36 protein-coding genes, 1 pseudogene and 1 other annotated feature (1 of these 38 running past the window's edge) are annotated in these 52553 nt (G+C 45.3%); of the genes and pseudogenes, 26 read left to right on the forward strand and 11 right to left on the reverse strand.

Annotated elements, in window-relative coordinates; translation table 11 throughout:
- Together C7R91_RS15920 and C7R91_RS15925 are read left to right on the forward strand one after the other, a co-directional pair.
- Positions 1–856: the 3' portion of a class I SAM-dependent methyltransferase gene (locus C7R91_RS15920; protein WP_047069272.1), read on the forward strand. Its footprint begins 26 nt before the window's first position; the window shows 856 of its 882 coding nt (coding positions 27–882); its start codon lies off the left edge, out of view; the stop codon is at positions 854–856.
- 794 nt (positions 857–1650) lie between these two features.
- Positions 1651–2760 carry an S-layer homology domain-containing protein gene (locus tag C7R91_RS15925; RefSeq protein ID WP_160309978.1) on the forward strand — a complete coding sequence of 370 codons (1110 nt, stop codon included), beginning with the start codon at positions 1651–1653 and terminating at the stop codon, positions 2758–2760.
- Positions 2761–2881: 121 nt separating this feature from the next.
- Here C7R91_RS15925 and C7R91_RS29700 read toward each other — a convergent pair.
- Positions 2882–3327, reverse strand: a pseudogene (locus tag C7R91_RS29700) (IS3 family transposase); the annotation flags it as partial.
- A 175-nt stretch (positions 3328–3502) separates the two neighbouring features.
- The gene (locus C7R91_RS15935) at positions 3503–4912 is read right to left on the reverse strand and encodes a sigma-54 interaction domain-containing protein (RefSeq protein WP_047069275.1); all 1410 of its coding nucleotides are present in this window, start codon (positions 4910–4912) and stop codon (positions 3503–3505) included.
- A gap of 231 nt (positions 4913–5143) precedes the next feature.
- Between C7R91_RS15935 and pdhA the strand changes: the two genes are divergently transcribed.
- From pdhA to C7R91_RS15960, 5 genes are all read left to right on the forward strand, one after another.
- Positions 5144–6211 (forward strand): pyruvate dehydrogenase (acetyl-transferring) E1 component subunit alpha, encoded by a 1068-nt coding sequence (pdhA, locus tag C7R91_RS15940; protein WP_047069509.1) that lies wholly within the window; start codon positions 5144–5146, stop codon positions 6209–6211.
- Entirely contained in the window at positions 6208–7191 is a 984-nt protein-coding gene (locus C7R91_RS15945) for an alpha-ketoacid dehydrogenase subunit beta (protein WP_047069276.1), read from the forward strand. The genes pdhA and C7R91_RS15945 overlap by 4 nt, the downstream gene beginning before the upstream one ends.
- A gap of 17 nt (positions 7192–7208) precedes the next feature.
- A complete protein-coding gene (locus C7R91_RS15950) occupies positions 7209–8510 on the forward strand; it encodes a dihydrolipoamide acetyltransferase family protein (RefSeq protein WP_047069277.1) in 1302 nt (433 codons plus the stop codon).
- Positions 8511–9956, forward strand: a complete 1446-nt coding sequence (gene lpdA / locus C7R91_RS15955; protein ID WP_047069279.1) for a dihydrolipoyl dehydrogenase — start codon at positions 8511–8513, stop codon at positions 9954–9956.
- Positions 9957–10090: 134 nt separating this feature from the next.
- Complete coding sequence (locus tag C7R91_RS15960) at positions 10091–10441, forward strand: VOC family protein (RefSeq protein WP_047069280.1); 351 nt, start codon at positions 10091–10093, stop codon at positions 10439–10441.
- A 141-nt stretch (positions 10442–10582) separates the two neighbouring features.
- Here C7R91_RS15960 and C7R91_RS15965 read toward each other — a convergent pair whose 3' ends face one another.
- On the reverse strand, positions 10583–11173 hold the full coding sequence (locus C7R91_RS15965; RefSeq protein ID WP_047069283.1) for an NAD(P)H oxidoreductase: 591 nt from the start codon (positions 11171–11173) through the stop codon (positions 10583–10585).
- Positions 11174–11391: 218 nt separating this feature from the next.
- Here C7R91_RS15965 and C7R91_RS15970 point away from each other — a divergent pair, with 218 nt between their 5' ends.
- The 4 genes from C7R91_RS15970 to C7R91_RS15980 all read left to right on the forward strand — a co-directional run bounded on the left by C7R91_RS15970 (position 11392) and on the right by C7R91_RS15980 (position 13517).
- On the forward strand, positions 11392–11736 hold the full coding sequence (locus tag C7R91_RS15970; protein WP_047069284.1) for a winged helix-turn-helix transcriptional regulator: 345 nt from the start codon (positions 11392–11394) through the stop codon (positions 11734–11736).
- Positions 11737–11766: 30 nt separating this feature from the next.
- Positions 11767–12750, forward strand: a complete 984-nt coding sequence (locus tag C7R91_RS15975) for a serine hydrolase domain-containing protein (RefSeq protein ID WP_047069285.1) — start codon at positions 11767–11769, stop codon at positions 12748–12750.
- A gap of 53 nt (positions 12751–12803) precedes the next feature.
- Positions 12804–12935, forward strand: a complete 132-nt coding sequence (locus C7R91_RS29705) for a hypothetical protein (RefSeq protein WP_255322387.1) — start codon at positions 12804–12806, stop codon at positions 12933–12935.
- Between the two features lie 87 nt (positions 12936–13022).
- On the forward strand, positions 13023–13517 hold the full coding sequence (locus tag C7R91_RS15980) for a YdhK family protein (RefSeq protein WP_047069287.1): 495 nt from the start codon (positions 13023–13025) through the stop codon (positions 13515–13517).
- Between the two features lie 92 nt (positions 13518–13609).
- Here C7R91_RS15980 and C7R91_RS15985 read toward each other — a convergent pair whose 3' ends face one another.
- From C7R91_RS15985 to C7R91_RS16000, 4 genes are all read right to left on the reverse strand, one after another.
- Positions 13610–14080 carry a GbsR/MarR family transcriptional regulator gene (locus C7R91_RS15985; protein WP_047069510.1) on the reverse strand — a complete coding sequence of 157 codons (471 nt, stop codon included), beginning with the start codon at positions 14078–14080 and terminating at the stop codon, positions 13610–13612.
- Between the two features lie 125 nt (positions 14081–14205).
- Positions 14206–15600, reverse strand: coding sequence for a M14 family zinc carboxypeptidase (locus C7R91_RS15990; protein ID WP_047069288.1), 1395 nt, complete (start codon positions 15598–15600; stop codon positions 14206–14208).
- Entirely contained in the window at positions 15593–16789 is a 1197-nt protein-coding gene (locus tag C7R91_RS15995) for an MFS transporter (RefSeq protein ID WP_047069289.1), read from the reverse strand. The genes C7R91_RS15990 and C7R91_RS15995 overlap by 8 nt, the downstream gene beginning before the upstream one ends.
- Positions 16790–16986: 197 nt before the next feature.
- Positions 16987–17616 carry a hypothetical protein gene (locus C7R91_RS16000; protein ID WP_047069290.1) on the reverse strand — a complete coding sequence of 210 codons (630 nt, stop codon included), beginning with the start codon at positions 17614–17616 and terminating at the stop codon, positions 16987–16989.
- A 466-nt stretch (positions 17617–18082) separates the two neighbouring features.
- Here C7R91_RS16000 and C7R91_RS16005 point away from each other — a divergent pair, with 466 nt between their 5' ends.
- Positions 18083–19561, forward strand: coding sequence for an Lsa family ABC-F type ribosomal protection protein (locus C7R91_RS16005; RefSeq protein WP_047069292.1), 1479 nt, complete (start codon positions 18083–18085; stop codon positions 19559–19561).
- A 180-nt stretch (positions 19562–19741) separates the two neighbouring features.
- Positions 19742–20326: a dihydrofolate reductase family protein gene (locus C7R91_RS16010; protein WP_047069293.1), complete on the forward strand. Its 585-nt coding sequence runs from the start codon at positions 19742–19744 to the stop codon at positions 20324–20326.
- Between the two features lie 104 nt (positions 20327–20430).
- On the opposite strand, the gene C7R91_RS16015 is transcribed toward C7R91_RS16010, so the two are convergent.
- The 3 genes from C7R91_RS16015 to C7R91_RS16025 form a co-directional block, all read right to left on the reverse strand.
- Entirely contained in the window at positions 20431–21396 is a 966-nt protein-coding gene (locus C7R91_RS16015; protein ID WP_047069295.1) for a DHH family phosphoesterase, read from the reverse strand.
- 189 nt (positions 21397–21585) lie between these two features.
- Positions 21586–21957 (reverse strand): ArsR/SmtB family transcription factor, encoded by a 372-nt coding sequence (locus tag C7R91_RS16020; RefSeq protein ID WP_047069296.1) that lies wholly within the window; start codon positions 21955–21957, stop codon positions 21586–21588.
- Complete coding sequence (locus tag C7R91_RS16025) at positions 21958–22392, reverse strand: SRPBCC family protein (protein ID WP_047069511.1); 435 nt, start codon at positions 22390–22392, stop codon at positions 21958–21960. It lies immediately after the preceding gene.
- Between the two features lie 239 nt (positions 22393–22631).
- On the opposite strand from C7R91_RS16025, the gene C7R91_RS16030 reads away from it, so the two are divergent.
- From C7R91_RS16030 to tyrS, 8 genes are all read left to right on the forward strand, one after another.
- Entirely contained in the window at positions 22632–24107 is a 1476-nt protein-coding gene (locus tag C7R91_RS16030; protein WP_047069297.1) for a protein adenylyltransferase SelO, read from the forward strand.
- Positions 24108–24214: 107 nt separating this feature from the next.
- Positions 24215–25033, forward strand: coding sequence for a hypothetical protein (locus tag C7R91_RS16035; RefSeq protein ID WP_047069299.1), 819 nt, complete (start codon positions 24215–24217; stop codon positions 25031–25033).
- Positions 25034–25142: 109 nt separating this feature from the next.
- The gene (locus C7R91_RS16040) at positions 25143–26105 is read left to right on the forward strand and encodes an AAA family ATPase (protein ID WP_047069300.1); all 963 of its coding nucleotides are present in this window, start codon (positions 25143–25145) and stop codon (positions 26103–26105) included.
- Between the two features lie 14 nt (positions 26106–26119).
- Complete coding sequence (locus tag C7R91_RS16045; RefSeq protein WP_047069301.1) at positions 26120–26758, forward strand: RNA ligase family protein; 639 nt, start codon at positions 26120–26122, stop codon at positions 26756–26758.
- 124 nt (positions 26759–26882) lie between these two features.
- Complete coding sequence (locus C7R91_RS16050) at positions 26883–27956, forward strand: suppressor of fused domain protein (RefSeq protein WP_047069303.1); 1074 nt, start codon at positions 26883–26885, stop codon at positions 27954–27956.
- Between the two features lie 39 nt (positions 27957–27995).
- Entirely contained in the window at positions 27996–29660 is a 1665-nt protein-coding gene (locus C7R91_RS16055) for a DUF6138 family protein (RefSeq protein WP_047069304.1), read from the forward strand.
- 231 nt (positions 29661–29891) lie between these two features.
- The gene (locus tag C7R91_RS16060; protein WP_236697837.1) at positions 29892–31469 is read left to right on the forward strand and encodes an ATP-binding cassette domain-containing protein; all 1578 of its coding nucleotides are present in this window, start codon (positions 29892–29894) and stop codon (positions 31467–31469) included.
- Between the two features lie 75 nt (positions 31470–31544).
- Positions 31545–31774 (forward strand) — a binding site (T-box leader).
- Between the two features lie 57 nt (positions 31775–31831).
- Positions 31832–33100 carry a tyrosine--tRNA ligase gene (gene tyrS / locus C7R91_RS16065; protein ID WP_429793709.1) on the forward strand — a complete coding sequence of 423 codons (1269 nt, stop codon included), beginning with the start codon at positions 31832–31834 and terminating at the stop codon, positions 33098–33100.
- A gap of 73 nt (positions 33101–33173) precedes the next feature.
- Here the strand turns inward: tyrS and C7R91_RS16070 are convergent, their stop codons facing one another.
- Positions 33174–35288 (reverse strand): hypothetical protein, encoded by a 2115-nt coding sequence (locus C7R91_RS16070; protein WP_047069305.1) that lies wholly within the window; start codon positions 35286–35288, stop codon positions 33174–33176.
- A gap of 147 nt (positions 35289–35435) precedes the next feature.
- On the opposite strand from C7R91_RS16070, the gene C7R91_RS16075 reads away from it, so the two are divergent.
- The 5 genes from C7R91_RS16075 to C7R91_RS16095 all read left to right on the forward strand — a co-directional run.
- Positions 35436–35852, forward strand: coding sequence for a MarR family winged helix-turn-helix transcriptional regulator (locus C7R91_RS16075; RefSeq protein WP_047069306.1), 417 nt, complete (start codon positions 35436–35438; stop codon positions 35850–35852).
- 3 nt (positions 35853–35855) lie between these two features.
- Positions 35856–37046 (forward strand): MFS transporter, encoded by a 1191-nt coding sequence (locus C7R91_RS16080; RefSeq protein WP_047069307.1) that lies wholly within the window; start codon positions 35856–35858, stop codon positions 37044–37046.
- Positions 37047–37794: 748 nt separating this feature from the next.
- A complete protein-coding gene (gene tycA, locus C7R91_RS16085) occupies positions 37795–41073 on the forward strand; it encodes a tyrocidine non-ribosomal peptide synthetase TycA (protein WP_047069309.1) in 3279 nt (1092 codons plus the stop codon).
- Between the two features lie 104 nt (positions 41074–41177).
- A complete protein-coding gene (gene tycB, locus C7R91_RS16090) occupies positions 41178–51962 on the forward strand; it encodes a tyrocidine non-ribosomal peptide synthetase TycB (protein ID WP_047069310.1) in 10785 nt (3594 codons plus the stop codon).
- Positions 51963–52049: 87 nt separating this feature from the next.
- A partial coding sequence (locus C7R91_RS16095) for a condensation domain-containing protein (RefSeq protein ID WP_146142143.1) occupies positions 52050–52553 on the forward strand: 504 nt, incomplete at its 3' end.

A 52553-nucleotide genomic window follows, 5' to 3' on the forward strand; every position in this document is an offset into this window, starting at 1 on the left:
TTCCATCATGACTGCCTATATTCGCGGCTATCACGCCACATATGATAGCCCAAAAATTTTTGATGATACTCTAGCCTATCAATTGATACCAGAGGAAAGACGTAAGCTCATTGAACAAGGCTTGTCGAGTGCTCTCAAGCAACAATCTAGCTCCGAGCAACCTACTGCTTTGAGATTCTTTTTACAATCAATGGGTTTACCCCAGGTGGTCAGCCGTTCAAAGTATACGGAAGAAACCGTTGAGAAGGTTGTTAAACAGGGACTGGAGCAGTATGTGATACTCGGGGCAGGAATGGATACGTTTGCTTTTCGACACCCGGAACTTTTGAAAAAAATTCGTGTATATGAGGTTGACCACCCGGCTACACAAACCTTTAAACGTAATCGACTGGCTGAGTTAGGTTGGGAAACTCCGCCAAATTTGCAATTTGTTCCGGTCGATTTCTCAAAAGAAAGTCTGGCAGAGGCATTCAATGAAGTCTCGTACGATCCGAAAGCCACAAGTATCTTTAGCTGGTTAGGTGTCACAATGTACTTGTCACGAGATGAAGTGTTCGCAACACTTCGTTCGATCACTGATATTGCCCCAACAGGAAGTTTAATTATATTTGATTACTTTGAAGCACAAGTAGCTGCTCGAAGTGCACAAAAAATTCGGGATGAATTGAAAAAGATAGGGGAACCGATAAAAACCGGCTTCGACCCGTCGACCTTGGCTTCTGATCTTGCAAAGATAGGGATCCGCCTCATTGAGAGCTTACGTCCAGTTGACATCCAAAATCGGTATTTCAATGGGCGAACGGACGGCTATCACGCATCGGAACAGGTGCATTTTGCGCTGGCCATGGTCGAATAGCGACAGAATAAGCCCTTCTACAAGCAGAGTTGAATGGTGACTGAAACAACAGCGGCAGTCTAGGACTGTATTTTCTGCTCCTAGATCTACCGCTGTTTTCTTTAATCGGATTAGTCTAAAACTAATTATACGGAGGCTACTGTTTAAAGAAAATAAAGTATTAGACCGTGAAAATAATGTTTTAGACTGAGAAAATATAGTATTAGACTGACTTTGAGGCCATTTCTTGAACGGGCAGAAATGTGAAATAAAGTACTGAATTAAGATGAGTTCCGGCTCCAGCTTGCAAACCGCCTCCAACAACAGGCTGTATTCCGTATGAACAGTAGGTGTACAAAGTCCGGATCCGGCTGCTCTCCCATAATGGCGACTTCTACATAACAGGAATGTTAGTTACATCGTGACGAGTTCGGGAGACAGCTGTCTACTGGAAGGATTTTAGGGGGAGATTGTTCCCCTGAATGCAAAGAGCACCAACTTATGGAGGAGGGTGCTCTTACTAACCGTAGTCGTTTAACGGGGAAGAGAGGAATACAGCTTATCCAAGTAAGCGACGGCCGCTTGCTCGGCATCTTCTTTTCGTTTGATTCCGCTGATACGGTCCCGTAAATCCCGATGCACGATGCCTCCTTTTTAGAAAGAAACAAATACACCACCATAAGCGTCTAAGAAAAAGATTTAACCATTTTTATAAAAATGATAATATGACATGGTTTTTCTAAGTGAATTCAATGAAAAACAATAATTACTTAACTCAACGATTCTTAAGAGAATCAAGGAGGTTTTATAGAAAAGTGAAGATAAAATTAATGACTTTGATTACATTCTTAACATTATCACTCTTTTCATCGTCAGCTACTGCCACAACATTTTCAGACGTACCTAATGATCATTGGGCAAAAGGAACTATTGAAAGAGCAGTAAATCAAGGGATCATAAAAGGATATCCGGGTAACCGCTTTGCACCAGATGAACATGTATCTGTTGCCGCATTTTTTACCATGTTGTCCAGAGCTTATCAAGTTCAGATTACTCCTAACAATAAGAAATTAGAACATTGGGCAGACTCGATTTATGAAGCCATCGAAAAATATCAATATCCTTATTCAAAATTACAGCAAAAGTATATAAATCGTTGGGAATCTAAGTTTCTCTATAGGGATCGGCCGATCACCAGAACCGAAGTAGCAGAAATCATTGCAGGGGCAGATGGGGTGAACTATCGCGGGGATTTTGCAGTTCATTATATTCTCAGCCAAGGCTACGCAAGCGGAAAACTCAACGGGCAAACGAGCATATTATCCTATCATGGCAAGAGTTTCTTAACCAGAGCAGAAGCGGTAGCATTTATTGAGAAATTAAAAACCAAGGGCTTAAAAGAACTTCGGGTTCGTCCTCAACAACCAAGTGATCCAAAGAAATTGCCACCATTACCTAATAATCAGTTCCCTGATCCAAAGGAAGGGGTTCTTCACGAAGTGTTGATGGATTATCCAGGGTATTATGTTGAACCACTCCATCCAAATGTCAATTCCATGTTTAGGGCTATTCAGCGAGAGATTATCCCTGCAGAAAAAAATGGAGATGATGCAAAGCTCGAACTACTCATCCTTTTTGAAGATCTTACGGAGTTTGGTGACGATTTTCATGGTTTTAGGAATGAAGAGGACGTGCACCTTGGTGGTCTTTCTTCAATTGTTATCTCTGATTTCGAAAACGACAACGCGGTTCTGATTGCCATAGATACCTTCCGTCGATTTGATATCGAACCCCCTCCTCGTTTTCTCGAAATCATCAAGGAGGTAATGACATTCAAACAGAAAAAAGTAGTTCCGTATGACGGAGGGCAATTTATTATAGTCTATCAAGGAAGTCAGTTAACGATTTCTTTGCAGAAGAAATGAATTCAAAAATTTCTGTTTCGGATAAATATACGTTAGTTCAATTAAAACAACGGTAGTCTAAGACTTTATTTTTGAAGTCTGAACTGCACCCCGTCAAGTAGACAGTACAAATAATAAAAATTTAGGCGGCCTTGGTCCTGAACTCCATCGGACTGAGGCCGTTTAGTTTTGATTGTAATCGTTCGTAATTGTAAAAGTGGATATAGGCCTCAATATCTCTCTCAAGCTCCTCAAAAGTATGGTACGTGTGCAAATAGTACTTCTCACATTTGAGGGTCCCCCAAAAAGATTCCATTGGGCCGTTATCGATACATCGTCCCACACGGGACATGCTCTGGATTATGTTGTTGTCATCCAAAAGTTTCTTAAATCCCAAGGAAATGTATTGGTAGCCTCGGTCGCTATGAAGCATGGGGCTGCTTCCTGCAAGGCCCGTTTCAACGTCTGGAATACAAGTGGATTGTTATTGGAACGCCCTAATACAAAGGCGACGATTGATTTATCATGAAGGTCGAGAATAGCACTTAAATACGCTTTCTGGCCGTTACCGTACTTGAATTCCGTTACAATTGACGGCGCTTCTGTAGGTATTCTACCTACGCCTTTAGATAATCCCTTTCTTCCTCCGAATATCATTTGAATGTTCGACCTTTTTAGGCATAACAAAAAGTTAGGTGGGCTGGCTTTTGACACTGTCTACTCAAAGGGGATATTACCAATATATCGGGCTTTTCCTTTTGCACTATTTAATGCCGAGGCTTCGCTTTTTTCGAACGAGCGTGGATATGTTCACTTGCAGCTTATCCGCACACTGCTGCATGGTGTCTGTCTCCTTCAAGACACGTTGGATATACGCTCGTTCAAACCGTTCGACCGCTTCTTTTAGCGGCAATAGCTCATCCATTTTAGCGAGTTGGAGCGGCAGAGCTGTCTGTTGGGTATTGCGAATAGACGCTGGCAACTGGTCAAAGGTAATTCGCCCATTTTCACACATATGGAAAGAACGTTCCACCACATTTTTCAGCTCGCGTGTATTCCCTGGCCAATCATAATCCATCAGCGCCTCCAACGCATCTGTTTCGATGCGCATCTCTTGCTGGTACTTCCATTCGAGCTTTTTCAAATAGTAGAAAATGAGAGCCGGAATATCCTCGCGGCGTTCGCGCAAGGGTGGAATGGTGAGAGAAAGTACGTTTAGCCGGTAGAACAAATCCTGCCGAAAACGCTTTTGTTCCACCATCGCTTCCAGGTCACTATTGGTGGCAGCGATGATCCGCATGTTAACTTGACGCGATGTTTTCCCCCCGAGTCTGCGAATCCGTCCATCCTGTAACACATTCAAGAGCTTTACCTGTAAAGGAAAAGGGAGGTCTCCAATCTCATCGAGAAAAATGGTTCCTCGATCCGCCAGCTCAAACAATCCCTCCTTTGACTGACTTGCCCCCGTAAAGGCGCCTTTCTCATAGCCAAACAATTCTGACTCGAGCAAATGCTCGGGAATGGCCCCACAGTTAATCTTGATAAATTCCCCTGTTCGTCCGCTTTGAGCGTGAATGTAGTTCGCCATGACATCTTTACCGACACCAGACTCGCCTAGCAAGAGGATGGGGGAGTCGTTGGTCGCAAAGCGTTTGGCGAGTGAAGCGATTCGATGCATAAGCCCACTGCGATAAATGATCTGCTCGTCAAAGTCACCATCGGTTTGGATATGCTCCAGAGCCCTTTGATACGCCGAGCTGATTTGACGTGTTTCTTCCAGCTCCTTCTGAAGCTGATTCAGCTCTGTGACGTCACGCACATTTCCCACTACAAACAATAATTCCTGGTTTGCATCGAGCAGCGGAGTAGCCGTGTTAATCGCTTGCCGACCGTTTGCATAATCGATCACGACACTATGGGTTTGTTTTGTCAAAATCGTTCGTACAGCAGAAGAGTCAGGAACAAGATGCATTTCTTTTTGCTCCATAAAGCTAAAATTATTCAAGATATCGGCGGGAACTCCGGTGATGTTCAAGTACGCCTCGTTGTAGAGCAGGACGTACCCGTTACGGTCACAGATCGCCAATCCATCGTGAGACGTACTGAAGATGGTCGTCAGCAATTTTGCGAGTTCATGATTGTCACTGGCTTGGAAATACTTGGTTTGGTACATCGAAGTCCTCCTAAGCAGGCTTGTAAACGGAATAATCAGAATTAATCATCCATGCGCAATTGTGCATATGCAAAAATGATCATTTTCGAATCGTTTTGTTGTGAAATCGCTTTCAAATCTTTGGCATGCTACTTGCTCTTCTATAAGTACGAAAGCAGAAGCAAGACGAGCAGAATCACATTATCGAAAGACACCGAGGTGTTTTTCAGCGAAAAAGAGAGGGATGTTTCCATGTCTTCATTATATCAGGTATTGAGTCCAGCAGGTGAGCTGGTTGGTGATCTCAAGGGACAATTAGACGAGGCGACGATGATCAAGATGTATGAAAATATGGTGCTGGTTCGCCATTTTGACCGCAAGTCGATTAACCTGCAACGACAAGGAAGAATGGGTACGTATGCGCCCTTTGAAGGGCAGGAAGCTTCGCAAGTAGGCAGCGCGATGGCATTAACTCCAGGAGATTGGCTTTTCCCAACCTACCGAGACCATGCGGCAGCGATCGTCCATGGTCAATCCATGGCACGGGTGTTCCTTTATTGGATGGGACACATGGAAGGGAGTATCAGCCCGAAGCATTTGCACATCATGCCACCCTGCGTACCGATTGCGACTCAAATAGTTCATGCGGTAGGGACTGCTTGGGCGAGCAAGCTGCAAAACGAAAAGCATGTCAGCATCGCCTACTTTGGTGACGGAGCAAGCTCAGAGGGCGATTTTCATGAAGCATTGAATTTTGCTGGCGTATTTCAAACGCCGACCATCTTTTTCTGTCAAAACAACGGCTTCGCGATCAGCGTCCCGTTTTCACAGCAGTCTGCATCGAAAACAATTGCACAGCGTTCGGCGGCTTATGACATCCCTGGGGTTCGGATCGACGGCAATGATATCTTCGCTGTTTGGCTGACCATGAAAGAAGCCATGCAACGTGCGTTAGAAGGCAAGGGACCGACGTTGATCGAAGCTGTGACATTCCGCTATGGCGCACACACAACCGCAGATGATCCGAAAAAATACCGGGATCAAGAGAATTTGTCCGAGGAATGGCGTCAAGAACGCGATCCACTCCAACGTCTGCGTGTATTTCTGGAGAATCAAGGGTTGTGGAATGAAACGAAGGAAGCAGAGCTGATTGCACGGGTGAATGAACAGATCGACGCAGCTCTTGTCGAAGCGGAGAGCTATCCGAAGTCCAAACCGGAAGACATGTTCAAGCACGTCTACGCTGAACCATCGTGGATGGCAACGGAACAGGAGAGCGAGCTCGTCAAGCCAACGAAGCAGGAGGGAATCCCAGCATGAAACGCAAACTGACGATGATTCAAGCAATCACGGAGGCCATGGATCAAAAATTGGCAGATGATTCACGCGTCATGCTGCTCGGCGAGGATATTGGTGTGAATGGTGGTGTGTTCCGGGCAACGGAAGATTTGATTCACAAGTACGGCCCGGACCGTGTAGTAGACACGCCGCTAGCTGAGGCGGGAATAATCGGAGCAGCAATCGGCCTTGCCATGAACGGGAAAATTCCTGTGGTCGAGATTCAATTCCTTGCCTTTATTTATCCAGGCTTTGAGCAAATTGTCTCTCATGCTGCACGTATGCGCTATCGTACTCGCGGACAGTACCATGTACCGATGGTCATACGCACGCCGTACGGGGCAGGGATTCGCGGGCCTGAGCTGCATTCGGAGAGTGTCGAAACGTTTTTTGCTCATGTCCCCGGCTTGAAGGTTGTGGCACCAAGCACACCTTATGATGCAAAAGGCTTGTTGATTGCCGCAATGGAAGATCCCGATCCGGTCATTTTTTTGGAGCCGACCAAGCTCTATCGCGCATTTAAACAAGAGGTTCCAGAAGAAATGTATCGAGTGCCCATTGGAAAAGCGAAGGTCGTCCAGGAAGGCTCGGATGTATCCATTTTTGCTTGGGGAGCGATGCTGCGTGTCGCGGAGGATGCTGCGAAACAGATCGAGCGCGAAAACGGCTTGAGCTGTGAAGTCATTGATCTGCGCACGCTCTATCCATTGGATCGGGATACGATTATAGCCTCGGTCAAAAAGACTGGACGCGCAGTTGTCGTACACGAGGCGCATAAGACTGCTGGGTTGGGTGCAGAGATCATCTCCATAATCAATGATGAAGCATTGATCTACATGAAGGCTCCCGTGAAACGGATTACCGGATTTGACGTGCCCGTCCCGCAATTCAGCATCGAGGATGACTATTTGCCAACGGCTGAACGCGTGAAGGACGGAATTATGGAAACGGCTACGTTTTAAGAGAAGGAGCGAGTCATATGGTTGAGTTCAAGCTTCCTGATGTGGGAGAAGGCATGCATGAAGGAGAAATCGTAAAAGTACTGGTTCGCACGGGCGAATCCGTTCAACAGGATCAGCCACTGCTGGAGGTGCAGACAGACAAGGTGAATGCCGAGTTGTCTGCCCCAGTGACTGGTATCATCCGTGAAATCTTCATATCGGAAGGGGAAACCGTAGAAGTCGGAACTACCCTTCTCGTGATCGATGCAGGTACGGAAGCAAAGAAGGAAGAGACAAAGCTTCCAGAAAAGGTCGTAAACCCGGATAAGACAGTCAATTTTGCGCCAGCTCGTGCTGATCACCGCCGCTCATTGGCTACGCCGTACGTTCGGCAGCTGGCACGGGAAATGAAGATTGATATTGAGTTGGTCACGGGTACAGGAGCAGCAGGGCGTGTGACGGAAGAAGATTTGCGCCAATTCGCCAATCGACTGCAAAAATCAGTACCAGCGAAGTTTCCAACGTCGGCTACTGGCAATGAGCGTCTGTTGGAGGCAAGTACGGTGGAGGTTGAGACTGAACCGGTTGTTCAGCCGAAAACAGGAACCACTACTCGTGCAGCCACCTCGTCGCAGGGAGATATCGAACGGCTACCTTTAAAAGGCATTCGGAAAAAGATTGCCGAGCATATGGTGAAATCAGTCACAATCATTCCGCATGTTACTTCTGTCGATGAGCTGGAGATGGATCTGCTTCGTGCTTTACGCGAAAAGTTAAAGCCACATGCGGATAAGCGAAATATCAAGCTGACCTTCTTGCCGTTCTTTATCAAGGCGCTAGTCATCGCACTGAAGGAATTCCCGACGTTGAATGCGTCGATTGACGACCGTACGAATGAAATCCTGCTCAAGCGCTTTTACCATATTGGCATTGCAACCGATACGCCTGAGGGCTTGATCGTACCAGTCATCAAGGATGCAGACCATAAATCGATTTTTCAACTCGCAGAAGAAATCGATCAACTGGCAAGATTGGCACGCGAAGGCAAATTGACGATGGAGCACATAACAGGTGGCACCTTCACGATCAGCAATGTAGGTCCAATCGGGGGACAGCAAGCAACTCCAATCATTAATCACCCGGAAGTAGCCATTATCAGTTTGCACAAAATGGAGAAGCGCTGGGTCGTACGTGAGGATGAAGGCGTTATTCGCTGGATGATGAACCTGTCACTTTCGTTCGATCATCGCCTGATCGATGGCGTGACGGCGGTACGTTTTACCAACCGGATCAAGGAGCTGCTGGAAGATCCGAATCTATTGTTTGCGGAGATGGTATAAATGGTAGTCGGCGAAGTAGCAGTCGAAACAGATGTGGTTGTCATCGGTGGTGGGCCAGGAGGTTATGCAGCCGCTATTCGTCTCGGACAGCTGGGGAAATCGGTCGTTCTGATTGAAAAGGAAGTACTGGGTGGAGTCTGCTTGAATCGCGGATGCATTCCGTCGAAAGCTTTGATTCATACAGCAGGCGAATACCACAAGCTCAGTAGTCTGAATAAGCTGGGAATCCAACTGCCGACGGGGAAAGCGACCTTCCATATGCCGAGCTGGCAGACGTGGAAGTCTTCTGTCGTTGCTCAACTGAACAATGGGGTCGATTATCTCTGTGAGGCTAATGGGGTTACAGTCGTGAAGGGGACAGCGACATTTCTCTCGAGTGATCGAATTGGCGTAGAGACGGGTGGCGATTTTGAAACGTACAAATTCAAACAAGCGATTATCGCGACAGGATCACGTCCATTCATTCCATCGTTTTTGAAAATAGACGGAGAATATTTTCTGGATTCTACTGATATACTGGCATTGGATAAAATACCGGAAACACTGGCCATAATCGGTGGCGGCTATATTGGAATGGAGCTAGGGATGGCGTTCGCCAAGCTTGGATCACAGGTGACCGTCATTGAAGCAGCCGAGCGCATTTTGCCGCAAACAGCTGCCCATCTCTCTTTGGAAGTGCTCAAGCAGGCGAAACAGCTCGGGATGACGGTGAAGATCGCGACAAAAGTAGAGAAGGCTGAGGTAACGAACGGAAGAGTCACGCTTGCATGCACTTCAGAAAAGAACGGTTCCGAAAGTATCACCGCACATAAAACGCTCGTCACGATAGGGCGAGTGCCTAATACAGGTGAACTCGGACTTGCTCAGGCGGGAGTAGAAATGGACGAGCGCGGCTATATTCCCGTGACATCGACTGGCAGTACGAACAAGGCGCATATTTACGCCATCGGCGATGTAACACCTGGCCCTGCGTTAGCCCATCGTGCGACGAAGCAAGGGATTGTGGCAGCCGAGGTGATCGCAGGGCTGCCTAGCAGCGTAGACTCCCCTTACGTTCCATATGTGATTTTTACCGAGCCGCAAATAGCGGGTGTGGGGATGACACGCGAAGAGGCAGAGCTTCAAGGATACAAGGTCAAGTCAGCGGCGTTCCCTTATCGGGCGAATGGAAGAGCACTCGCCATGGATGAAGGAGAAGGTTTTGCAGAAGTGATAGTGGATCAGGAAAGCCATTTATTGTTGGGAATGCACGTTGTAGGTGCTGATGCATCGAACCTGATCGGGGAGGGTGTGCTGGCACTTGAGCTTGCTGCGCGTGTAGAAGATGTGGCGTTAACCATGCATCCGCATCCCACTTTAAGCGAGGTATGGCTGGAGGCTGCCGAAGCGGCGTTAGGTCATGCTATTCATATCGTAAACAAATCAAAAGTAGCTGTGAGCAAATAGATCTACTATCGTGAAACCTTAAAGATACGTGACGGATATTCATAACAATGATCAGCCTCGAAGCCTAACAAGATTAGCATTTGCATGAATGTGCTACGCTGGAATTAATCTCGTGCAAAGGATGTGTGGTCATTATGAAATTGAATCACGTCAATCTTACCGTTACGGATGTTCCAGCTGCTTCTGATTTCCTGGAGAAATATTTTGGCCTGAAAAAGTTAGATACGTCGGATGATGCCCGTGGCGATAATTTTGGGGTCCTCTTTGACGATAACGGCCTGGTGTTTACCTTGATGAAGGGTGCCGAAGTCCAATATCCCAAGACATTCCATATCGGCTTCATTCAGGAGAGCGAAGAGAAAGTAAATGAAATCAATCAACGCTTAAAAGAAGATGGTTACCAAGTGGCACCGCCAGTAAGATCGCATGGCTGGACGTTTTATGTGAAAGCTCCTGGTGGATTTACGGTTGAGGTACTTGCGTAACGCGTATGCACATAGTTCGAAAGCCTTCTTTTTCTCATAAGAAAAGAGGGCTTTCTTTTTATTGTTTAAACATCCGGTAAATCAGAAGGGGTGGGCGATAAGTTGCAACGCCCACCACAGGCTACGATAGAAAGACATTTTTTATACTTGCAGGCTCTCTTTCTTCCCATAATGGAATCCCATTTGATACGCACGGTCCAGCAGCAGCTCGATATGCGCAGGATTTTGCGCCAAGGTGTCATAAAGGAATTCAACCCTCGAGTCGTCGATTCCGACGTAACTGGAGATTCCGACATTGAGGTGATGCGCTATCATTTGGTCATAATTTCTTTTTTGAAAATGATCTTCAGGAGCAGCAGCGAGACCGATCCACAATGCATGCTTATGGTGCAGTTTACGTGAGCCATAGGCAAACCCGTTGTTCCAGACGCGATCGATATATCCTTTCAGCATGGCTGGCATGCTGAACCACCAGATCGGAAAAATGAAGGCTAACGCGTCGTGTTTTCTCATGCGCTCCATTTCAATCTCGACCTCTTCGGAATATTTCTTATCTCCGTTGTTCCAATCTGGCTCATCTTCCTCCCATAAAACAGGGTGAAAACCACTGCGATGCAAATCCAAAACTTCAACCTCATGTCCTGCATCTTTTAGGCCCTGTACGAAACGTTCTGCAACGGCAAAGGTCAAGGAATTGGTTCGTGGATGGGTAACAACTGTCAATACTTTCATTTTCATACACCCTCTATTTCTGTAGGAATTTGTACACCAAAATCTTTGATGCGATCGATAGCAAAACTTACAAGTAAGGTGCTGGTATATCCGTATCATGCACCATATAATGAATTGTGAAAAGTACGCACTTTTTTGTGCTTTTAATACCAAAAAGTAACATAGGAACAAAAAGGTTCCTGTCAAAATCGTAAGTAATGAGGGAGGATAGCCAATCGATGAGACCAAAGCTCAAACATACATACCAAATTCCTTCTGAAGCAACACTAGATGTTTTAGGTGGCAAATGGAAAACCTTGATTTTATGTCAGTTATACTACGGGCCAAAAAGAACGAGTGAATTGAAGAAACAAATGCCGGACATTAGCCAAAAAATCCTCACTCAGCAGCTTCGCGAGCTAGAAGAGGATGGAATCGTCATTAGGACCGTGTACAGCCAAGTACCGCCAAAGGTTGAGTATGAATTAAGTGAATTGGGAGAATCGCTCAAACCAATCATGGATCTCATGTGTGAATGGGGTGAACGTTACCTACGCGGGGAAATACCAGGCAAAGAGTCTTAAATACCGATCGGTCGAAGGAGGAACAATCACGTGCATTCCCCCTTGTTTCCAATTGCAGACCCTGCAAAAACGCGGTTAGATAGAGAGCTATTCAAGGAATTTGACAGAAAGATCAGAAATGAAAAGATCGTCAGCTGCCTCATTATTCAAGATGGTTATCTGGCTTACGAATACCATAAAAACAAGAAGCAAGCGCAAAAGCTTCAAAAGATCAATTCCTGCACGAAAAGCTTTATTTCGGTGCTCATTGGAATCGCATTGGATCAAGGACTGATCGCTGGTTTGGATACACCTATCTCTTCCTACTTTCCTTATTTAGAGCAAAAGTCTGTCGATCCCGTTAAACGTTCCATTACCTTGTTTCATTTGCTCACGATGACACCTGGTTTTGATTGGCCAGAGTTCGGCGAGTGGCAATCATTTCCCCGGATGCTCTACAGTTCGGATTGGGTGCGATTTGTGCTGGATCGGCCGCTTCTTGACCAACCTGGAGAGAAGATGAATTACAATTCTGGTTGTTCGCATTTATTGTCTGCCATCCTGCAAAAGGCAACAGGAATGAGCACATATGATTTTGCCAAAAAGCATCTCTTTCAGCCTCTAAACATCAAAGACTCGTATTGGTATTCTGACGGACAGGGTATTCATAACGGGGGAGACGGATTACGCCTTACTTCGCGTGATATGGCAAAGCTAGGAATACTCTATCTGCAAGGCGGTCAATGGCAAGAAGTACAAATTGTTTCAGCAGCATGGGTTCAAGAATCCATTCAGCCAAAATTTCGGACATACGAGAGGATTGGGTCTTACGGCTTGCATTGGTGGAGTGAAAGAATCGATTCAAGGAAGGATTGGACAGAGGACAACTTCTATTATTTTGCCCTTGGCTTTGGAGGGCAGTACATACTGATAGTCCCTTCGCAAAAGATGATTGTTGTGTTCAGCAGTGAGCTGTACGACCATTCTTTGCGGCCTCTTGCTTTATTCAGAAAGTACATACTTGCAGCGGAATAGAGCGAAAACCAGTTCAGGGCACGAGCAGGTCCTTCGAACTGGTTTCTTTTTACATGAAACATTTTATTTGGGTGGTGCGTCTGTATGGACAAGAGTTGACTGGCAGAATGGCTAGCAGGAGGAAGATGTTGCTGTACACAGATGCGCAGGATTTGCCAAGCCCGTCCAAGGATGCATTCAAATAAAGCATCAAGCAGGATACAAGTGGATAAGGAAGGTATTGTGTACCCATAATACCTTTGACAGACAACAAAGAATTCGGGGTGTTTAGAATGAAAAAATGGAAACTGTTATCGCTCATGCTGATTACTGCAATGGGGTTAAGTGCATGTGGCGGTGCTGCTGCACCGGATGTGCTGGAGCAAGTAGAGATTGTGCCGAAACCTACGTTTACAGTAGGGAGTGAAGTCATCTTGAAAGCAAATCACCAACCGGGAATGCAAGGGGCAAAAGCAAAAATTGTGGGGGCTTACGACACAACCGCCTATTCAGTGACCTATACACCTACAACGGGTGAGCCCCCTGTGAAGGGTTATAAATGGATCATTCAAGAAGAAATCAAGAACCATATCCAGCAACCGTATAATCCAGGAACGGAAGTCGTCTTGAAGGCGGATCATGTGAAAGGGATGCTCGACGCATCAGGTAAACTCGATACAGCAAATACAACGACGGTCTATATGATCGATTACACTCCCACGACAGGGGGAGGAGAAATAAAGAACTACAAATGGGTAACGGAAGATGAGATATCACCAGTCAAATGATCGATACCATCCTCTTATGAAAAAAGGCAGCTGTGGCTTTTCAACGCCAAAGCTGCCTTTTCTGCTTTTCCATTGATACGAGCTGTTTGATGTTACATGCGACGAGACTTCCATTCCGTGATCATTTGATTGAGAGATTCCCTGTATAGCTCAATTGCTTCCAGCATCTCATGGAATCGCTGCATAACTAGCTCACTTTCCTTCAAATTTTCAATTTGCATTCCTTTTTCTATGATATTCTTTAATGACAGGATTCGCTCTAAACCCTGTATAAACTCTTCCTCAATTGCATCTGGTGCCATGATGTAATAGCTCACACGGTCGCCTGTCACACTCTTTTTTTCCGCGATTCCAATTTTTAAAAGCATGCGGATGTTGGTAGACACACTTCCTATACTGACTTGCAATGTTGTGGCAATCTGCTCGGATGAAAGGGGTTCCTGAGAGACCATCAACAGTCCAATAATCCGGCCAGCAATTCTGGATAACCCTTGATTTTCGTGATGGAGAGCCATTTCTTCAATCAATTGCATCGTTTCTGCCGTTAATTTGTCCAACTTCATGACTCCTTTTTCCTCGTTTTGCCCGATTTCCATGCTTTTGTCTATTATACTACCAATAGTCATCGCTTTCTTCAGAAAATACCAAAAGAAAATGCGCCTGTTCTGCTGACAGGCGCTCGGATCATTCATGATTTTAGTGGCGTGGTAGTGCTTTCATGGGTTTGACGAAGATACTCCATGATCATCAAGGCAGAACCTAGCTGGACAGCGCACAATTCGCGCAGCGGACGCATGGACCAGTTAAAAAAGGAGAGTAGCTCTTGTAAGCCTTGATTCAGCCATTTTTCTGAATCTGCTCGAATCTCTGAAAGGGTGATGTTGTCGGGCTGGGCATCCAGCATGCGGATCAGCATGCTACAGCAGCATAGAGAACTCCATAAAGTGCGTAATTTCAGGTCAAACATTTCAGCTACTGTTGCGAAGCGTGCTAAAGCTGCATCATTTTCAGCTGATTGTAAATGATGGGATCGAACATCCTCCATACCGATCAGAAAATCCTCTACAGACCGCTGAAATCTGGTTGGTACCGTTATGAATGCCTGTGCGCTTTTGTACTGTTTGGATAAAAAAGCAATCTGTTCACCTTCCAGTTTGGCTATGTCCAGCGTAGCATCCTTGTAACTATGAGTGGTTTCAGATTTATCTCCCATCCTTGGGTCCGTAAACAACGATATTTCCGAAACAAGGCAAAAGGTACGGTAACGTGTCCCAGCATAATCGCGGGATGAGCCCCCCATGAGGATTGCTTTCGCAGGGTCTTCTCCAGGAGGCAGGATACTTTGGTAGTAATCGTACATAGAAGACAGCTCAGGTAGCTGATAAAAACCGGGTTGGATAGGGGGCATGAATGGTGCCTCCGGTTCACCGATCATCAGCGGTAATTGATGATCATGGGTCAGTTTTATGATCTGTTCACACAATGCATCGGGAAGAGGGGTTGATACATAATAAAACGTTCCAGTTTGATCGGAGCTGTGCAAGCTGTTGAGGAAATGCGGCTTGGCTTCATCAATCGCCCGCATAAATGCTACGGTTTCAGGAATGGGCTCGCTGAAGCTCAACGTTTTATAGGCATACGGGAATGTCCATTCAACTTGTTCGAGCATACTGGGACGATAGTAGCAGCGGATGTAACGATCTGGAGAAAATGGGCCGTCGTACCAACCTTCATTCAGTCGGCAACCATCTACGTCGATTTCTTTGATGATATAGAATGTATAATCCATTTGCTCTAATAGGGCAGAATCCTCACATAGTTTTTTGCTGAGATACTCTAACGATAGAGCTCCAATCGGTTCATTTGGATGCGGACAACCCACAAACAGCGCGCGATGCTGGCCATTTCCAATTCGCAGCATGAGGATTGGGTGTCCTTCTGTTGAGTGACCAATGGTACTGAGGGTAACAAGATCTGGATAGGCGGCAGCTAATTCACGGGAAGAGGTGTCCAATTCCTCAATGGTTAGAAAATGTGAAAAATCAGGCATTTCTTGCAGCAGTTTTTGAATGAAATCAGTCAAGCTCCTCACTCCTTTTTTTGATATGGATAAGAAAGGATGAAACCAAAGCGATTGCTGCACCTACTAGCAACAGGGAAAAACCGGCTTGAAAAGAGAACGCCTGTATGAATGCGCCCATCGCGATTGGTGTAAGAATACTTGCCAGTTTTCCTCCGGTTAACAGAATTCCACTAGCAGTGCCCAAAGCATCTGAGGGGATGATACGCATGGTAAGTCCAAGAATGGGTTGAGTGGTAAAGGATAGAAAAAACAAAGAGATCGACTCAAACAACAGAAACTGGTTGACATGTTCTGAAAGGATCATGAGCGTAAGGAAAATCGTTGAGAACAGAAGGGACGGAATGACCAACGTTCGAAACTTTTGATGAAAATAACGGTCAAACAACCAGCCGCCTGCCAAATTACCAAGCATGGAAATGAGAAGAGGAAGCGATGAGTATAAGCCTGATTGGGTAATAGCGAGATGCTTTTCCGTTGTTAAGTAGGTAGGTACCCATGTCAAGCAGCCAACCATCACGATTTGAATTCCGCAGAGCATACTTGTTAGTTTCAGCAAATGCTCATTACGCAAAAGAGATAGGAAAGGGATAGGTTTCGGTTTTGATGCTGAGCTTGAAGGTGGTTCCATTACGAAAGGACGGGGAAGGAATATCCAGAGAATGGGGGCCAAGAGCAGGCCGATTGATGCTGTAAAAAAAGCAGCTTCTTGCCATCCCAGTATCGCAATCAATGGTGCTACGAGAAAAGGGGCAAGTCCAGTCCCAATAGGTTCGGCTGTTGAAACGATGGATAAAGTGGTTGTACGGATGTTTGCAGGTGTTCGTTCGGCAATTGCTTTTAACATAGCAGGCATAAGTGGGGCATCGATAAACCCCAACAAAAAGCGGACAACGAGTAAGGCTACAAAACCTGTGACCGCCCCTGTAAGCGCAGTCAATATTGCCCACAGTACCAAATTGATTACAATAATTTGCTTCGAGCCTCGTTTATCAGCAATGATCCCTCCTGGAATGGTAAAAATCGCGAAGCCTAAAAAATAAACACTGATGATCGCGCCTTGCTCCACTGGATTCAGATGAAATTCCTCTCCAATAAGTGGAAGTGCCATAATGATGCTGTACGTGCCAAGAACTCCAACGAGTATAGTGACAAACAAGAGCACAGCACTAATCGAAGTAGCCTTTTTCATGTGCATCACTTCCTAAATGATGTTATGTGTATTATCTTAATTAAATTCAGTTATTTTAGTCAATACTGAAATTACTGAAATCAATGAGCCGCTGAGAGCTGCAATTCGAATAACGAAAACGACCTGTGGTTGCATGAATGGTTTTCCATCATGCTACCTACAGGTCGTTTATTTATCTCAGTTCGCAATTGTATGAATTAGTACTTTCTCGTGAGGATTCGAGAATTGGTCCCGTCTACAGTGATTTCCCAGCCTCTTGGGATTTCATAAGCAAAGGCTGGCGAGGGATGCTTGATCGCTTCAATGCTGGATTCAGTAGGGATACTGGTGATATTTACGATATGTTTTTCAAAGAGATTTAGATTTACCACGACCCAGCCATATGGTACAGGTTGGCTGGTACCAACCCATTTATTCTCCAGCTCATGAGGCTGGTACCGTTTTTTATTCTCATTTCTGATATCTATATAAGCCTGTCTCTTGCTGTTATAACCTCGACCGATTTCTACCCAACCAGAAGGGATGTTAAAGCTTAAGCTTCTTTCCACTTGCCCATAATTAGCGCCATTAATATATTTTGCTACTTCATATCCAAGCTGTGTTCCACGATGTGGCTCTTTTTCAATCGAAATCCATCCATTCGGAAAAAACGTATCGTATGCCACTACTAACGTATCACCATACCGCCAGTTTCCTTCAAAGATATTTTTTTGTGGACGGACGATAAAGTCTTTTCCTTTTGCTACCACATCTGTTGCTTGAGTCGGGACTAACAGGAATGTGGATGCCAAGACGAGAATACCCAGACTTCTTACCACGTTTTTCATTATTTACTCCTCCATATGAATGCAATAAGTATAAAATTTCAATAAGTATGATAATTCTAAACAGATTTGAAATACCCTTCTCTTTATGGAAAAAAATTCCTGTTCGGAAATTGTTGAGCAAGACAATTGGTCCAATGGGACACGAGTTTTCGATAGAAGCACAGTAAAAAAACGGAAATATTACTTGTTGAAACGTACAAATGAATATGATATGATGCTGGTAACTTAATGACTGGAGCTGAAGAGTATAATGGATAATTTTCTTGCTTAAAAAATAAAACAAACAGCGATATCTTTCGCGTGTTTTATTCTTTATGTGCAAGAAAGTTACTTATATCTCTTCACTCAAACAATATATCCTTATCTGACTTCTTTTTTTTGAGTTGGATTTGCTGTATTTATTTGAGCTACAAGAGAGTAACTTTCTTGTAGCTTTTCTATTTTTTGCATACAGGGGGATGGTTGTATGTCATTAATCAGTGTAAATAACTTGACGTTTGCCTATGAAGGCAGTTTCGATAACATTTTTGAAAACGTGAGCTTCCAAATCGATACAGATTGGAAATTGGGCTTTACGGGAAGAAACGGTAGGGGGAAGACAACTTTTCTCAACCTGTTGCTTGGTAAATATGAATACAGCGGAAAGATTAGTGCTCATGTCAGCTTTGAATACTTTCCATTCCAAGTCGAGAACAAAGAATATCTGACCCTTGATATCGTTCAAGACATTGTCCCGGACTATCAGTTATGGGAATTAATGAGAGAGTTCTCCCTCTTAAAGGTTTCAGAGGATGTGCTATATCGTCCCTTTGAATCTTTGTCCAACGGGGAACAAACAAAAGTGATGTTAGCCGCCTTATTTCTAAAGGAAAACAGCTTTTTGTTAATTGATGAGCCAACGAATCACCTCGATATGCATGCAAGGGAGCTCGTCAGTGATTATCTCCATTCCAAAAGCGGTTATATTCTGGTGTCCCACGACCGAGCATTTCTAGACAACTGTGTCGACCACATCCTGTCCATCAACAAGACGAACATCGAGGTGCAAAAAGGAACCTTCTCCGATTGGTGGGAAAATAAACAGAGACAGGATAACTATGAACTTGCTGAAAACGAGAAGCTCAAAAAAGACATTAAACGCTTGTCGGACGCAGCTAAACGTACAAGCAACTGGTCAGACGCTGTGGAAAAGACGAAAAATGGAACATTGAATTCCGGTTCCAAAGTAGACAAAGGGTATGTCGGCCATAAGGCTGCGAAAATGATGAAGCGCTCCAAGTCGATTGAGCAAAGACAGCAATCCGCTATTGATGAAAAATCGAAGCTGCTGAAAAACATTGAAAACCAGGAAAGCTTAAAGATTGCACAGCTTGCTTATCATAAAAATCAACTGGCGGAACTGGAGAAGGTTTCGATTTATTACGGAGAGAAGCAAGTTTGCGCAGACGTCAGCTTTACGATTGAGCAAGGGGAGCGTATTGCGCTGGCAGGCAAGAACGGTTCAGGAAAATCCAGCATTCTCAAGCTCATTTGCGGAGAGAACATCGATTATACGGGCACCTTCCGAAAGGGGAGTCAACTGAAAATCTCGTATGTTTCTCAAGACACTTCCCATCTAAAGGGAAATCTCACCGACTTCGCGCGAGACAACGGGATCGAAGAGAGTCTGTTTAAATCGATTTTGCGCAAGCTGGATTTTTCCCGCGTGCAATTTGAGAAGGATATCTCCGCTTTTAGTGGCGGGCAGAAGAAAAAAGTACTCATTGCGAAAAGTCTTTGCGAGAAAGCACATCTTCATATTTGGGATGAGCCGTTAAACTTTATTGACGTCATTTCTCGCATGCAAATTGAAGAGCTGCTCCTTGAACACTCGCCAACGATTCTTTTTGTGGAGCATGACAGGGAGTTTTGCATTAACATTGCTACAAAGATCGTTGAATTGTAATGAGACGAAAAGTCTCTAAAAGGAAGAAGGTGGGGAAAACCGTTTCGTTTTCCTCACCTTCCTTTTTGTATAAGGAGAAGGTACTTTTCGAAAGGGAAATTTGAGCAATCGAGAAGAAATACTAAGCAGTGAAATGTGGTAATTTTTAGACAATACTTTTGAAAGAATGGCGGAGATCCAATGGGAAAAATAATTGCAAATGTAAGCAGCACATTGAATGGTATCTACACTGGGCCGACAGGAGAAGAAGACAATATGGTTAGTTGGGCGTTGCCTGGAATCATCGACGCCACAGATGATGGTCTTGCGTTCTTCCAGAGGGTTGACGCAATCTTGATGGGGCGAGTCACCTATGAAGGTTTTGCAAGCTATTGGCCGTTCCAAGTGGGTGATTGGGCTGATGCTATGAATAAGACACAAAAGTTTGTAGCAACCAATAATAGTGAGCTTACGGAAGTTCACTGGGGGGACTACGCCGATACGATTACACTCCTTCATTCTGATGTCATGAAGAAAATAAAGGAGCTAAAAAAACAAATCAAAGGTGATATCATTGTTCCTGCAAGCGCGGGTCTTGTTCAAAATTTGATTCATGCTGATTTGCTTGATGAACTCCGAATGATTATTCATCCGGTCTTAATGGGCAGCGGCAAATTTTACTTTGACAACATCCAAACACGACACGATATGAAGTTGATAGAAACGAAGCTGTACGGAAAAAGCGGATCCATCCAACTGCGTTATGAGATCGGAGAGGCACAATAAAAATAAAAAAGGCTGTTTAACAATCGGGTATTTTCTGGAGGAATAAAAAAAGTCCAATTTCTCAATTTTTATGGATGGAGAAATTGGGCTTTTTGTTTTTTGCTCTAATCCGTTCGTAAAGCAGGGTACACGAAAGTCTTTAACGTAACGCCCGTAAAGGAACAGCCAGAAGCCTTTGGATGACCACCACCACCGTAATGCTGGGCGATCACAGACAGATCCACGTCTTCTCGAATCGTTCGAAAGCTGATTCTGCCTTTCCCAGGATCGAGCATGGCGACGAAATCAATCATTTCTGCATTCTTACATAAGAAATTGCCTGTTGTGGAGTGATATTGTTCAAGGAAAACTACGCCCACTTGATACGTTTTTGGTTCGTCTAAATCGATTTCTACCGGAATCAGCTTCATTTGCTTCAGCTTTTTATGCTCAAATTCATCGATTCGTTTTTCTTCTGTATAGATGAGGATCGATTCTACTTCGTCAAATACGAACTGATCCGTATGATCACCTTCACTACGCAAGCGTCCCAGTACATTCTGAACAAACGTGTCTCGCTCGACCATATAGAATAAAATGTTCAGTTGATTAGCCTGTACAGTACCGGTTGCATCCCAGTCCCACGTATCAAACGCACGAACCAGCTCTACATAGTCAGAGAGAACGCCAGTGGGAGCCAGATACCCCTGGTTTACCAGGTAATCATAATAAAGGCTCGTTGCCGAAGTCTTTTTCCCTGATTCTTCCATGATAACCTTTGCCCATTCGTACTTGGAAGCCAGAGGAAGGGCGGTTGGGTGATGATCGATCAAGACAAACGCATGTCCCTGGTCGACCTTTTTCTGAATATGCGTTGCGACCTCGTCATTGGTACTTACGTCGGTAATTACAACATACATATCGGGAGAAAGCTCTTCCTCGATAAACTTCTGTACTTCTTGGTTGACAGTGTAAGGAGTTACTCCGCGGTAATCGACTTCTTGGTTGGAAAAAGCAATTTGACTCAGGATTGCACAGGATACGCCATCCAAGTCCTTGTCGCTGAAATGAATGATTTTTTGATGATTCATGAAGTATCTCCTTATGAATTGGCTCGTCGCTCAAATTGTACTGCCTTCAATCATCTTTCCCATTCAACAAGACGTGCTTGCACGAAGACAACAATTGGAGATTATTTACAATATGAATTTGATCTTCCTGCATCAAGGAAAACCCTCTTGATCCTGGGTCAATCGATCAAGAGGGAAGGGCATGACAAGCTATTTCCTTGTTTGATCCGGTTCCGATTGCACGATGGTTAATGCCGTATCGCCATCGGTCTCCACAAGGTGCTTCAACATTGACAACTTATTGTTCCAAAACTGCTCATAAAAGGAAAGCCACTGCTTTACTTCTGTCAGGGGACCGGGATGCAACCGATAAATTTTCTCACGGCCTACCTTATGTCCCGTAACCAAATCTGCGTCAGCAAGTATATGAAGATGCTTGACCACAGCAGTTCGGCTTATGGGGAAATGAGAGGTAATTGCTGAGATCGGCAATTCTTTTTCAGCTAGCAAGCGAAGGACTTCTCGACGAGTAGGGTCAGCGATCGCTTGAAATACATCAACCTTTTCTGCTGAAGCAGACATTTAGCCTTCCACAACCTTTTTCAGACGCTCATGAACAATTCCAACCCAACCTTGATTCATCTTCTCGCGAATCATTGAGCTCTTCGCGTTTGCTTTTCCGATGATCTCATCTGCCGCTTTCCATCCACCATGAATGAGGGTAAACTCCGTTTTATCTCCCAGGTCTTTTAAAAGAAAAGAGACGATCCAACCGTCTGTATCCCAAGCAAAAGAAAGGCGATGTGGCGCTTCTACTTCCAACACTTTACACGGTGACGGCCCAAAAGGAGATTGGATATGAAACTCATGACCTACCACTGGCTGAAAATCATTCGGCATAAACCAAGCAGAAATGGCTTCCGCAGTGGATACTTTCTCCCATACCTTTTGAATAGGGGCGTCGAAAACGATGGTTTGTTTAATATCTTCTACGGCTTGTTGATTGTTCTGTTCCACGATAAATCGCTCCGTTTCATAGTGAAAATCTAACACCTTTAGGTTCTACTTTAAGATGATATAACACCTTTTGGTTTTATGTAAATGGTATTTTTCCTCCAACTCATGAAATATATTCGGCGAGGAAAATGTGCGAATGTGATCCAATTTTGCATGAAAAGGGTATAATAAATTGGCAAAATGTATTATGCGTACCGTTACGTCCATTCAAATAACGCCAATCGATCAAAGGAGATACAATGACGGACAAAAGAGCAACAATCGAACCGGGATGGAACTTCGATAACAGCTATACAACGCTGCCCAAATCGTTTTTTTCCAGGCTCAATCCACCTCCTGTACGTTCACCGAAGCTAGCCATTCTCAATGAACAATTGGCTAAATCGCTTGGGCTGAATGTCGAAGCACTGCAAAGCGAAGAAGTCATAGCCATGCTTGCGGGAAATAAAACCCCGGAAGGCGCAGAGCCTCTCGCTCAAGCATATGCGGGACATCAATTTGGCCATTTTACCATGCTAGGCGACGGTCGTGCTCTCCTGCTTGGTGAGCAAATTACGCCTACAGGCGAGCGCTTTGATATCCAACTGAAAGGTTCCGGCAGAACACCTTATTCACGCGGGGGTGATGGTAGAGCAGCCCTTGGCCCGATGCTGCGTGAATACATCATAAGCGAGGCCATGCATGGACTTGGCATTCCTACGACTCGAAGCCTTGCCGTAGTGACAACCGGGGAGTCGATCTATCGCGAATCCGAGCTGCCTGGTGCTATTTTGACGCGTGTTGCAGCCAGTCATATCAGAGTAGGCACGTTCCAATTCGCGGCAAGATTTTGTTCCATAGAAGACCTCCGCGCGCTAGCTGATTACACATTGCAAAGACATTTCCCAAAGATCACAGCAGAAGAAAACCGCTATCTCCTTCTGCTGAACGAAGTCATCCAGCGTCAGGCTGCGTTGATTGCCAAGTGGCAACTCGCAGGATTTATTCACGGGGTCATGAACACCGACAACATGACGATCAGCGGCGAAACCATTGATTACGGTCCTTGCGCTTTCATGGACACATATGATCCTGCAACGGTATTTAGCTCTATTGACGTTCAGGGCCGCTATGCTTACGGAAATCAGCCGTACATAGCCGTTTGGAATCTTACTCGTTTTGCGGAAAGCTTATTGCCGTTGCTGCATGACAACGAAGCGCAGGCTGTGAAAATGGCCGAAGATGCCCTTGCTGAATTTGGCAAGCTGTATCACGGCAATTGGCTAACAGGAATGCGGGCAAAGCTCGGATTGTTAAACGAAGAGGAACAGGATGAAGCGCTGATCGAAGGTCTGCTCAACATGATGAAGGACCACCAAGCTGACTATACGAATACATTCCGTGCTTTCACGCTTAACCAACCAGAAGAAACCGTGCTGTTTGGCACGAGCGAATTCACGGAATGGCATGAGCAGTGGAGAGCCAGACTGACGAGACAGCCAGAAGACACCGCCATGGTACAACAGTTGATGAAAAAGAGCAATCCGGCAGTCATCCCTCGGAACCATCGTGTAGAAGAAGCATTGGAAGCAGCATGGAAAGAGGGCGACTACACTGTGATGGAACGGCTCCTGGCAGTTCTTTCTGATCCATATGCGTACACTCCTGAACAGGTAGAATACACGACTTTGCCAGCGGAATCAGCATGTCCTTACCAAACGTTTTGCGGTACATGATCGCATGCAATCAGAGTCCAACGATCTTTTACATGTTGGACTCTTTTTTCATACGTCCGATCCGAGCTAATATATGGAAAGCCGAAGAAAAAAGGAGCAATTGCTTAATGGATAAAAAAGCAAAGCAAATCTTGATGAAAACATTTTGGAGCAGCAAAGGCTGGAACAGTGCTCCGTACGATTTTTCGGGAGAAGATTTTGAATACGCAAAAAGCAAAGGTCTCATGTTTCACCCGTTAACGATCAGTCACGAGGAGTGCATAGACAAAATTATTGCTCTGCATGAAAAAGTGACGAAAGAACAAGTCGCCGCAGCATTTTTGCACAGTCTCTCGACGCGAAAGGTGCACCTGCGCAGCGCCTTGTCTAGCTGGGCTTTGACGGAGCCATTGAAGGCACACGCGTTCGAAAGTAACACTGGCAAGTATACGAATCCAGAAAACGGCATCTACTTTGCCATGTACGGAGACTGCCATCTTTGCGACCGCTACCATATTGCAAGCAGAGAGCAGTATACGAATGAAGATTTGAATGTATTGAATTTCGAAAGAATCAAGTGGGGAGGTATACGCCTGAACTATCTACTGTACCTCATGCTTGATCTGGAACTATTAAGCAAGGAGGAAACTTTTTCGGTACAGGAAGAAGATGTAGCCATCCTCCGTCAAGTGCTAGCCATCATCGCCAGCAGTGAACCAACCGATGCCGCTCGTCAACTGGAGAAGCGCCTTAATGGAGCTTTTGCATCTAGCAAGAACGAACGGGATGTCTTTATGGAAATTCTTGCATCCGCTGGGATCTTGGCTCCAAGCAAGGACAGACCAGGGCGTGGCGGGAAGAACGACTTTTTCGCCGTTGTGAATTGGCGGGGGGAAGATAGCTATTCCGAGCAAGCTGTCCAGAATTTCTTTGGTCCGTGGCTGTAAAGAACAGAAAATCTAGGAACAAAGAAGGGTGCCATCTATACGCGAAGTGTGTATAATATTGGAAAAGCATGTCGAAATTATGTTTTTATTGAAAGGAGGTGAGATATAAGTGAAAAAGAAATTAATCGTCTTGTCAGGCATTGCCGGCAGTGGCAAAAGCAAGTGGGCACAAGAAATTGCCAAGAAGGAACGGGCAACCATCGTGTCTACGGATGAAATCCGCCAAAACTTATTCGGTGATGAGCGAAAACAAAAAAAGTCTGCACAAGTATTTTTTGAGGTTTATTCGAAAATCGCAACAGAGCTGGCGAATGGAAAGAATGTCATCTTGGACGCTACTAATATTGACAGAGAGAAAAGAATGAAGGTCCTTGCCAAATTTCCCGATGTCCAAAAGGAATGCTATTACCTCGATGTTCCTTATTCGGTTTGCCTGGAGCGCAATCGATCCCGAAAGAGAACCGTAGACGAATACATCTTGGCGAAGATGCGGAAGAACTTCCATTTTCCCATCAAGAATGAGGGATGGGATCACATTCATCTCTTGCACGAGCCGGTTCCTTATGGCATTGAAAAAGAAGAGTTCGTTCAATTGCTTCAAAACGAACCCTCCTATGAAGAGCTTTTCGGCAGGCTGAATGCCATTCCGATTTTCAAAGAGATGTATCAATTTAATCAGGAAAACCCTTATCATCAGTACCCTTTGTGCAAACATACCTATCATGTTTTCGATTATGTAAACGCCTTTTACACGGAAGAAGACAAATTTCTCATGCAGGTGGTCGCCTTGTTTCACGATACAGGAAAACCATTTTGCAAAACCTACAAGCCGATGAAAGGCCATTACTCCTACTACGGACATGAGCATGTATCTGCGCAAATTGCTTGCCATTTCTTAAAAGAATTAGGATTCGACGATGATTTTATTTTTGAAGTCGTCAACCTGATTCAAATGCACATGAAGATTAACTACGGAACGCAGCAAGATATTTCCGAGATTTATCATTTGTTGGGCGATGAGTACCTGTGGAAGCTGTACTTTTTCAAGGAAGGTGATGCCTATGCGAAATAAGGAGGTGAATAACGATGTTGAAAAAATACCCGAGAACCTTTCATTTACCTTGGTCAAGAAGTAGAACCGACGATGATAAAATTTTGCGAACGGTTGGTCACTTCGAAGGAAAAGAAGTAGTTGTGACAGAAAAGCTGGATGGAGAAAATACCACGCTGTACCGAAACCATATCCATGCAAGGTCACTCGATAGCAAAGATCACGCATCTAGACATTGGGTAAAGATGCTGCACGGGACGATTTCGTTTCATATCCCGGAAGGCTGGAGAATTTGCGGGGAAAATGTATATGCGCTGCACTCCATCTACTACGAGCACCTAACGAGCTATTTCTACGTTTTCTCGATCTGGAATGAAAACAATGAATGCTTATCGTGGGATGAAACGGTAGAATGGGCTGAATTACTTGGCTTAGAAACAGCACCTGTCTTATACAGAGGGATTTGGAGCGAAGAGACCGTAAAAAGCTGCTACACCAAACAATCTGTATTCGGTGGGGAACAAGAGGGGTACGTGGTACGATTAACGGAGCGGTTTTCGTACGAAGATTTTAAACAATCTGCGGCCAAGTTTGTGCGCAAAAATCATGTGCAAACTGACCAGCACTGGTTATCGAAGCCAGTCGTTCCGAATGGGATAGCACAGACCACTTAAAGACTTTGATATTGAAGGGAATGAGAACGATGTAATTTGCTAAGTTGGTATTGACCGTCTAATAGAGTATCCAAAATTCATTTTGGCTATTGTTAAGACAGTCATTACATAGGAGGCAAGAGAAATGAACGAAGAATGGAATGAAGAAATGATGTCAGCTGGCTGGGATGCCATTGATCAGGAGATGAGAAAGATTTATGGAGAACAGGAGCCTAAACATTACGGCACGCTTATCTCGTATGCACTGGGGGGCCCCGATCCATTAGATGGAATTAGCGCCTACAAAGCGGACGAGCCTTATCCGCATTGGCATTTTGTTACCTATGGATTTACCGAGTTGTATGAAAAGGAATCCGAGAATGAAGAGGAAAGCGGTTTTGGTTTTGAATTGACGTTTCGATTGGCGCGAAAGGACGACGAGGAAGAACCGCCGGCTTGGGCGCTGAATCTGCTTCAAAATATGGGGCGTTACGTATTCAACACGGGCAATGTTTTTCAAGCAGGGGATCATTTGGATGCGAACGGACCGATATGCTTGGGCGCCGATACCCAACTGACTGCGCTCGCTTTTGTCACGGACCCACAGCTTGCCGAAATCGATACGCCGAATGGTCGGGTGCAATTTTTGCAGATGGTCGGGATCACAGGTGATGAACTCGATGCAATGATGGCTTGGAATACACGAGGCGTACTCCAATCTGGCTTGCCGTACATGCCTTCCTACATAACCGATCTTGAGCGGGATTCTCTCCTTCGCAACTCTACAGTTTCCGATGCTGTTCAAAAAGGAATGGAACAAGAAGGCTCCAACACTGCCTATTTGTTCGTCAGCCAGCTAGGCTTTGAGCCAGGTAAAAAAGGCTTTTTGAAAAATACGCCTTCGACCCTGAGGCTGGGAGCTAAGCAAGCGGAAGTCATCGGAAAAATTCTCCGCGGACGTATGCGAAAAGGGGAAAGCTTGAGATTGGTAGGACCCGATGTCCATGTTGTATTTGAGCCAGGCGACAAGCCTGAATGCATTCCAGGAGAGGACGTCATTCGCGTTGTTATCGATGATGCGACAACCAGTGCTCTTACCAAGCAGTTGCTTCCAAAGGAAAGCAGCTTTGAGATTCCTTCCCTGAAAGGAATTGCCATAAACATTGTAAAAACCAATATTACCGATAGCGAGGGCAATGTCGTCAAGGTTATAGGTTAAGTCGGCAGCGCTGGTTTTGGCGAGGAGGAGAGTCAGTCAATGCATCAGGCAGCAGAAGCATTTCTAAATGAAGTATGGACTTCCATCCAAGAAATTTATAAAAAAGAGAACCAGCGGATCAACGAGATCAAAGACTGGAGTGTACTGCAGGCGGGGGTCAAAGACTACCTGCGAGTGGCGTGGAGAAAAGGAAAACTCAATTGGGCCAATGGCAAAATCCACGTGGATGTCCATGAACCATTCAGTTGGAGTGACGATTCGTACAAATACGATGCGGGCTCTTACATGGAGGAGCTTACAGAGGAAATGCTCATGCAAGAGTTTTTTCCCGCACTGTGTGATCGAATGGAAGCTCTGTTCCACTCCACGGACTATGCATCTCACTTTTTTAATTACCGCTTAGAGCTTGTTTTCGAATTCGAGTGGAAACAATCGGTGCAATGCCATTCTCGCCATTTCATCAACGAACGAAAACGCGAGAGTCTAAAAAAAGCACTGGATCAATTCATCGAGACAAAAATTAAAGCGGAGCTTCCTGTACGTCCGAAAGAAAGAGACGATTTCTTCTTCGCTCGTTGTCTCGTCAATCCCGATTTGATGGAACAAAAGCAGGAGATAATCGAACCGCTCATCCAGCGTCTTAGCGAAAAGCTGCGCTCCAATAAAGAACGCAGTGATTCGTGGACATACCACTCTGCTTTGGCTTTAAAAGGCTGGGCGAATGAGCGGTTTTTAGTCAAATTTTTCGATCGTACCGGGCATTATGGATTGGATTGGGTTTTGAAACCCGAGCAGGAGCGTCAGGAACCAAAAACAGAGGAGCTGGACTTTTTCCTGTACGTCGCTCTCGCAATAGGTAACAAGGAGCCGGATACTCGCAAGAAGTATCTGGACCTCGCTGTTCAGCTTGGCTCCAAGCGGGCTGCGGACTATGTAAAACGGGGCAGCGGCCGCTTTGATAGCGAGTATAAAAGCAGTCTGATTCAAGCAAGCGCCAATGACGTTTTGCAAGCGATTGACATCCGGATTGTATCTGAGGAGGAAGCGGCGTACGGTGAAGCCGTCGAGTTTATCAACGGCCTTTTGCGTGAAGGCTTTCCCAAAGGGTACAAGCTCAAGCTGAAGAGCAGCGAAAAGAATTACTTGCCAGTAAAAAAGCTGGCGAAGTCAGGTCTCCATCAGTTTTTTGCCAATGCGTCCCGTTATCCTGCCTTATATCCAAAAATCGCAGACTATGCCGAGCTTGCGATGGAGGAGTTCGCGTGGTACGGGGATGTAGAGCCTAGTGAGAAATCCGTCATGCCCGGCACTTATGCGGTATTGGCTCTCGGCTTGTCTAGCAGCGATTATTTTCCACTCTTTCGTCGCTATATGAAGCTGGTCGACACGGAGCATCAGTCAGCTCAGGACGATTTTGCCATAGCTTTTGTGGAGGCGCATGGTGTAACTGTAGAGAATATCCCTGTACTCGTCTCTCTAGTGCTTGGCAGTAGCGACTCAGCGAAGCCTTTGAAAAATATCACCATCGATCGTACTGAACTGGTGGATGCACTTATCGGGGAGCTCGCAACGATGGAAGATTACCAACGGGAAACGGTTATTTATCGCCTTTTCGGCGGGAACAAGAAGCTCGTACAGGCGGTAAAAAAGGAATCTTCCCCCATCAAAGAGAAGCTTGCAGAATTGCTAGCCTTGGTCGAATAGCATCATTGACAATATTTAGAAGGCCATGCTATATTGAAGTCAACTACATGGAACGGAGGGTGAATCATTTGCGCAATTGTTTATTTATTGGAAAAGCCAATCCTATAATAAACAAGAAGCCAAATTCACCCGCAAATTCATAGCTTGAATTCCTGTATGATCTATTTTTCATATAGCGATTTCTAGTACGAGAGCAAGATGCTTCTGTTTATTGGACAGAAGCATCTTTTTTTGTTGTCAAAAAAGGGGGGTGATCCAGATGAACAAAGAGTAAATGACGAGAAACGCAAAAACGAAATGGGGAATCCAAAAATGGTTGAACTGCACAATATCACGATTACCACCAAAAAAGACGACAGGACTCTCATTCAAAATTTGGATCTGACCCTGCAAACTGGTGACAAGATTGCCATCATTGGGGAAGAGGGAAATGGAAAAAGCAGCTTATTAAAATTGATTTGCGCGGAACAAATGATTGCCGGGTATTGCACATTTGCAGGTAACGTGTTGCGAAACGAATGTTCCATCGGTTTTCTTTCACAGGAGCTATCGGACGAAGAAAAACAAATGACCGTTGCCGACTTTTTTGCCGAAAACCAATGGACTAAAGAACTGGTGAGGGCGATGGATGATTTCGGCATTCATGCATTGGATTCAGATAAAAAGCTGGGTGTTCTTTCCGGTGGTGAGCGTTTCAAATACCGCATTTTAAGTCTGTTGGCACAGAAGCATGATGTTCTGTTGCTGGACGAGCCTACCAATGATTTGGATATTCAAACGATGGAGTGGCTAGAAGAGTTTATTCAACAGACGGCTATTCCTGTCCTATATGTATCGCATGACGAAACGTTTATTGCGAATACAGCAAACGGCATCCTTCATATGGAACTGACGAAGCGCAAACAAGTACCCAAATATACGTTTTCAAGAGAGCCATATGAGAATTACCTCGCCAATCGAAAGAACAATTTGAGCAAACAAGAACAGATAGCCAAAAAACAAGCTTCTAATCATAGAAAGCAAATGGAGAAATGGCATGACATTTGGAATAAGGCAGAGCATCAGCATCGGAACGTACGGTCAGATCCGCGACTGCAAAAGAAAATCAAGTCCTTGAAAAATCAAAGAGAGCGAATGGAGAAAGCGTCGGAATCATTTCTAGAGGTCCCGAGTGTGGAGGAAGCGAGTGAATTCCGATTTGATTCAGCGGTACATGTCCCCGGTAGTAAACAAATCCTCGACTATTCATTGGAAGTACTGCAAATAGCGAACAAACAGTTATCGAAACAGATTCATTTATCGATCAAGGGGTCAGAAAAAGTCGCGATTATTGGGGAAAATGGGATCGGAAAAACGACGTTGCTGAAAAAAATCATGGATGAGCTAGTCCACCACTCGTCGCTAAAGATCGGGTACATGCCCCAAAACTACGAAGACCGGCTGGATTCGACCAAAACACCGATTGAATACTTGGACACAACGGGAATGAAAGATGCGATTACAAAAGCGTATACGCATTTAGGCAGTATGAAATTTACAAAGGATGAGATGCATCAACCCATTAAAAACTTATCTGGGGGACAGAAAGCGAAATTGCTCCTGTTAAAAATGATTTTGGATCAGTGCGAAATATTGATACTGGATGAACCGACGCGAAACCTCAGTCCATTGACGACTCCTGTTCTGTGCCGCGCCTTAACGGCTTTTGACGGTGTGATTATCAGTATTTCGCATGATCGACGGTATTTACATGAAGTCGCAACAGCTGTTTATGAACTCACTTCCGACGGTCTTACGAAAATAAAATAAGGGATCGTGGCGGAATCATTGCAACATGGTTGACATTGCTATTTGAATTCAATATACTGACTTTAATTTCATATGAAACATACGTTGAAAGAGCCCAGTAGCAGCTTATTCCCTGTCCTAGAAAGCCGGGGGTTGATGAAACCCGGTACACAATAAGCGAGCGAATTACACTCTGGAGTATCTCGGGTAATGCCGAGCGGAATCGCGAACGATAACTCGCTTCGAGTGGCATGAATGGCCTGCGTTAACGCTTGGGTCCATTGGTGCAAGATGGGTGGTAACACGGTTATTCAATCGTCCCTATGTCTACAATAGACAAGGGGCGATTTTTTGTTTTTTACCATAGGAGATTGAAGGAGTGTATGGCAGTGAATATTATCGACGAACTCGAATGGCGCGAAGCCATCAATCAGCAAACAGATGCAGAAGGGCTGCGAGAATTAACGAATGAAAAAGCAGTCTCGTTATATTGCGGTGTTGATCCTACAGGTGACAGTATGCATATCGGTCACTTGATTCCTTTCATGGTACTGAAACGCTTCCAGCTCGCTGGTCATCGCCCGGTTATTTTGATCGGTGGTGCAACAGGTACGATTGGCGATCCGAGCGGCCGTCAATCCGAGCGTTCTTTGCAAACACTGGAACAAATTCAGGAGAACGTCGACAAACTCACCGCACAGATGAAAAAGCTGTTCATTACAGAAGGCGACAACCAAATTCGTCTGGTGAACAACTACGACTGGACGCACAAAATCAATGTTATTGAATTTTTGCGGGATTACGGAAAAAACTTCAGCATCAATACAATGCTTGCCAAGGATGTTGTGTCGAGCAGACTGGAAAGCGGCATTTCGTTTACGGAGTTTTCCTATCAAATTCTGCAATCGCTGGATTACCTGCATCTGTACAAACATGAAGATGTTCAGCTGCAAATCGGCGGTTCCGACCAATGGGGCAACATCACGAGCGGTCTCGATCTGATTCGCAAAAAAGAAGGACCCGAAGCAAAAGCATTTGGTCTCACGATTCCTCTGATGCTGAAGGCAGATGGTACGAAATTCGGGAAGACAGCAGGAGGAGCCATCTGGCTTGATCCAAACAAAACAACACCATTCGAATTCTACCAGTTCTGGGCGAATACCGATGACCGCGATGTTGTGAAATACTTGAAATACTTTACGTTCCTCTCCAAAGAACAAATTGAAGAGCTGGCTGGAAAAGTACAGACCGAGCCACATAAACGCGAGGCGCAAAAAGCGCTGGCTGAGGAAATGACGAGATTTGTGCACGGCGAGGAATTGCTGGAGCAGGCGAAGCGCATTACAGCAGCTTTGTTTACTGGTGATATTAAATCGCTATCCGCAGATGAGATCGAACAAGGCTTCAAAGAAATGCCGACGTACGAATCTACTCTCGAAACGAAGAACATTGTCGACTGGCTCGTTGAGGTCGGCATTGAGCCATCCAAGCGTCAAGCACGCGAGGATATTACAAAAGGCGCTATTTCCATGAATGGCGAGCGCGTTACTGATTTGGAACTGGAAGTAACGCCAAGTCTCGCTATCGGTGGCCGCTTCATCATTATTCGCAAAGGCAAGAAAAACTACAGCTTGGTAAAATTGTCTCAATAGATGAAGGAATAAGAAGCTTCCCTGGAACTGCTAGGGAAGCTTCTTCTTGTATTTATGGTCACTGATTTTACTTTTATTTCGGAAGTGCCGTACTATCCACTTTGTTCGCAGCAATAACCGCAGCTGCATTTGGCTCCAGATCGAACCAAAAGATAAGGTCGCCATCCGCTTTCTTTTGCGACGGTTTCATCCCGTTCACATAAACTTCCGAAGCTTTTACCGCCATGGAAAGACCTGAAATCTTGTGCTTGCCATCATTGTGCAGAACAATAGTGCCGTTTGGTGCATATTCCATTCTGACTTGAGAGAGGGCGAGCCAATAATCCATGATTTCACGTACGGTCGTCAAATGCAATTTGCCTTGATCGCGCAGCGCGTCCATTCGCTTCAACAAGCGGTCAAAATCCGGATGGATGATCCAGTTACCTTTGGCATCTCGTATGACGAATTTCCCACCTTGCTTTTTGGACGGAAATCTTGCCAAGTAGGTATGGTTGATAAACACCCCCCGATTTTGAATGAGCTGCTGGAGATTTTGCTCCCGATACAAAGATAGTGTATCTTCCGGAATGCTAGCAGCCGACCAAGAATAAAACGGGCCAGTCACTGTCGGATGCGACCAATAGAGAGGAGTGCGCAAGGAGTCGCCTCTCCGGGTTTGGTACAGATCAAGGCCATTATTCGGATTGGCGATATCTTCTGAGCTGTAGTGCCAAAAATACGACGTGCCGTATTTTTTCCATTGATGTGCCAAGTAATTCGCCGTTTGGATGTCGAGTGCGTTAAAGGCAAAGCTAGACTTCAAATATCCATGGTCAATCCATGTCCTGCTTTGGAAGCGATCTTTCATTACTTGTAACGCATCCTCTGTAGTCTTTTGATAATGCCTTAATTCATAAGGATAGAGGGTGTGTAGACCAATATCATTACCGTTCCGATTGAGGTCATCCAGAAACTGCAAAAATTCAGGGCTTTGCGCAATAGCGACATTGACAGGTGATTTCGGTTGAAAATACGGATTCGAGTAAAACACGCTTTTCGTAACCGGAATCCGGTGTTTGACAAAGCCCCCTGTTGCTTGTGCCGACGATGTAATCTTCTCGGAGCCGAAATAAACAGCACGATTCGTTTGCAGCGTCTGCTCGTCAGCATGCTCTGTCCATACATGTGTCGCCAAAAAACCAGAAGGCTGACTCATAAAACGCGGCATGAGCTTCGGTTGATACCCAACTACCAGCGAAAAGGAATTCGTCCGTTCGTCGTTTGCGCGATATTCGGAAGCGTGGCGGACTTTTCCGACTTGATTCGTAGACGTTTGCTGTACGTATCTGTGATCGTTCATGTGATCCAGATTCACAATGAGCTGTTTTTGCATCGTATTCAATTCAAGTGAAGACACGTTGGGGGCATGGTACAAAAAAGCTGCTTGCTTCCCTTGACCAAATTTCGCACCTTGGTGATCCAGCCAGTAAGAAGCTTGGAATTTCTGTGTGTCCACTTTCCGATTCTTGCGATATACCTCTGTTACATTTGGCTTGAATTGCAGGGCGAACGCTTCACGAAAAACCTTTGCCTCTCGCTTGTAGGTGGTTTTTACAGTGATATCGATGGCTGGGCTATTTTTGTGCAATGCATATTGTGTTGTAACCACTGCAATCGGAGTGTGAGCTGTGACGATGACTGTGTTACCAGTGCCCGTCTCCAGTTGTTCCACCTTTACGTCATCCCATTTACGAACCCAATGGCTGCCCCGTTTCATAAAAATGTTCCGGTCGATCACTTTCGTCGTAGGTGGAGAGAAATATACGTCATTTCCTCGGACGGCAGTCACTTTAGCCTGATGGACAAGCGGAGCATTCATTCTGCCGCCAAACGATTCGGAGCGAAGTTCGATGGCTGCCCCCGGTTGAAATGGAGGACTTTGATCCAACGTTATATGATTGGCTCCTTTTGGAAGGGAAGGAGTCATTGCATTGTAGATTGCCCCATATTCGGCTTGGTACTGAATGGAAGAGAGGACTTCATTTTTCGCCAGATCGGTAATGCGGACATTGCCTGCCTCATCCCAGCTAAATACATAATACGGATTTTGAATGGAGGAATCCTTGGCAAGCACAGGTATTGGAAAACAAAGTATCAAGAAAAGCAATAATAAGAAGGGAATGGCGAAAAGCCTTTTTACCAACATAATTTTTCTCCTTTTGTATGGTGATATAGATTAGACGAATGTACATGGAAAAAGCCACAAGGGAAACCCACCATAATTTAAACCTTCTCAAACAGCAAAATAAGATATATAATTAATTAAATTAATTAACTAATAAGGGGAGCTAACATGTACCCGTTCTTTTCAAAGGTCGCATTCACACATCGTATATACAATAATCAATTGCAAGAGGAGTTACTTCCATTCGGTATATCCGTCACACAATGGGCGTTAATTCGTTATCTCAAAAATAACGGTCCTGCTACTTTTAGCGACGTGGCCGATTATTGGCAAGTAGAGAAGCCTGCCATTACACCCATTGCGCAAAAATTAGCTGCGCGTGAAATGATTTCGATTTTATCCGGTGAAGACAAACGGCAAAAAATTATGTACTTGTCAGAGAAAGGTGAAGCGCTACATAAGACAATTATGGAAGCGACTGAACCATTCTTGGAAGAGTTAATGGAGGGCATCTCACAAGAAGAAAGAGACGCAGTAGCCATCGTACTGGAAAAACTCATCATGAACTTAAAGAGAAGAGGGTAAGCAGTGATAAAGGAAAGGCTTTGGACAAAAGAGTTCGTCATTGTTTCTTTCATTAATTTTCTTTTGACACTTATGTATTTCTTACTAATGGTCACGATTGCTTCGTATGCCAAAACAGAATTTCACGCTACAACCAGTTCAGCTGGATTAGTTTCCAGTATCTTTATTATTGGTGCTTTGATTGGCCGACTACTCACCGGTAGAGCCATTAGTTTTATTGGTACGAAAAAAACGCTTTGGATTGGATTGGGATTTTTTGCTGTCACCTCGTTGCTTTACTTTTTTGCCGTCCATATCAGCTTTTTACTGGTAAATCGATTGCTACAAGGAATTGCCGTTGGTATTGCCAGTACAGCAACGGGTACCATTATTGCCCAAATCCTGCCAGCGTCTCGCAAGGGTGAGGGGATTGGCTATTACAGTTTAAGTGCGATTTTAGCCACTGCGATTGGTCCTTTCCTCGGTATGATCTTATTGCGGTTTGAAAATGGTTTTATCTGGATTTTTACGATGAATGTCGTGTTTTCCCTGATTTGTTTGATCTTTTATGCCATGGCAAAAATCAATCTTCCGCTTCCTTCCACAAGTGTGAAAGAGGAAGAAAAAGGTTCTCTGCTTTCGAAATTCATCGAGCCGAAAGCTTTGCCGATTTCATTCATCGCTTTATTAATCGGCTTTAGCTATTCGGGTGTCTTGTCATTTTTATCGTTTTATGCGGAAGAAATTAATCTTTCCTCAGCTTCGAGTTATTTCTTTTTGGTGTATGCCATTGTCATTATCCTCTCGCGACCATTCTCAGGAAAGCTAATGGACGCAAGAGGGGCGAACATCGTGACATACCCAAGCCTGGTGATATTTGCTGTCGGGATGCTTCTATTCAGTCAAGCCTCAACATCCTGGATGCTGCTGCTATCTGCTGCATTGATTGGAGTAGGCTTCGGAAACTTTAACTCCATAGCCCAAACGGTAGCTGTGAAGGTGACAGCTCCGCATCGCTTTGGATTAGCAACCTCTACTTACTACATTATGTATGATCTAGGATTAGGAATCGGGCCCTATCTGCTCGGATTTATCGTACCGCATACTGGATATCGTACGATTTTCGGAGGGATGGTCGCCTTTATTCTTTTCAGCATCCCGCTTTATCACTGGCTACACGGCAAACGAGATCGGGAATTGATACGTGCTAGCTAATTCATCCAAGTAAAAAGGGGGAGTTAGGCCCCTATAGAAGATACCAGGCTGCCTTTTATTAGGTAGCCTGGTATCTTTTTCAGCGGTGTTTATCCCAGAAAGAAAAATGTTCCAAAAGGCTCAAACTTTCGAATGAAACCAGAAAGTGTGAGCCTTTTTTGGAGGGAATGAGGACAAGTTGGTAAAAAAGTAACACATTTAACATAAATTGACTATTTTTTGACTGATTTCCAAAACACTCTCTGTTATAATGAATAACAGTTTCTTAAACAGGTGCATATGAATACGTTATTCTGCTGGATTGTAAGGAGGTGTGCAGGCCAGCATATTTGTTTTTAGGTAATGTATTTTCCTGTTCGAAAGGGTCAGGAATCATGTCCTGAATCCATTCGGCTAGATTACAAGTGCACATGTTTTGACCAAAAAATGGAGAGTGACTTTTGTCCTGAAAACCGCTTCGAGTAAACAGGGAATTATTCCCATTGTGAAAAAATGTAAAATCGCGGAAAATTTGTAGGTGAAAATTGGTTCATGACCATAGTAATATGAAGATGGGTAATAGTTACAAAAAATACACAAAAACCCACATATTTTGTTACAATTGGCCATTATATTAAATGGTGTTGATGAGGGGGTTTCTAACATGATCCATTTGTCACTGAGGCTCCATCTTCAGATTTAGCGACCATTTCATTGTATTGTCACACTTCATGATAGACAAAAGTTTGCCAATTATCGGAGGGGACATATGTTAGCAAATCAGGCCAATCTCATCGACTTGGAGTGGGAAAAAGAACAGGTAGCCTTGTTTAATGGTACGAAAGCGGAATATCCACAGGATAAGTCGATCCATCAGTTATTCGAGGAACAGGCAGAGGCTGTGCCACACCGAGTTGCCATCGTTTATGAAAATGAGCGCTTAACTTACCAGGAGCTCAACAGGAAGGCCAATCAATTAGCAAGAGCACTGATCGAAAAAGGGATTACAACAGACAGCATTGTCGGTGTAATGATGGAGAAATCCATTGAAAATGTTACGGCTATTCTGGCCATCCTCAAGGCTGGAGGAGCGTATGTGCCCATCGATATCGAATATCCGCAAGATCGGATTCAATATATCCTTCAAGACAGTCAAACCAAAATCGTCATCACCCAGAAAAACGTCAGCCAACTTGTTTATGATGTCGGATACCGTGGTCCTGTAGTCGTGCTCGAGGAAGAACAGCTAGATACTCGCTCAGATTCCAATCTTCACTTGCCATGCAAGCCTACTGACATGGCGTATGTCATCTATACTTCAGGAACAACTGGCAAGCCGAAAGGAACCATGCTGGAGCATAAAGGGATCGCGAATTTGCAATCATTCTTTCAAAATACGTTTGGTGTAACACCTGCAGACAGGATTGGACAGTTTGCCAGCATGTCTTTTGACGCATCGGTATGGGAAATGTTCATGGCTTTACTAACCGGTGCCAGCCTCTATATCCTTTCGAAACAGACAATTCATGATTTCATCAGTTTTGAAAACTATTTGAATGAAAATGAGTTGACCATCATCACGTTGCCACCCACATATTTGACTCACCTCACCCCAGATCATATTACTACACTTCGCATCATGATTACGGCAGGTTCAGCTGCCAACTTCCCTTTAGTGAATAAATGGAAAAACAAAGTCAGGTACGTGAATGCATACGGACCTACGGAAACAAGCATTTGCGCGACGATTTGGGAGGCACCTTCCGATGTGCTCGTCAACCAAACGATCCCAATCGGCAAACCGATTCAAAATACATCCGTTTATATTGTCAATGAAGAGCTACAACTTCAGCCAATTGGCAGTGAAGGAGAATTATGCATAGGCGGAGTAGGCTTAGCCAGAGGATACTGGAATCGCCCAGACTTGACCGCCGAAAAATTTGTGGATAATCCATTCGTACCAGGAGAGAAGATGTACAGGACAGGAGACCTTGCCAAATGGCTGCCGACTGGAGAAATCGAGTTTCTCGGCAGAATCGACCATCAGGTGAAAATCAGGGGTCATCGGATTGAGTTGGGAGAAATCGAGTCCGTTTTGCTGAAGCATGAACAAATAAAAGAGGCAGTAGTAATCGCTCGAGAAGACCAACATGCTCAACCCTATTTGTGCGCTTATTTTATTTCGCAACTGGAAGTAACTCCTGCGCAGATCAGAGAATATGCCGCTCAAAAGCTTCCTGCGTACATGCTTCCTTCTTATTTCGTGAAGCTGGATAAAATGCCGCTCACTCCGAATGACAAAATTGATCGCAAAGCATTGCCAGAACCTGATGCTACTGCTGAGACAAATCCAGCATATGAACCTCCCAGAAATCAGACAGAAGCGATTCTCGCAACCGTATGGCAAGAGGTATTAGGAATCGAGAAAATTGGGATTCGCGACAATTTTTACTCACTCGGCGGGGATTCCATTCAAGCGATCCAGGTCGCTGCTCGTTTGCATGCCTATCAACGAAAGCTAGACACGAAAGATTTGCTGAATTACCCGACAATTTCACAGGTTGCTCTCTATGTCAAAAGTACGACGAGGAGAAGCGAGCAGGGAATCATCGAAGGCCCTGTTAACTTGACGCCAATTCAACAATGGTTCTTTGAAAAGAACTTTACGAATATGTTCCATTGGAATCAATCGTATGTGCTGTATCGCGAACAAGGATTTGATCCTGAAGCTATCCGAAAGGCCTTGGATAAAATACTTTCGCATCATGACGCGCTCCGTATGATCTATCAAAACGAGAATGGAAGAATTGTTCAACAGAATCGTGGATTGGGTAGTGAATTATACCAATTCCTTCAATATGATCTGACCACTCATTCGGATGTCCAGCAAGCAATTGAAGAAGAGACGAGGCGTTTGCATGGCAGCATGAATTTACAAGAGGGTCAGTTGGTGAAGGCAGCCCTGTTCCATACGCTTCAAGGCGATCACTTGTTTTTGGCCATCCATCATTTAGTCATGGATGGAATCTCTTGGCGCATTCTGTTTGAGGATCTAGCAACTGCATACAGTCAGGTACTAGCAGGAAAAGAAATCGTTCTCCCAGAAAAAACGGATTCCTTTAAAAATTGGGCAGTGTGGCTGAACGAGTATGCGAATAGTGATGCATTGATGAGAGAAATCCCGTATTGGGAGAATCTTGAATCCGGAGCTAGGAATGCTTCCCTTCCAAAAGACTATGAAACGGTGGGCTGCAAACAGAAGAGTATCCGAAACATACAGGTCGGATTGCTGGCAGAGGAAACCGAACAATTGTTGAAACAGGCAAATTCTGCTTATCAAACAGAAATCAATGATTTATTACTGGCAGCGTTGGGGCTGGCCGTTGCAGAGTGGAGCAGGCTTGACCAAATCGTGATTAATCTGGAAGGGCACGGGCGCGAGGGTGTGATCGAACACGCTAACGTGACAAGAACAATCGGATGGTTTACGTCCCAATATCCAGTTTTACTAGATTTGAGTCAAATGAATCACTTACCTGACCATATCAAATGCACGAAAGAAAACCTGAGGAAGATCCCTAATAAAGGCATTGGCTATGAAATTTTAAAATATATGACTAAACCTGAAAAACGACGTTCCTTGTCCTTTTCCTTACGACCAGAAGTGACGTTTAACTATTTGGGGCAGTTTGACTCAGGCCTTAACAGTGAAATGTTTACCCGTTCTATTTATAGTTCAGGCAACTCACTCGGTGCGGATGGGAAGAACAATCTGAGTCCCGATTCGGAGATTTATACCGCCTTGAATATTACAGGAAGAATTGAAGGTGGGGAGCTTCTCATCACGTTTACTTATAGTGAGGAGCAGTTTAGAGAAGAGTCCATCCATCAATTGAGTAAGAGCTATCAAAAACATCTCCGGGCAATCATTACGCATTGCTCGCAGAAAAAAGAAGTCGAACGGACTCCCAGTGACTTTAGTCTAAAAGGACTTCAAATGGAAGAAATGGACGACATTTTCGAAGTACTTGCCAATACGCTTAACTAAAGAATCACTTGCTAAAATTTCATGGGGTAAATCATGCTCCCAACTTACATTTTTAGACAAAAATGACAAATAAAGACGAATAATGTCGATATCGAGGTGCCGGAATGAGTGTTTTTAGCAAAGAACAAGTACAAGATATGTATTTATTGACGCCGATGCAAGAGGGAATGTTATTTCACGCCTTGCTAGATGAAGAACATAACTCTCATCTTGTGCAGATGTCCATTTCGATTCAAGGCGATCTTGACGTTGGTTTGTTTACCAATAGTTTGCATGTCCTGGTAGAGAGATACGACGTATTCCGTACGCTGTTTCTCTATGAAAAATTAAAGCAGCCTTTGCAGGTTGTCTTAAAGGAACGGCCCATTCCCATCCTTTTTTGCGATTTAACTGCATACGACGAGCAAGAAAAACAACAGCGCTACATCCAATACAAAAGGAATGACCAAGAGAAAACCTTTCATCTGGCGAAAGATTCGTTGATGAGAGTGGCTATTTTTCAAATGTCGGAGAGCGAATACCAAATCATCTGGAGCTTTCATCACATACTCATGGACGGTTGGTGCTTTAGCATTATTTTTGATGACTTGCTTTCCGTGTATTTATCCTTAAAGAACGGCACTCCGATTTCCCTTGACCCGGTGCAGCCATACAGCCAATTTATCCGTTGGCTGGAAAAGCAAGATAAGGAGGCTGCTCTCGCATATTGGAGAGACTATCTGGAACAGTTTGAGCAGCAAACTTCCTTGCCGAGATTTGGGAAGTCTTCTAGCAATGCCTTTCTACCGGCGCAATATCGTTTTGCACTGGACCGTAACTTGACGCAGCAGCTTTCTGCAATCGCAAGTCAAAATCAAGTGACATTGCCGACTGTGATTCAATCCTTATGGGGGATTCTCCTCCAATCCTATAACGGTACGAATGATGTGCTATTCGGCTCTGTTGTATCCGGGCGACCAACTGAAATCGTCGGAATCGACAAAATGGTAGGGTTGTTTATCAATACCATTCCATTACGCATTCAAGCGAAAAACGATCAAACCTTTGTCGACTTAATAAAGGATGTGCACCAAAGAACACTGCAATCCCAGCCATATGAGCATGTGCCTTTGTACGATATTCAAAACAATTCCGTATTGAAGCAAGATTTGATCGATCACCTGATGGTCATCGAAAACTATCCATTAGTCGAGGCCATGCAGAAAAAGGCGTCGACACAGCAAGTAGGCTTTGCCATTTCCGAGGTCGAGATGTTTGAGCCTACCAATTATGACATGACTGTCATGGTAATGCCCAAAGAAGAGATTTCGATGCGGTTTGATTATAATGCCGCTGCTTTCGACGAAGCCTTTATCCAAAAAATGGCTGGACACCTCAAGCAGATCGCGGCTTGCGTGGCAAACAGTCCGAAGGTCACCCTACAACAGGTTACCTTGCTGACAGAAACTGAAAAACAACAGCTAATGGCTAGAAACCTGGATACTTCGGCTGCTTATCCTACGAAAACCATGCACGAGCTCTTTATGGAACAGGTGGAAAGGACACCCGAGCAGGTTGCCGTCGTATTCGGAGAACAGCATCTGACGTATCGGGAGCTAGATGAAAAGTCCAATCAGCTCGCCAGATTTTTGAGAGGAAAAGGGATTGCAGCAGACAGTCTAGTTGGAACGATGATGGATCGTTCCATCGAGATGATTGTTGGAATTCTTGGGGTTTTGAAAGCCGGTGGTGCGTTTGTACCGATTGATCCGGAGCTGCCAGAAGAGCGAATCGCCTACATGCTGGAACATAGCGGGATTCAATTAGTAGTGACCCAACAGCATTTACTCGAGAAAGTCTCTGCTTCTACTGAAAAAATAGATATCAGTGCTCCAGCCATCTGGGATGAGAGCAGTGCGCCTGTCGAAATGATTAATCATCCAGATGACTTGTTTTATATCATCTATACCTCAGGAACGACAGGTAAACCAAAAGGCGTCATGCTTGAGCATAAAAACATGGCAAATCTGATGCACTTTACGTTTGCCAAGACCAACATCGATTTTCATGAAAAAGTATTGCAGTATACCACATGCAGCTTTGATGTTTGCTACCAGGAGATTTTCTCGACACTGCTTTCCGGGGGACAGCTCTATCTCATCACGAATGAGATGAGACGTCACGTAGAAAAACTGTTTGCCTTTATCCAGGAAAAACAGATCAGCATTTTGTCCCTCCCTGTATCCTTCTTGAAATTTATCTTTAACGAAAAAGATTATGCGCAAAGCTTCCCGCGTTGCGTCAAGCACATTATCACAGCCGGAGAACAGCTCGTCGTCACTCATGAGCTACAGAAATATCTGCGGAACCATCACGTATTTTTACACAATCATTACGGGCCGTCTGAGACACATGTGGTGACCACCTACACGATGGACCCGAGCATGGATATACCAGAGCTGCCGCCAATCGGAAAACCGATCAGCAACACAGGCATTTATATCCTGGATGAAAAGTTGCAGATGAAGCCAGAGGGCATTGTTGGGGAGCTGTATATCTCTGGGGCCAATGTAGGAAGAGGATATCTGCACAATCCGGAGCTGACTGCGGAGAAGTTTCTCGAGAACCCGTATCAATCCGGAGAAAGAATGTATCGAACTGGTGACCTCGCTCGTTGGATGCCAGATGGCAATATCGAGTTCTTAGGGCGGATCGACCATCAGGTAAAAATCAGGGGTCATCGCATCGAGCTGGGCGAGATCGAATCGCACTTGCTCAACCACGCCTTGATTAAGGAAGCCGTGGTCATCGATAGAACGGATGAGACTGGCGGAAAGTATTTGTGCGCCTATGTCGTTTTGTCAGAAGAAGTCAGCAACGAGGAGCTGCGTGCGTACTTATCGCGAACGCTGCCGGAGTATATGATCCCTTCGTTCTTTATGAAGCTGGAGCGGATTCCGGTCACACCTAACGGAAAAACAGACAGAAGAGCCTTGCCTATACCAGAGGGGAATGCATTTACGGGTGCGGATTACGTCGCCCCGACAACCGAACTGGAACAGAAAATGGCAGCCATTTGGGAAAGCGTACTCGGAGTGTCCCCGATTGGCATTCAGGACAATTTTTTCACGCTGGGGGGTCATTCGCTAAAAGCGATTCATCTCATTTCCCGGATGCAAAAAGACTGCCAAGCAGATGTTCCACTTCGCGTCTTGTTTGACAGACCAACCATTCAAGAAATCGCTAAGTATGTGGAAGGTGTAGAGGAAGGAACGTATCTCGCTATTCCGCGGGTCGTCATGCAAGAGCATTATCCAGTATCCTCAGCGCAAAAACGCATGCTGATTTTAAACCAGCTCGATCCGGATAGTACGGTGTATAATCTGCCCGTTGTGACGGTACTTGATGGAGATTTGAATGTGCCGCAGCTGGAGCATGCCATTTCCGGTCTGGTGAGTCGTCATGAATCGCTGCGAACCTCCTTTCATACCATCAACGGTGAGCCGGTTCAACGCATCCATCCGGAATGCAAACTACCAATCACCTACATGGCAGCAACAGAAGATCGTTTAAATCAAGTCATCACGGATTTCATGCGTCCGTTTGATTTGCAAAAAGCGCCATTAAGTCGGATTGGACTAATCAAGCTGGGAGAGCGGCGCCATGTCCTGATCATCGATATGCACCATATCATCTCGGATGGCGTGTCATCGCAAATCATCCTGAATGATCTTGCGCAGCTCTATCAAGACAAATCTTTGCCAGAGCAACGCATTCAATATAAAGACTTCGCCTTTTGGGAAAAAGGTTTGGCACAGACAGATGAATACAGAAAGCAAGAAGCGTATTGGACCGAGCGATTCGCTGGTGAAATTCCTGTCTTAAACCTACCTTTGGACTACTCTCGACCGTCTGTTCAAAGCTTTGAGGGCGAACGTTATCTGTTCCGTTCTGAAAAACAACTGTTGGATGGTTTGCAACGAGTGGCGGCCGAAACTGGTACTACGCTCTACATGGTGCTCATGGCAGCCTACCATGTTTTGCTCGCGAAATACTCCGGGCAAGAAGACATGGTGGTAGGAACCGTGACAGCTGGAAGAACACACCCTGACACGGAAAGCATCACGGGTATGTTCGTCAACACGCTGGCAATGAGAAATCAGCCTGTGGCAACCAAAAGCTTCAAGCAATTTTTACGAGAAGTAAAGGACAATACACTCGCTGCTTTTGAGCATGGGGAGTACCCGTTTGAGGAGCTCGTCGAAAAGCTGGCGGTCAGTCGAAATCGAAGCCGCAATCCATTGTTTGACACGTTGTTCATCTTGCAAAATATGGACGCCAATCCCATCAAGATCGAGGGCATGACAGTGACGCCTTACGTGTCAGAGGGCAAAATGGCGAAGTTCGATTTGTCTCTCGAAGCAAGCCAAGACCATGCCGGTCTTATGTTCTGCTTCGAATTTTGCACCAAGCTGTTCAAGCAGGAGACCATCGAACGCATGTCGCGTCACTACATCCAAATCTTGCATGAAGTCATCCGGAACACGGACTTGGCTCTCTACGAAATGGAGATGCTCACCGAGCAGGAAAAGCAGGAATTGCTGATCCATTTCAACGACACATTCAAGCCTGTTCAGTTGGAAAGCACACTTCCCCAGCTATTTGAAGAACAAGTGCTGAAAACCCCTGATCAAATCGCACTGGTTTGCGGGGACAAAAAATTGACATATCAGGAGCTCAATAAGAAGGCTAATCAGCTTGCTCGTACATTACGGAAAAAAGGAGTAAAGGCTGACCAACGAGTTGGGATTATGGCAAATCGTTCCTTGGAGATGGTAATTGGAATCCTTGCCATTCTCAAGGCTGGTGGGGCATATGTGCCTATCGACCCAGATTATCCGAATGATCGCATTGCTTATATGCTGGAAGATTGCGAAGCTCGTCTCGTGCTTACTCATGAGCATCTTGGAACAAAGATTGCTGCTGGAGTGGAATGCCTGTATTTGGAGGATAAGAGTAACTATTCTCGTATCACCACAAACCTTGACCCGATTCATACGGCTACCCATCTAGCTTATATCATTTACACATCGGGTACGACAGGTAAGCCAAAAGGGGTCATGGGGGAGCACAAAGGTATTGTCAACAGTGCGACGTGGAACAAAGAAGAGCTTGCCCTATCTGTCCATGACAGAGGCTTGTTGGCTCTCTCCTTTGCCTTTGATGCTTTTGCCCTTACTTTCTTTGCATTGATTCTATCTGGTTCAACTGTTGTCTTGACGAAGGATGAAGAAGCCAAAGATCCAATCGCGCTCAAAAACCTAATTTCAACCTGGAGTTGCAGCTACACGGTGTGCGTGCCAAGTTTGTTCCAGGCGATTTTGGAATGCAGCACCCCCGAAGAGATCAGTCCACTGAAAATGACCATGCTCGGGGGAGAAAAGCTATCGCCGAAGCTGGTTGAGCTGTGCAAAGAAATGAATCCGCAGATGATTACTATCAATGCGTATGGTCCGACAGAAAGCAGCGTTATCGCCACCTATTTGTGCGATGCGCTCCCAGATGCTCCGATCACCATAGGACGGCCAATTGCAAACACAAGCATATACATCGTGGACCATTCGCACCAGCTGCTACCAATTGGTGTAGTGGGAGAGATATGCATTGGCGGACTTGGGTTGGCACGCGGATATTGGAACAAACCAGAGCTTACCGAGGAGAAGTTTGTTTCCAATCCATTTAAGCCAGGTGAACGCATGTACAAGACAGGCGACCTTGGCAGATGGCTCCCTGACGGTACGATTGAATTCATAGGACGCCTGGATGAACAAGTAAAAGTGAGAGGATACCGGATAGAGATCGGGGAGATAGAATCGGTTCTTCTCAGCTATGAAACGACAAATGAAGCGATTGTCGTCGCTTATCCGGATGGAAGCGGGGACACGTATCTAACTGCCTATTTCACCAGTAAAGAAAACATCTCGGAAGTGGCTCTTCGAACACATCTATCGCAAGAACTGCCAGCGTATATGGTCCCGACCTATTTGATTCAACTGAATGCTTTCCCGCTCACGCCAAATGGCAAGATCGACCGCAAAGCGCTGCCGAAGCCTGAAGGAAAGCCTGCGACAGGTGTGGAGTATGTCGCGCCTGCCAATGAAGTAGAGGCGACACTGGCAAAGATATGGGAAAACGTTCTTGGCATCTCCGACATCGGAGTGATGGATAACTTTTTTGACCTGGGTGGACATTCTTTGAAAGCTATGACGGTAGTAGCGCATGTGCATCGAGAGTTTCAAGTTGATCTATCTTTAAAGCATTTCTTTGGTTCTCCAACTGTTCGTGCCTTGTCCCGATTGATTGAAAACAGCGAAGCTGCATCAGATGCAGCTATTCAACCAGCAGAGCCGCGAGATTACTACCCGGTATCATCAGCCCAGCAGCGAATGTATCTGCTCTATCAACTTGAAGGGGCCGGCATTAGCTACAATACGCCTGGCATGATCATGCTGGAAGGCGAGCTGGTTCGCGAGCAATTGGCGTTTGCGCTGCAAGCATTGGTGGATCGACACGATATCTGGAGAACATCATTTGAGATAATCGAGGGTGAGCTGGTCCAAAAAATTCATAGCCATGTGAAAGTGGAAATGGAGTATCAAACAGCGGAGGAGCATCAGATCGATGAAATTTTCCACTCGTTTGTCCGTCCATTTGATCTTTCTGTTCCGCCACTGATCCGCATGGGCTTGGTGAAAATTTCGGATGAGCGTCATCTTCTCCTTTATGACATGCATCATATCGCCGCAGATGCTGCATCGGTCACGATCATGTTCAATGAGCTAGCTGAATTGTACCAGGGAAGAAATTTGCCAGAGGTGCGCATTCAGTACAAGGATTTTTCTGTCTGGCAGCAGGGCTTGTTTCAGTCAGATGCCTTCAAGCAACAGGAAGAGTATTGGCTTCGTACGTTTGCAGGAGACATTTCAGCCGTGGATTTACAGACGGATTACCCGCGACCAGCCGTAAAAAGCTTTGAAGGTAGTCACATCGCGCTTTCAACTGGCCACCAACTGCGGGATGCCCTGCTAGAACTGGCGACCGAAACCAAAACGACGCTGTTCATGGTCTTGCTGGCAGCGTACAATGTGCTGCTCTCGAAGTATTCCGGGCAGGATGACATCATTGTGGGAACGCCGATTTCCGGCAGGTCAAGATCTGAGCTTGCGCCCGTTGTGGGAATGTTCGTCAACACACTGGCGATCAGAAACAAACCGACATCCGAAAAGACCTTCAAGGAGTTTCTGATGGAAGTCAAGCAGAATGCCCTGGATGCTTATGATCATCAGGATTACCCGTTTGAAAGTCTTGTTGAAAAGCTTGGCATTCAGCGTGACCCGGGACGTAATCCACTGTTTGACACCATGTTCATCCTGCAAAACGATGAACTGGACCCAAAAACGCTTGATCAACTGGTTTATCGCCATTATGAATCCGACAGCGCTCCGGCGATAGCGAAATTCGACCTGTCGTTCCATATGACCGACCGTGAAACAGACTTGTTTTTGCGATTGGAATACAGTACCAAGCTGTTTAAAAAAGATACGGTAGACAGGATGTCCCGTCACTTCTTGCAAATCCTGAAAAGCATTGCGGCCCATCCTGATCGGATGCTGCAAGAGATTGATATGCTGACGGAAGAAGAGAAGCAGCTGTTACTGGTGGAGTTCAATCGTACGGACAGAGAATACGCCAAAGACAAAACCCTTCATCAGCTCTTTGAAGAACTGGCGGCAAAAATGCCCGATCAAACAGCGCTGGTATTCCAAGGGCAGCGAATGTCGTACCAAGAGTTGAATGAAAGAGCGAATCAGCTCGCATCCGTTTTGCGTGAGAAAGGTGTTGAGCCATCGCAAATCGTCGCCATGTTACTGGAACGGTCATTAGAGATGGTCATTGCTATTCTTGCCATTTTGAAAGCGGGCGGCGCCTTTTTGCCCATCGATCCTGAGTACCCGGAAGAAAGAATCCGCTACATGATGGAGGACAGTCAGGCGAAACTCGTGCTTACTCATTTTCACTTGATCCCTAAGGTGACTAGTCATGCACAGATCATCGATTTGGGCGACTCTAGGAACTATTCTTCACAGACTGACGATCTGCTTTGCATCAACAAGCCTTCCGATTTAGCTTATATCATTTACACGTCCGGTACGACCGGCAAGCCGAAGGGAGTCATGATCGAGCATCGTGCGATCATCAACTGCTTGCAGTGGAGAAGAGATGAATATGGTTTCCGACCGGAAGACAAGGCATTGCAAGTGTTCTCTTTTGCTTTCGATGGGTTTGTAGCGAGCTTGTTCGCGCCGCTTCTCGGAGGTGCTGTGTGCGTGTTGCCGAGAGAGGAAGAAGCCAAAGACCCGATCGCGTTGAAAAAGCTGATCGCATCCACTGGGGTCACACATTACTATGGTGTACCGAGTCTGTTCCAAGCAATTCTGGATTGCTCGACTGTGGCAGACTTCCCTGAGCTTCGCTGCGTATCACTGGGAGGCGAGAAGTTACCTGCACAGCTTGTTCAAAAAACGAAAGAAAAGCATCCAAAAATCGGGATCAACAATGAATACGGTCCGACTGAAAATAGCGTGGTCTCCACCATCTCCCGTTCTATTGAACCCGGTCAAGACATCACGATTGGCCGGCCGATTGCCAACGTAAAGGTCTACATCGTTGATGCACAACATCGCTTGCAACCGGTTGGTGTGGTGGGTGAGCTATGCATTGGAGGACCTGGGCTTGCAAGAGGCTACCTGAACAAACCGGAGCTCACAGATGAAAAGTTTGTTGTGAATCCGTTTGAACCAGAAGAGCGCATGTATAAAACAGGTGACTTGGTAAAATGGCGGACGGATGGCACGATCGAATACGTCGGTCGGGCTGACGAACAGGTCAAAGTACGCGGGTATCGAATCGAGATCGGGGAAATCGAGAGCGCCATACTCGCCTATGAGAACATCGATCAAGCGGTGGTGGTTGCCCGAGATGATGGCTCTGCTGCCGGCCAGTATCTTTGCGCCTATGTCGTAGCAGCATCAGAAGTGTCCATAGCCGATTTGAGAAGGCATCTTGCGAAGGAACTGCCTGGCTATATGGTTCCATCCTTCTTTATCCAACTGGATAAGATGCCGCTGACCCCCAACGACAAGATAGACCGAAAAGCACTACCGAAGCCAAGCCAGGATGACAATTCGGGAAGAGAATATGAGGCACCCAGAAACGAGCTGGAACAATTGCTGGCTACCATCTGGACAGACGTTTTGGGTATCAAGCAAGTCGGTATAAAAGACAACTTCTTTGAATTGGGTGGGGATTCCATCAAAGCGATTCAAGTTTCCACGCGCCTGTACGCATCAGGCTGGACGCTTGCGATGAAAGAGCTGTTCCAACATCCGTCGATCGAGGAAGTCGCTATCCATGTAACACCGAACAACAGAGAGAGTGATCAGGGAGTCGTAGAGGGCGAGATTGGCTTGACACCCATCCAGAAGTGGTTCTTCGAGCAAAATTTCACGGATCGTCACCATTGGAATCAGGCTGTCATGCTCTATCGTGAAGAAGGCTTTGATGCAGCCCTTGTACAGCAAGCCTTCCATAAAATCGTCGAGCATCATGATGCGTTACGAATGATATACAAACAGGAAAATGGGATCATGACGCAAATCAATCAAGGGCTTACCGATGACCGATTCCGTTTCTATTCTTTTGATGTGAGGGAACATGCAAATAGCGCAGCGCACATCCTGGAATTGTCCGATCTCATCCAAAGCAGTATCGATTTGGAACAGGGACCGCTGGTTCATTTGGCTCTCTTCTCAACCAAAGAAGGCGACCATTTACTGATTGCCATACACCATCTGGTCGTGGATGGCGTGTCTTGGCGAATCTTGTTTGAAGATTTTTCATCGGCCTATTCACAGGCTCTCCAAAATCAGGAGATCGTTTTACCGAAGAAAACAGATTCCTATAAAGACTGGGCGGCTCAACTGGAGAGCTACGCACAGAGTGACGAGCTGTTACGGGAAGTAGCGTATTGGCACAATCTGGAGAGCACCACTACACCAGTCGCATTGCCAACTGATTTTGTCACAGCCGATCGGAAACAAAAGCACACGCACACTGTAAAGGTCGAATTGACAGCACTAGAGACAGAAAACCTTTTGCGTCACGTGCATCATGCCTATCACACAGAAATAAATGATCTGCTGCTGACAGCTTTGGGGTTAACCGTAAAAGAATGGGCAAATACCAACTGCCCTGTCATCAACCTGGAAGGTCACGGACGCGAGGACATTCAGAATGAAATGAATGTCACAAGAACGGTTGGCTGGTTCACATCCCAGTTCCCTGTCGTACTTGATATGGAAAAATCAGAGGACTTGGCTTACCAAATCAAGCAGATCAAAGAAAACCTGCGCCGCATTCCGAAAAAAGGAATTGGCTACGAGATTTTACGTACGATGACGTCCAGCAAGACGCAGCTATCCTTGTCATTTGCCTTGCAGCCGGAAATCAGCTTTAACTATCTCGGGCAATTTGACTCAGATGTAAAATCGGGCGGATATACCTTCTCACCGCTCGGGACAGGACAGCTGTTCAGTCCAGAATCAGAGAGAGTATTCCTCTTGGACATTTCCGGCTTGATCGAGGATGGAAAGCTCCAGATCAGCTTTGGATACAGCAGTCTCCAGTACAAAGAAGAAACCATAACAAACTTAGCGTACAGTTACCGGAATCACTTACGGCGTATCATCGACCATTGCATGGCAAAAGAAGAAGGGGAGTTGACTCCGAGCGATCTGGGGGATGACGACCTTTCCATGGAAGAACTGGAGAACATACTGGAAATGATTTAATGTTTTTCCTCCAATAAAAGCTGGGCAAGAGAGTTTTTATTGGAGGAACCCTCTTTGAATCTATCAATAACAGAGTTGAGGTGCGTAATGAAAAAGCAGGAAAATATCGCAAAAATTTATCCGTTAACTCCATTGCAAGAGGGCATGTTGTTTCATGCTATCAAAGATTCAGAGAGCAGTGCCTACTGCCTCCAGATGTCCGCAACGATCCAAGGAAATTTTCATCTGCCTACCTTTGAAGAGAGCATGAACAAGCTTGTAGAAAACTACGAGGTATTGCGAACGGTGTTTGTGTATCAAAACCTGCAGCGTCCCAGACAGGTTGTTTTTAAAGAGAAAAAAGCAGTTGTGCATTTCGAAAACATTACTCATTTGCCTGTAAATGATCTGAACGATTACATAAAAGCGTATACGCGTCAGCATCATACGTTTGACCTGACAAAAGATAGCTTGATGAAAGCAGCGATTTTCCAAACAGAGGAGAACAAGTTTCAATTCGTTTGGGCGTTCCATCATATCATCGTAGACGGTTGGTCATTGGGCGTATTGCTCAATAAACTGCTCTCGTATTACGCGGCCCTTTATAAAGGG

This window comes from Brevibacillus formosus, from assembly GCF_003013405.1.
Lineage (GTDB): Bacteria > Bacillota > Bacilli > Brevibacillales > Brevibacillaceae > Brevibacillus > Brevibacillus formosus.

Bases quoted from the DNA above. Each gene is read 5' to 3' on its own strand.
- C7R91_RS15935 (WP_047069275.1), bottom strand. From the start codon at position 4,912: ATGTACCAAACCAAGTATTTCCAAGCCAGTGACAATCATGAACTCGCA.
- pdhA (WP_047069509.1), top strand. From the start codon at position 5,144: ATGTCTTCATTATATCAGGTATTGAGTCCAGCAGGTGAGCTGGTTGGT.
- C7R91_RS15945 (WP_047069276.1), top strand. From the start codon at position 6,208: ATGAAACGCAAACTGACGATGATTCAAGCAATCACGGAGGCCATGGAT.
- C7R91_RS15950 (WP_047069277.1), top strand. From the start codon at position 7,209: ATGGTTGAGTTCAAGCTTCCTGATGTGGGAGAAGGCATGCATGAAGGA.
- lpdA (WP_047069279.1), top strand. From the start codon at position 8,511: ATGGTAGTCGGCGAAGTAGCAGTCGAAACAGATGTGGTTGTCATCGGT.
- C7R91_RS15960 (WP_047069280.1), top strand. From the start codon at position 10,091: ATGAAATTGAATCACGTCAATCTTACCGTTACGGATGTTCCAGCTGCT.
- C7R91_RS15965 (WP_047069283.1), bottom strand. From the start codon at position 11,173: ATGAAAGTATTGACAGTTGTTACCCATCCACGAACCAATTCCTTGACC.
- C7R91_RS15970 (WP_047069284.1), top strand. From the start codon at position 11,392: ATGAGACCAAAGCTCAAACATACATACCAAATTCCTTCTGAAGCAACA.
- C7R91_RS29705 (WP_255322387.1), top strand. From the start codon at position 12,804: ATGAAACATTTTATTTGGGTGGTGCGTCTGTATGGACAAGAGTTGACT.
- C7R91_RS15980 (WP_047069287.1), top strand. From the start codon at position 13,023: ATGAAAAAATGGAAACTGTTATCGCTCATGCTGATTACTGCAATGGGG.
- C7R91_RS15985 (WP_047069510.1), bottom strand. From the start codon at position 14,080: ATGAAGTTGGACAAATTAACGGCAGAAACGATGCAATTGATTGAAGAA.
- C7R91_RS15995 (WP_047069289.1), bottom strand. From the start codon at position 16,789: ATGAAAAAGGCTACTTCGATTAGTGCTGTGCTCTTGTTTGTCACTATA.
- C7R91_RS16000 (WP_047069290.1), bottom strand. From the start codon at position 17,616: ATGAAAAACGTGGTAAGAAGTCTGGGTATTCTCGTCTTGGCATCCACA.
- C7R91_RS16005 (WP_047069292.1), top strand. From the start codon at position 18,083: ATGTCATTAATCAGTGTAAATAACTTGACGTTTGCCTATGAAGGCAGT.
- C7R91_RS16010 (WP_047069293.1), top strand. From the start codon at position 19,742: ATGGGAAAAATAATTGCAAATGTAAGCAGCACATTGAATGGTATCTAC.
- C7R91_RS16015 (WP_047069295.1), bottom strand. From the start codon at position 21,396: ATGAATCATCAAAAAATCATTCATTTCAGCGACAAGGACTTGGATGGC.
- C7R91_RS16020 (WP_047069296.1), bottom strand. From the start codon at position 21,957: ATGTCTGCTTCAGCAGAAAAGGTTGATGTATTTCAAGCGATCGCTGAC.
- C7R91_RS16030 (WP_047069297.1), top strand. From the start codon at position 22,632: ATGACGGACAAAAGAGCAACAATCGAACCGGGATGGAACTTCGATAAC.
- C7R91_RS16035 (WP_047069299.1), top strand. From the start codon at position 24,215: ATGGATAAAAAAGCAAAGCAAATCTTGATGAAAACATTTTGGAGCAGC.
- C7R91_RS16045 (WP_047069301.1), top strand. From the start codon at position 26,120: ATGTTGAAAAAATACCCGAGAACCTTTCATTTACCTTGGTCAAGAAGT.
- C7R91_RS16050 (WP_047069303.1), top strand. From the start codon at position 26,883: ATGAACGAAGAATGGAATGAAGAAATGATGTCAGCTGGCTGGGATGCC.
- C7R91_RS16055 (WP_047069304.1), top strand. From the start codon at position 27,996: ATGCATCAGGCAGCAGAAGCATTTCTAAATGAAGTATGGACTTCCATC.
- tyrS (WP_429793709.1), top strand. From the start codon at position 31,832: ATGGCAGTGAATATTATCGACGAACTCGAATGGCGCGAAGCCATCAAT.
- C7R91_RS16070 (WP_047069305.1), bottom strand. From the start codon at position 35,288: ATGTTGGTAAAAAGGCTTTTCGCCATTCCCTTCTTATTATTGCTTTTC.
- C7R91_RS16075 (WP_047069306.1), top strand. From the start codon at position 35,436: ATGTACCCGTTCTTTTCAAAGGTCGCATTCACACATCGTATATACAAT.
- tycA (WP_047069309.1), top strand. From the start codon at position 37,795: ATGTTAGCAAATCAGGCCAATCTCATCGACTTGGAGTGGGAAAAAGAA.
- tycB (WP_047069310.1), top strand. From the start codon at position 41,178: ATGAGTGTTTTTAGCAAAGAACAAGTACAAGATATGTATTTATTGACG.